The sequence below is a fragment of the Streptomyces deserti genome (assembly GCF_054782695.1).
Genome location: NZ_BAAGRZ010000014.1, coordinates 114,631 through 172,301 on the forward strand (window position 1 = coordinate 114,631; position 57,671 = coordinate 172,301).

At 70.0% G+C, this 57,671-nt stretch carries 42 protein-coding genes, 1 tRNA gene and 1 pseudogene (2 of these 44 only partly in view); 22 read left to right on the forward strand and 22 right to left on the reverse strand.

Going from position 1 to position 57,671, the window contains the following annotated elements; translation table 11 throughout:
- The 3 genes from mfd to ACYVMZ_RS23005 all read right to left on the reverse strand — a co-directional run.
- Positions 1 to 681, reverse strand: partial view of a transcription-repair coupling factor gene (gene mfd, locus ACYVMZ_RS22995; RefSeq protein ID WP_461082591.1) — the 5' end (the start) only. Its footprint begins 2,871 nt before the window's first position; only the first 681 of its 3,552 coding nucleotides appear in the window; it begins with the start codon at positions 679 to 681; the stop codon falls past the left edge of the window.
- 308 nt (positions 682 to 989) lie between these two features.
- Positions 990 to 3,569 carry an ABC transporter permease gene (locus ACYVMZ_RS23000; protein WP_461082593.1) on the reverse strand — a complete coding sequence of 860 codons (2,580 nt, stop codon included), beginning with the start codon at positions 3,567 to 3,569 and terminating at the stop codon, positions 990 to 992.
- Positions 3,566 to 4,345: an ABC transporter ATP-binding protein gene (locus ACYVMZ_RS23005; RefSeq protein WP_461082595.1), complete on the reverse strand. Its 780-nt coding sequence runs from the start codon at positions 4,343 to 4,345 to the stop codon at positions 3,566 to 3,568. Before ACYVMZ_RS23005 ends, ACYVMZ_RS23000 begins: the two co-directional genes overlap by 4 nt.
- Positions 4,346 to 4,800: 455 nt before the next feature.
- Here ACYVMZ_RS23005 and ACYVMZ_RS23010 point away from each other — a divergent pair, with 455 nt between their 5' ends.
- Together ACYVMZ_RS23010 and ACYVMZ_RS23015 are read left to right on the forward strand one after the other, a co-directional pair.
- Positions 4,801 to 6,303, forward strand: coding sequence for an MFS transporter (locus ACYVMZ_RS23010; RefSeq protein WP_461082597.1), 1,503 nt, complete (start codon positions 4,801 to 4,803; stop codon positions 6,301 to 6,303).
- A 19-nt stretch (positions 6,304 to 6,322) separates the two neighbouring features.
- The gene (locus tag ACYVMZ_RS23015; protein WP_461082599.1) at positions 6,323 to 6,829 is read left to right on the forward strand and encodes a GNAT family N-acetyltransferase; all 507 of its coding nucleotides are present in this window, start codon (positions 6,323 to 6,325) and stop codon (positions 6,827 to 6,829) included.
- Between the two features lie 237 nt (positions 6,830 to 7,066).
- Here ACYVMZ_RS23015 and ACYVMZ_RS23020 read toward each other — a convergent pair whose 3' ends face one another.
- The 4 genes from ACYVMZ_RS23020 to ACYVMZ_RS23035 all read right to left on the reverse strand — a co-directional run bounded on the left by ACYVMZ_RS23020 (position 7,067) and on the right by ACYVMZ_RS23035 (position 18,940).
- The gene (locus tag ACYVMZ_RS23020) at positions 7,067 to 7,456 is read right to left on the reverse strand and encodes a hypothetical protein (RefSeq protein ID WP_461082601.1); all 390 of its coding nucleotides are present in this window, start codon (positions 7,454 to 7,456) and stop codon (positions 7,067 to 7,069) included.
- Positions 7,457 to 7,824: 368 nt separating this feature from the next.
- Positions 7,825 to 8,331 (reverse strand): hypothetical protein, encoded by a 507-nt coding sequence (locus tag ACYVMZ_RS23025; protein WP_461082603.1) that lies wholly within the window; start codon positions 8,329 to 8,331, stop codon positions 7,825 to 7,827.
- Between the two features lie 12 nt (positions 8,332 to 8,343).
- A complete protein-coding gene (locus tag ACYVMZ_RS23030) occupies positions 8,344 to 15,246 on the reverse strand; it encodes a polymorphic toxin-type HINT domain-containing protein (protein ID WP_461082605.1) in 6,903 nt (2,300 codons plus the stop codon).
- A gap of 85 nt (positions 15,247 to 15,331) precedes the next feature.
- On the reverse strand, positions 15,332 to 18,940 hold the full coding sequence (locus tag ACYVMZ_RS23035) for a LamG-like jellyroll fold domain-containing protein (RefSeq protein ID WP_461082607.1): 3,609 nt from the start codon (positions 18,938 to 18,940) through the stop codon (positions 15,332 to 15,334).
- Positions 18,941 to 19,291: 351 nt separating this feature from the next.
- Here ACYVMZ_RS23035 and ACYVMZ_RS23040 point away from each other — a divergent pair, with 351 nt between their 5' ends.
- Positions 19,292 to 19,783 (forward strand): DUF485 domain-containing protein, encoded by a 492-nt coding sequence (locus tag ACYVMZ_RS23040; protein ID WP_461082609.1) that lies wholly within the window; start codon positions 19,292 to 19,294, stop codon positions 19,781 to 19,783.
- Entirely contained in the window at positions 19,780 to 21,393 is a 1,614-nt protein-coding gene (locus ACYVMZ_RS23045; RefSeq protein ID WP_461082611.1) for a sodium/solute symporter, read from the forward strand. Before ACYVMZ_RS23040 ends, ACYVMZ_RS23045 begins: the two co-directional genes overlap by 4 nt.
- A 209-nt stretch (positions 21,394 to 21,602) precedes the next feature.
- Here the strand turns inward: ACYVMZ_RS23045 and ACYVMZ_RS23050 are convergent, their stop codons facing one another.
- The 3 genes from ACYVMZ_RS23050 to ACYVMZ_RS23060 all read right to left on the reverse strand — a co-directional run bounded on the left by ACYVMZ_RS23050 (position 21,603) and on the right by ACYVMZ_RS23060 (position 26,738).
- Entirely contained in the window at positions 21,603 to 22,487 is an 885-nt protein-coding gene (locus ACYVMZ_RS23050) for a cellulose-binding protein (protein ID WP_461082613.1), read from the reverse strand.
- Positions 22,488 to 22,771: 284 nt separating this feature from the next.
- Complete coding sequence (locus ACYVMZ_RS23055; RefSeq protein WP_461082615.1) at positions 22,772 to 25,675, reverse strand: SUKH-4 family immunity protein; 2,904 nt, start codon at positions 25,673 to 25,675, stop codon at positions 22,772 to 22,774.
- A gap of 7 nt (positions 25,676 to 25,682) precedes the next feature.
- Positions 25,683 to 26,738, reverse strand: a complete 1,056-nt coding sequence (locus ACYVMZ_RS23060) for an SMI1/KNR4 family protein (protein WP_461082617.1) — start codon at positions 26,736 to 26,738, stop codon at positions 25,683 to 25,685.
- Between the two features lie 347 nt (positions 26,739 to 27,085).
- Here ACYVMZ_RS23060 and ACYVMZ_RS23065 point away from each other — a divergent pair, with 347 nt between their 5' ends.
- Both ACYVMZ_RS23065 and ACYVMZ_RS23070 read left to right on the forward strand, forming a co-directional pair.
- On the forward strand, positions 27,086 to 27,646 hold the full coding sequence (locus tag ACYVMZ_RS23065; protein WP_461082619.1) for a YwqJ-related putative deaminase: 561 nt from the start codon (positions 27,086 to 27,088) through the stop codon (positions 27,644 to 27,646).
- Positions 27,647 to 27,866: 220 nt separating this feature from the next.
- On the forward strand, positions 27,867 to 28,400 hold the full coding sequence (locus ACYVMZ_RS23070) for an SUKH-3 domain-containing protein (RefSeq protein ID WP_461082621.1): 534 nt from the start codon (positions 27,867 to 27,869) through the stop codon (positions 28,398 to 28,400).
- Positions 28,401 to 28,412: 12 nt separating this feature from the next.
- Here the strand turns inward: ACYVMZ_RS23070 and ACYVMZ_RS23075 are convergent, their stop codons facing one another.
- Complete coding sequence (locus ACYVMZ_RS23075; protein ID WP_461082623.1) at positions 28,413 to 29,717, reverse strand: sensor histidine kinase; 1,305 nt, start codon at positions 29,715 to 29,717, stop codon at positions 28,413 to 28,415.
- A 167-nt stretch (positions 29,718 to 29,884) separates the two neighbouring features.
- On the opposite strand from ACYVMZ_RS23075, the gene ACYVMZ_RS23080 reads away from it, so the two are divergent.
- The 8 genes from ACYVMZ_RS23080 to ACYVMZ_RS23115 all read left to right on the forward strand — a co-directional run bounded on the left by ACYVMZ_RS23080 (position 29,885) and on the right by ACYVMZ_RS23115 (position 36,369).
- Entirely contained in the window at positions 29,885 to 30,757 is an 873-nt protein-coding gene (locus tag ACYVMZ_RS23080) for a hypothetical protein (RefSeq protein ID WP_461082625.1), read from the forward strand.
- 6 nt (positions 30,758 to 30,763) lie between these two features.
- Positions 30,764 to 30,834, forward strand: a tRNA-Gln gene (locus ACYVMZ_RS23085).
- 124 nt (positions 30,835 to 30,958) lie between these two features.
- Entirely contained in the window at positions 30,959 to 32,407 is a 1,449-nt protein-coding gene (glmU, locus tag ACYVMZ_RS23090) for a bifunctional UDP-N-acetylglucosamine diphosphorylase/glucosamine-1-phosphate N-acetyltransferase GlmU (RefSeq protein ID WP_461082626.1), read from the forward strand.
- Between the two features lie 136 nt (positions 32,408 to 32,543).
- Complete coding sequence (locus ACYVMZ_RS23095; RefSeq protein WP_461082628.1) at positions 32,544 to 33,524, forward strand: ribose-phosphate diphosphokinase; 981 nt, start codon at positions 32,544 to 32,546, stop codon at positions 33,522 to 33,524.
- A 195-nt stretch (positions 33,525 to 33,719) separates the two neighbouring features.
- Entirely contained in the window at positions 33,720 to 34,316 is a 597-nt protein-coding gene (locus ACYVMZ_RS23100; protein ID WP_461082630.1) for a 50S ribosomal protein L25/general stress protein Ctc, read from the forward strand.
- A 69-nt stretch (positions 34,317 to 34,385) separates the two neighbouring features.
- On the forward strand, positions 34,386 to 34,988 hold the full coding sequence (pth, locus tag ACYVMZ_RS23105; protein WP_461082632.1) for an aminoacyl-tRNA hydrolase: 603 nt from the start codon (positions 34,386 to 34,388) through the stop codon (positions 34,986 to 34,988).
- Between the two features lie 42 nt (positions 34,989 to 35,030).
- The gene (locus tag ACYVMZ_RS23110) at positions 35,031 to 35,528 is read left to right on the forward strand and encodes a hypothetical protein (RefSeq protein WP_461082706.1); all 498 of its coding nucleotides are present in this window, start codon (positions 35,031 to 35,033) and stop codon (positions 35,526 to 35,528) included.
- Between the two features lie 139 nt (positions 35,529 to 35,667).
- Positions 35,668 to 36,369: an LPXTG cell wall anchor domain-containing protein gene (locus tag ACYVMZ_RS23115; RefSeq protein WP_461082634.1), complete on the forward strand. Its 702-nt coding sequence runs from the start codon at positions 35,668 to 35,670 to the stop codon at positions 36,367 to 36,369.
- A gap of 66 nt (positions 36,370 to 36,435) precedes the next feature.
- Here the strand turns inward: ACYVMZ_RS23115 and ppc are convergent, their stop codons facing one another.
- Complete coding sequence (ppc, locus tag ACYVMZ_RS23120; RefSeq protein ID WP_461082636.1) at positions 36,436 to 39,177, reverse strand: phosphoenolpyruvate carboxylase; 2,742 nt, start codon at positions 39,175 to 39,177, stop codon at positions 36,436 to 36,438.
- Positions 39,178 to 39,469: 292 nt separating this feature from the next.
- On the opposite strand from ppc, the gene ACYVMZ_RS23125 reads away from it, so the two are divergent.
- From ACYVMZ_RS23125 to ACYVMZ_RS23140, 4 genes are read left to right on the forward strand one after another with little or no spacing between them, the layout of a single operon-like run.
- On the forward strand, positions 39,470 to 40,489 hold the full coding sequence (locus ACYVMZ_RS23125; protein ID WP_461082638.1) for an acyl-CoA desaturase: 1,020 nt from the start codon (positions 39,470 to 39,472) through the stop codon (positions 40,487 to 40,489).
- Complete coding sequence (locus tag ACYVMZ_RS23130; protein WP_461082640.1) at positions 40,486 to 41,163, forward strand: TetR family transcriptional regulator; 678 nt, start codon at positions 40,486 to 40,488, stop codon at positions 41,161 to 41,163. The genes ACYVMZ_RS23125 and ACYVMZ_RS23130 overlap by 4 nt, the downstream gene beginning before the upstream one ends.
- Before the next feature lie 42 nt (positions 41,164 to 41,205).
- A complete protein-coding gene (locus ACYVMZ_RS23135) occupies positions 41,206 to 41,460 on the forward strand; it encodes a type II toxin-antitoxin system Phd/YefM family antitoxin (protein WP_461082642.1) in 255 nt (84 codons plus the stop codon).
- Positions 41,457 to 41,705, forward strand: a complete 249-nt coding sequence (locus ACYVMZ_RS23140; RefSeq protein ID WP_461082644.1) for a type II toxin-antitoxin system RelE family toxin — start codon at positions 41,457 to 41,459, stop codon at positions 41,703 to 41,705. The genes ACYVMZ_RS23135 and ACYVMZ_RS23140 overlap by 4 nt, the downstream gene beginning before the upstream one ends.
- Here ACYVMZ_RS23140 and ACYVMZ_RS23145 read toward each other — a convergent pair whose 3' ends face one another.
- On the reverse strand, positions 41,706 to 42,524 hold the full coding sequence (locus ACYVMZ_RS23145) for a trans-aconitate 2-methyltransferase (RefSeq protein WP_461082646.1): 819 nt from the start codon (positions 42,522 to 42,524) through the stop codon (positions 41,706 to 41,708). It lies immediately after the preceding gene.
- A gap of 134 nt (positions 42,525 to 42,658) precedes the next feature.
- On the opposite strand from ACYVMZ_RS23145, the gene tamR reads away from it, so the two are divergent.
- Complete coding sequence (tamR, locus tag ACYVMZ_RS23150; RefSeq protein ID WP_187824818.1) at positions 42,659 to 43,156, forward strand: MarR family transcriptional regulator TamR; 498 nt, start codon at positions 42,659 to 42,661, stop codon at positions 43,154 to 43,156.
- Here the strand turns inward: tamR and ACYVMZ_RS23155 are convergent.
- On the reverse strand, positions 43,115 to 43,882 hold the full coding sequence (locus ACYVMZ_RS23155) for a LuxR C-terminal-related transcriptional regulator (RefSeq protein ID WP_461082648.1): 768 nt from the start codon (positions 43,880 to 43,882) through the stop codon (positions 43,115 to 43,117). The two genes, tamR and ACYVMZ_RS23155, sit on opposite strands and share 42 nt — an antisense overlap.
- A 301-nt stretch (positions 43,883 to 44,183) precedes the next feature.
- Here ACYVMZ_RS23155 and ACYVMZ_RS23160 point away from each other — a divergent pair, with 301 nt between their 5' ends.
- Positions 44,184 to 44,639: a GNAT family N-acetyltransferase gene (locus tag ACYVMZ_RS23160; protein ID WP_461082650.1), complete on the forward strand. Its 456-nt coding sequence runs from the start codon at positions 44,184 to 44,186 to the stop codon at positions 44,637 to 44,639.
- An 8-nt stretch (positions 44,640 to 44,647) separates the two neighbouring features.
- On the opposite strand, the pseudogene ACYVMZ_RS23165 reads toward ACYVMZ_RS23160, so the two are convergent.
- The 4 genes and pseudogenes from ACYVMZ_RS23165 to galT form a co-directional block, all read right to left on the reverse strand.
- Positions 44,648 to 45,261: pseudogene (locus ACYVMZ_RS23165) on the reverse strand (Uma2 family endonuclease).
- A gap of 132 nt (positions 45,262 to 45,393) precedes the next feature.
- Complete coding sequence (galK, locus tag ACYVMZ_RS23170; protein WP_461082652.1) at positions 45,394 to 46,557, reverse strand: galactokinase; 1,164 nt, start codon at positions 46,555 to 46,557, stop codon at positions 45,394 to 45,396.
- A gap of 30 nt (positions 46,558 to 46,587) precedes the next feature.
- Positions 46,588 to 47,550: a UDP-glucose 4-epimerase GalE gene (galE, locus tag ACYVMZ_RS23175; protein WP_461082654.1), complete on the reverse strand. Its 963-nt coding sequence runs from the start codon at positions 47,548 to 47,550 to the stop codon at positions 46,588 to 46,590.
- The gene (gene galT / locus ACYVMZ_RS23180) at positions 47,547 to 48,632 is read right to left on the reverse strand and encodes a galactose-1-phosphate uridylyltransferase (protein WP_461082656.1); all 1,086 of its coding nucleotides are present in this window, start codon (positions 48,630 to 48,632) and stop codon (positions 47,547 to 47,549) included. The genes galE and galT overlap by 4 nt, the downstream gene beginning before the upstream one ends.
- 207 nt (positions 48,633 to 48,839) lie before the next feature.
- Here galT and ACYVMZ_RS23185 point away from each other — a divergent pair, with 207 nt between their 5' ends.
- Positions 48,840 to 50,528: a sodium:solute symporter family protein gene (locus tag ACYVMZ_RS23185; protein WP_461082658.1), complete on the forward strand. Its 1,689-nt coding sequence runs from the start codon at positions 48,840 to 48,842 to the stop codon at positions 50,526 to 50,528.
- 21 nt (positions 50,529 to 50,549) lie between these two features.
- Positions 50,550 to 50,879 carry a hypothetical protein gene (locus ACYVMZ_RS23190; RefSeq protein ID WP_461082660.1) on the forward strand — a complete coding sequence of 110 codons (330 nt, stop codon included), beginning with the start codon at positions 50,550 to 50,552 and terminating at the stop codon, positions 50,877 to 50,879.
- A gap of 266 nt (positions 50,880 to 51,145) precedes the next feature.
- On the opposite strand, the gene ACYVMZ_RS23195 is transcribed toward ACYVMZ_RS23190, so the two are convergent.
- The 4 genes from ACYVMZ_RS23195 to ACYVMZ_RS23210 all read right to left on the reverse strand — a co-directional run.
- Positions 51,146 to 51,847, reverse strand: coding sequence for a helix-turn-helix transcriptional regulator (locus ACYVMZ_RS23195; RefSeq protein ID WP_461082662.1), 702 nt, complete (start codon positions 51,845 to 51,847; stop codon positions 51,146 to 51,148).
- 357 nt (positions 51,848 to 52,204) lie between these two features.
- Positions 52,205 to 54,031 (reverse strand): outer membrane protein assembly factor BamB family protein, encoded by a 1,827-nt coding sequence (locus ACYVMZ_RS23200; protein WP_461082664.1) that lies wholly within the window; start codon positions 54,029 to 54,031, stop codon positions 52,205 to 52,207.
- Positions 54,032 to 54,121: 90 nt separating this feature from the next.
- A complete protein-coding gene (locus tag ACYVMZ_RS23205) occupies positions 54,122 to 55,915 on the reverse strand; it encodes an outer membrane protein assembly factor BamB family protein (RefSeq protein ID WP_461082666.1) in 1,794 nt (597 codons plus the stop codon).
- A 194-nt stretch (positions 55,916 to 56,109) separates the two neighbouring features.
- A protein-coding gene (locus ACYVMZ_RS23210; protein WP_461082668.1) for an ABC-F family ATP-binding cassette domain-containing protein crosses the window boundary here: on the reverse strand, positions 56,110 to 57,671 show its 3' portion. Its footprint extends 250 nt past the window's final position; the window shows 1,562 of its 1,812 coding nt (coding positions 251-1,812); its start codon lies off the right edge, out of view — the gene reads right to left on this strand; it ends in the stop codon at positions 56,110 to 56,112.

The following is a 57,671-nucleotide window of genomic DNA, read 5'->3' on the forward strand; positions in this document are numbered from 1 at the left end:
GGCGACCTCCAGGGAGCGCTGGTCGGCGACCTTGAAGTAGCGGATCTCCTCGACGTCGTCGCCCCAGAACTCGATGCGCAGGGGGTGTTCCTCGGTGGGCGGGAACACGTCGAGGATGCCGCCGCGTACGGCGAACTCGCCGCGCTTCTCGACGAGCTCCACGCGCGCGTACGCGGCGGCCGCGAGGGCGTCGACGACCTCGTTGAGATCGGCGCTCTGTCCGGTCTTCAGGGACACCGGCTCCAGATCGCCGAGGCCCTTGACCTGTGGCTGGAGGACGGACCGTACGGGCGCCACGACGACGGAGACCGGGCCGGTCTCGGGGTCGTCCGAGCTGGGGTGGGCCAGGCGCCGCAGCACGGCGAGACGGCGGCCGACGGTGTCACTGCGGGGGCTGAGCCGCTCGTGCGGAAGCGTCTCCCAGGACGGGTACTCCACGACCCCCTCCGGCGGGAGCAGGGAGCGCAGGGCCGCGGCCAGGTCCTCCGCCTCGCGTCCCGTCGCGGTGACCGCCAGGACGGGCCGGCTCGTCTCTCGGGCCAGAGCGGCGACCGCGAAGGGGCGGGCCGCAGGGGGGCCGACCAGGTCGACGTGCATGCGGTTGCCGTCTGCGGCCGCCTTGATCGCTTCCGCGAGGGCGGCGTCCTTGACTACGGCGTCGAGCAGACCGTGCAGGCTCATTCGGGGGCGCTTTCCGTCCGGGGGTGGGCAACACGACGGGCCCGACGCGCGCTGCGGGCCGGGGGTCTCCAGCGTACGACGCTGCGCCGGCTTGGCGGTGGGGCCTGTGGACAACGCCCCCGGGGTGAGGTGCTCGGCGTCGCCGTCCTGCCCACCAGAGGGCTCCGCCCCCTGGGCCCCGGGCCTGTGCCCACCCGCCCGAAGCGGTCGGCCAGGAGGCCGGACTCGGCGGTCGGCAATGCGCCCGGCGCCGAGAAGTCCTGGTGGCTTCCCGGCGCCGGGTCCCCCGCAACCCCCGTATGCGGTGGCTACTCGGTGGCGATCGCGTTCAGGACGTTCATCCGTCCGGCCCGGAAAGCCGGGATCAGGGCGGCGAACAGGCCCACGAACGCCGAGCCGATGAAGACGCCGATGATCGTCGGCCAGGGGATGTCGAGGACCATCAGGCCCTCCAGGGCGAGCAGCTTCTGGGCGGTCGCGCCCCAGCCCATGCCCAGGCCGAGGCCCAGCAGGGCGCCGAAGAGGGCGATGACGACGGACTCCAGGCGGATCATGCGGCGCAGCTGGCGGCGCGAGAGGCCGATGGCCCGCATGAGGCCTATCTCCCTGGTCCGCTCGACCACCGACAGGGCCAGGGTGTTCACCACACCCAGGATCGCGACGATGATCGCCAGGGCCAGCAGGCCGTAGATCATGTTCAGCAGCTGGCCGATCTGGTCCTTCAGGGCCTCCTTGTAGTCGGTCTGGTCGCGCACGGTGTACTGCGGGTAGTCGTGCAGCGCCGACTTCAGGGCCCTGTAGGCGGCGTCCTGCTGCCCCTCCTTCGCCGAGGCGAAGACCAACGAGTCCAGCGGCATCTTGTCGGCCGGGACGTACTTGGCCATCGTGGCGATGGACGTGTACATCGCGCCCGCGTCGATCACGACGTCGCTGCTGGTGATGGCCCGGACCGTCAGGCGGGCCGTGGAGCCGTCCTTGAACGCGACGCCGATCTTGGAGCCGAGGCTGATGCCGTGGTCCTTGGCGAACTTCTCGTGGACGGACATCGAGTCCGGCTTGTAGGCGTCCGTGAGCTTGCCGGCGACCGTCTCGGTGCGCAGGTCGGTCGCGTACGACGGGTCGGCCGCGGTGATCGCGGTGTCCTTGAGCGTCTTGCCGTCGGGGGTGGTGAAGTCGGCCTTCGTCCACTTGTACTCGGTGACCCGCTCGAGGCCCGGCGTGGACTTGACGGCCTTGACCGCCTGCGGGGTGATCAGCTGGCCGTTGTCGTCCTGGACGATGAAGTCGGTGCCGACGGTCTTGTCGAGCTGGTCGGTGGCGGAGGCGACCATGGAGGAGCCGACCACCGACAGGCACGCCACCAGGGCGAGGCCGATCATCAGCGCGGCGCCCGTCGCGCCGGTGCGGCGCGGGTTGCGCAGGGCGTTGCGTTCGGCCATGCGGCCGACGGGGCCGAAGACCCGCAGCAGGACCGCGCCGAGGACGCGGACCACGCCGCCCGCCAGCAGCGGGCCGATGACGACGAAGCCGATCAGGGACAGCACCACGCCGAGGCCCAGCCACAGGGAGCCGTCCTTGGCCTTGTCGGCGTCCGCCGCGAGGAACAGGGCGAAGGCGCCGGCGCCGGTGAGGACCGTGCCGATCACGCCCCGTATCCAGCCGGCCTTGGCGTCCGCGGGGGCACCGGCGTCGCGCAGCGCGGCCATCGGGGAGATCTTGCCGGCGCGCCGGGCGGGCAGGTAGGCGGCCAGGACGGTGACGACCACGCCGAGGACCAGTCCGACCACCGGGGTCGTCCAGGCCACCGTCAGGTCGTCCGTGGACAGCTGCATGTCCATCTGCCCCATGAGCTTCATCAGGCCGACGGCGAGGCCGACGCCCGCGCCCACGCCGAGCACCGATCCGACGAAGCCGAGCAGCAGCGCCTCGGCCAGCACCGACCGGTTGACCTGCTTCCTGCTGGACCCGATGGCCCGCATCAGGCCGATCTCCCGGGTCCGCTGGGCGACCAGCATGGAGAACGTGTTGATGATCAGGAAGATGCCGACGAGGAAGGCGATCCCGGCGAAGCCGAGCATCGCGTACTTCATGACGTTCATGAAGCCCTCGACGTCCTTCTGGTTGGCGTCCGCGGTCTCCTTCGCGGTCTGCACCTGGTAGGCGCCGCCGAGTTCGGCCACGACGTTCTTCTTCAGCTGTGCGTCGCTGATACCGGACGCCGCGGTGACGTTGACGTTCGTGTAGACGCCGGTCTCGCCGACCAGGGTCTCCTGCGCGGTCTTCGTGTCCAGGTAGAAGACCGCGGCACCGGGGTTGGTGACGGTGAAGTCGGCGATGCCGAAGATCTTCGCGGTGTGCGTGCCGATCGCGTTGATCACGCCGATCTCGTCGCCGAGCTTCAGGTCGTGCTTGTCTGCGGTGTCGGCGTCGACCATCACCTGGTCCGGGCCCTTGGGCGCCGCACCGGAGGTGATCTTCATGGTGCGGGCGTCGTTGCTGTTCCAGCTGCCGACGATGGTCGGGGCGCCGCTGGACGGGGACAGCTTGTCCTTGTCGGCGTCGACGACGGTGACCGAGGTGGAGAACACCGTGCCCTCGGCGGACTTCACGCCGTCCGCCTTGCGGACCTCGGCCAGCACGGAGGCCGGCATGACCGGCGGCCTGCCGTTGTCCGCGGTGGTCTCACCGCTGTCGGAGGCACCCTTGGCGCTCACCGTCACGTCCGACGACGTGGCCGCGAAGAGCTTGTCGAACGTCGTGTTCATCGTGTCGGTGAACACGAGAGTTCCGCACACGAACGCCACCGACAGCAGGACCGCCACCGCCGACAGCGCCATGCGTCCCTTGTGCGCGAAGAAGTTGCGCATCGAGGTCTTCATGACGGTCATGACGTGCGCCCCCGGGCGTCGAAGTCCTTCATGCGGTCCAGGACCTGCTCGGCGGTCGGCTGGTACATCTCGTCGACGATGCGGCCGTCGGCCAGGTACAGCACACGGTCCGCGTACGAGGCGGCCACCGGGTCGTGGGTGACCATCACGATGGTCTGGCCCAGTTCGTCGACCGAGCGGCGCAGGAAGCCGAGGACCTCGGCGCCCGCGCGCGAGTCGAGGTTTCCGGTCGGCTCGTCACCGAAGATGATCTCGGGCCGGGCGGCCAGCGCCCGTGCCACGGCGACACGCTGCTGCTGGCCGCCGGACAGCTGGGTGGGCCGGTGCTTGAGCCGGTCCGCGAGCCCGACGGTCTCCACGACCCGCGCGAGCCACTGCTTGTCCGGCTTGCGTCCCGCGATGTCCATGGGCAGCGTGATGTTCTCTATCGCGTTCAGCGTCGGCAGCAGGTTGAACGCCTGGAAGATGAACCCGATCCGGTCCCGGCGCAGCTGCGTGAGCTTCAGGCCGGTGATCTCGGTCTCGTCGAGGTAGATCTGTCCGGACGTCACGGTGTCGAGCCCGGCGAGGCAGTGCATGAGCGTGGACTTGCCGGACCCCGAGGGGCCCATGATCGCGGTGAACTGGCCGCGGGCGATGTCCACGTCGACATGGTCCAGGGCGACGACGCGGGTCTCTCCGGACCCGTACGCCTTCACGACCTGCCGCGCCCGCGCGGCAACGGCCGTACGCCCTCCAGTACCCCCGTGCCTGGGAATGGTCACAGCCGATGTCACGGTAAGTCTCCTATGTCGGTCAGCAGGTGAGAATGGCGGTCGACGGTCGACAGCCGCTTCGTGCGGATGGGGTTTCATGCGGGTGGGATGACGCGTGTGGTGCGCTGCGCATCAGTCTTGCGGCGGGAGAGGGTCCGGCGCGCTGGTGTTCAGCGCACTCTTTCCCTGAGGAAAACCCCACCCCCGCCCCTGCGGTTCACCGCCCCCCAGCGGCGTAAAGCCAGGTTAAGGACGGCGCCCTGCCCACCTCGTCCTCCGCCGGTACGAACCCTCCCCGAGCCGTAGTACGGAGGTACCCCTAGGGGCTGTCCACCGCTGGGTGGAGCCCCTCTCAGGGTTCGCTCCACCCCTCGGCCCACTCAGGCTCCACCCTCCCGCGACGTCAGGGTCAAGTGGGAAGCTGTCGGGCGGCAGATGGATGCAAGGGGCAGACAGGCGCGAGGAAAGGATTCCGGGTGGGCAGCACCGGCGGCACCAGACCCGCGGCGCGCGACACCGCACGCCCCGCCGCGACCGACCGGCGCGCCGCCGTCGTCGCCGCCCTCATGCTCGCGATGGCGCTGGCGGCCCTCGACTCCACCATCGTCTCCACGGCCGTCCCCCAAATCGTCGGCGACCTCGGCGGCTTCTCCGTCTTCTCCTGGCTCTTCTCCGGCTACCTGCTGGCCGTGACGGTCACCCTCCCCGTCTACGGCAAGCTGTCGGACACCTTCGGCCGCAAACCGGTCCTGGTCGCGGGCGCGGCGCTGTTCCTGCTGGGCTCGTTGCTCTGCGCGCTGGCCTGGAACATGGGCCCCCTCATCGCCTTCCGCATCGTGCAGGGCCTGGGCGGCGGCGCCCTCCAGGGCACGGTACAGACCCTCGCCGCCGACCTCTACCCCCTCAAGGACCGCCCCAAGATCCAGTCCAAACTGTCCACGGTGTGGGCGGTGTCCGCGGTCGCCGGCCCGGGCGTGGGCGGCGTACTGGCGGCCTACGCCGACTGGCGCTGGATCTTCCTGGTCAACCTGCCGATCGGCGCGGTGGCGCTGTGGCTGATCGTCCGCCATCTGCACGAGCCGCAACGGGAGTCGACGGCACGCGCGCGTGTCGACTGGCCGGGCGCGCTGGCGGTGTTCGCGTGCGGCGGCGCCCTGCTCACGGCAGTGGTGCAGGGCGGGGTGGCCTGGGAGTGGCTGTCGGCCCCCTCACTGGCCCTGTTCGGTACGGGACTTGCCCTGCTGGTGGTCACGGTCGTGGTGGAACGCCGGGCGGCGGATCCGATCATCCCCGGCTGGGTGTGGCGCCGCCGTACGATCGCCGCGGTCAATCTCGCGCTGGGCGCGCTGGGCCTGGTGATGGTGGCCCCGACGGTCTTCCTGCCCACGTACGCCCAGTCGGTCCTGGGCCTGGCGCCCGTGGCTGCCGGATTCGTGCTCTCCGTATGGACGTTGAGCTGGCCGGTGTCGGCGGCGCTCAGCCAGCACGTGTACCGAAGGATCGGCTTCCGCAACACCGCGATGCTGGGCATCGGAGCGGCGGCGCTGATCCTGTTCGCGTTCCCCTTCCTGCCCTATCCGGGCCAGGCCTGGCAGCCGACGCTGCTGATGCTGCTGCTGGGGGCGGCCCTGGGGCTGTTCCAACTCCCCCTGATCGTCGGCGTGCAGTCGACGGTGGGCTGGGAGGAACGCGGTACGACGACGGCGTCCGTGCTCTTCTGCCGCCAGACGGGCCAGACGGTCGGGGCGGCGGTTTTCGGGGCGGTGGCGAATGGGGTGCTCGCCGCGCGGCTCGGCGGTGCGGGGGACCTGGACTCGGTGACCCGGGCGTTGGACGCGGGCACGGCTCCCGAGGCGACCCGGCGGGCGATCGCGGATGCCGTGCACGCGGTCTACCTGGGCGCGGCGGGCGCGGCGGCACTGGCGTTCCTGGTGCTGCTGGTGCTGGCGCCGCGGAAATTCCCGGTGCTCAAGGACTGACCGTCCGTATCCTCGCGGCATGGCAACCCCCCTGTTGACCCTGGAACGGCTGCGCGCCGACCACGCGGACGCGCTGCTGGCCTTCGAGCGGGAGAACCGGGCGTACTTCGCGCGGTCGGTCCCGGACCGTGGGGACGAGTACTTCACGGAGTCCGGTTTCGCGGAACGCCATCAGGCCCTCCTCGCGGAGCAGCACGCGCGCGTGTGTCACTTCCATGTCGTCCTGGACGAGAAGGGGAGCCTCGTCGGCCGGGTGAACCTGGTCGACGTGGAGGACGGCTGCGCAGAGCTGGGGTACCGCGTGGGCGAACGCGCGGCCGGCCGAGGTGTGGCCACGGCGGCCGTCGCCCAGGTGTGCCGACTGGCTGCCACCGAGTACGGGCTGACGTCCCTCACCGCGGTCACGACTCTGGACAACCCGGCCTCCATGACCGTCCTGTCCCGCAGCGGCTTCACGCGCGTGCAGGACACGATCGTGGACGGCCGCCCCGGAGTCCGTTACGTACGCCGGCACCTCGGGCACTGACAGGGTGCGGGCCGGGCCACGGAGGCGTGCAGGGCGCTGTACAAGTACGCGGGCTCGCAACCTCGGCGCAGCCGACATCTTCGCCGTGGTGACGCACGGCAACGACAGCAGCATCGCCCGGCTCACACGCCTGGGCTTCGAAAGTCGCCGAGTCCGAGCACGGAGCCCGCCAGCGACTCGACGACGAACGAACCAGCACCGCCCCGCGGCCTCACGTCGATACGGTCCTCCGCCGCCTCACCTCTCACGCTCGAACCACGCCGTCGCCTCCGGCAGGAACAGCAGCACGACCACGGGCACTCCCAGCGCAAGGCGCAGTGCGGCATCCAGGAACTCGCCGGGCGTCCCCGCGCCGGCCGCCTGGTTGAGGGAGCCGAGGAGGACGAAGACCATCATCACGATGGTCGCGAGCCGGATCCCGCCCCGCGCACTGCCGTCGTACGTCATGGCAAGCAGCGCACACACCCAGACGAAGAGCCACGGAGCCATCAGGCTGCCAAGCCCGTAGGACGTCATCCGGTCCGACAACGCAAGCACGGCGACGAGCCCAGTGCATGCCAGCGTGTACATCAACAGTTGGGCCGCGTGGACTTGGCGTGGCATCACGGTCTCGTCACTCTTGCTCATTCGGTCAACCTTTCTCGTCATCGTCCTTCACAGCGCGTGCAGGGCCAGGCCGAGCGAAATCGGCCTGGCCCTGCGCTGCCACCGTTGCCCTGTTTCTGCTTCTTGGGTTCCGCTGGTGTCCGTGGTTGTGCGGGAAAATCCGGAGGTGTTGCCGTCGCTACTACCGTCATGGGTCGGGCGGTTGGTGCTGGTGCCTTTTCCGTTCCGCCGGTCACCGCCGGGTGTATCGGGCCACTGTGTATGCGGTTGGGCCGGTGCCCCCTGTCCCTGCCGTCGAGCATGTCCAGGACCTCGAAGCCGGCGTCTCACCAACTGAAAGAGTTTGCTGATGCTATCCAGCGCGAGGGTTGCGGGATCGGGCAGCGAGGCTACACCTCACCCTCCAGCCAACGCCCGAATGGTGCAACCTTCGAGAGTTCCGAATTGATCGCCTTCAACCCTCCGGCGAAGTCTTCGGCCAATTTCGAGAGCATCGCGACCAGCTCACTACGCGTAATGCTCTCGCGCTCTGGGTTTGGAACCCAATCAGTCCGCGACTCGCAGTGAATCATCACGAGATCCCCGATTGGATGGAAGGTCAAAGTCCTCTCGATGCCCTGCGAGTAAAGGTCCACCTCGACTTCGCGACGTTCGCGCACACCTGCCAGAAGCGACGGGAGCTGCTCCATGAAGACAGACAAGTCATACGCGACATCGAGCGGCCACTCTTCACTCCCGAAGCCGCCGATGTGGAATGTGCTGCCTCCGGCATCAGAGAGGGCGCTGCACGCCTCCATGACGAGGGTCTCGTAATCGTCACCCGGCTCGAGACTGGCTGAAGCAGGAGCCACAGCACTTGACGGCGCGGCCGGCTTGAACGACACGGAGAAGCTCATCTCTCCAGCCTCCTATTTCGGGCCAATGATCGGGAATCCGGTCTTGTACAGCCCATTTGCACTCGGGACAATGGTGGCTGCCCGCGCTTGGACGATACTCCCATCCGGCATAATCACCTGACCCAACCCGTCCGGAATGCGCACCGACCTGGGACCTGCTCCTTCGACATGGAGGCCCCTCAGGAACTCTGCGGCGGCATCATTATCCAGCCATTGGCCCTGCTGATTCCCGGTGCTACGAGCGCGATCGGTCAGAGCCTTCGTATTCTTCGCGCCGGCGCCATGGGTCTTGAATGTATGACCCCACGTTTTAACGCTGTTGGAGGCCCAGTTTATACATCCGTTACTGTTGTGAACGAGAACCGGAGTCTCGCCCGCCAGCACATAATACGTGTGCAGATCGGCAACAGTGAGGTTGTACGTACGGACGTGATCGCTGTACGCGCGATTGCCGGTGACGACAACAGTGTCGCCCTCATCCGTGCGCAGCGTCATGCCCGGCGCCAAGTCGCCGGCCTCGATCCAGTCCCGCTCGGACGGGGACCAGAACGGGTGCTCGTACGTCGCCGTCAGCTGCTCGATGCCGTCGTCCGTCGCGATGGACAGCTCGTTGAAGTGCTTGTCGTCCTCCGTGACGATGAGGTGCGTGACCTTGCGCGGGCCGGTCTCGCCGGTCTCCGGGTCGGTGGCGAGCACCTCGTCGCCGACCTCGACGTCCTCGATGTCCTTGGTCGAGCCGTCGGCCATTTCGACGTCCGTGCCCGCGAGGAAGCACTTGGTGCAGTTGGTTGCCAGTTCCTCGGCCTGGTCCTTGGCCTCCTTCTTCCCCTTGTCCTTCAGCAGCTTCTTCGCCAGCGTCTTGAAGAGCCCTCCCACACCGGAGAGCCACCCCGCCGCCTCGGCCGCATCGTCGCCGGCGTCGTACGCCTGGGAGTCCTTGTCGACGCCCTTGCCCTCGACGAAGTCGTCGTACATGTCGGTGGCACCGCTGCAGTCCTCGAACCAGCACCCCGGGGAGAACTCGGACAGGGCCTCGATGCCTGAGAGCAGGTTGTGGCCGGCGCCCGCCAGGAAGTCCTTGAACGATCCTTCGGCTCTGGGGTCGGCGGGCTCCTTGTTGTCGCACAGGCCGTAGTTCCGCTGGACCAGGGGACAGCCGCCGCCACCGCCACCGGAGGAGGCGTAGTTGGCGCTGCCCATGGTGGACAGACCATTGCTGCCGTACGAGCCGGACGACTTGGCGCTGATGTAACTGGACACGGCCACGACGACCTTGACGACGGCGATGATGAGCCCGATCAGGGACCCGAAGAACTTGCCGTCCGGGTCGGCGAAGGTGACCGGGTTGTTGTTGCTGTAGGCGTAGCCGTTGATCTGCTGTGGATCGGTGAGGTCGGCGAGCGGGTCGACGCTGACGAAGCGGCCCGTGGACGCGTCGTAGTCGCGCGCGCCCAGGTGGGTGAGGCCGGTGGGTTCCTTCGTCCCGCCCACGAAGCCGCGCTCGCCGACCCAGGGCTTGGCGTCGCCTCTGTCCTCGCCGAACGGTGTCATCAGGCGCCGGGTCACGGCCTGGGTGGCCGCGTCGACCTGGACGCTCGCCGTTCCGTTGTGGTCGCTCGCCATCCAGGTCAGGCCCGCGGCGGTCCGTACCGCGACGGCCTGACCGCCGTGGCTGTAGTAGCGGGTGGCCTGGACTTTGCCGCTCGCCTTGTCGAGGCGCAGCTCCGTCTCGCCCAGGTAGAGCGTGGTGCCCGTCCTGTCGCGGCGGATGAGGCGGTTGCCGTCGGCGTCGTCGAGGTACTCCGTGACCGACTTGTCGGCCTCGGTGACCTTTTCGAGCCTGCCCTCGCTGTTCCAGTCGAGGTCCTGAGCCTTGCCTCCGACGGTCCGGATGTCAGTGTTGCCCGAGGGGTCGTAGGTGTAGCTGGTACGCCCTGCCACCGCGCCGTCCGCCTGCTTGGTCTCGGTGGAGGCGAGAGCGTGAGGGCGGGGCTGGTCGGCGGTCTTGTACGTGTACGAGGTGGTGGCGCCGGTCAGGTGGTTCGTCGCCGTCTCGCGGTTGCCCGCCTTGTCGTAGGTGAACGACTGCCAGTAGCGCGCGGGGCCGCCCACGGCGCTCTTCGTGGGAGCCGTGGCGCAGTCGGCGGTCGTGGTCCAGGCCGTCTTCAGCCTGCGGTGGCCGTCGTAGGTGAAGCACTGCCTGTCGGTAGGGCTGACCGCCTTGTCCTCGATCTCGACCGGGTTTCCGGCGAGGTCGTAGCGGTAGTACACGTCCGAGTCGGTGCCGGAGTGGGTTTCGGACACCACGCTCTGCCGGGCCAGCCGCTTGGTGCCGGGCTCATAGTCCCGGTTGATCTCCGTCCATTTCGCGGAGGACGACACGCCCAGGGTCACGCGGATCTGCTCACCCGCGGGCAGGTAATCCGTGTTCTGGACGATACCGGTGAGACCCTTGAGGGTGTCCGGCATCCGCTGCTCGGTGTAGCCGTAGTCCAGGATCTCCTGGTCGAGGCCGCCCATCGCGGGGATGGTGCGCTTCTGCAGAGTGCCGTCGATGTTGTAGGCGTTGGTGATGGTCCAGATGCCGTTGGCCCCGGCCAGGGCTCCTTCCGTCTTGCTGATCGTGTACTGCTCGTTCAGGACCCGGTAGACCTTGTCGTACTTGGCGTTGGTGACCGCGTAGACGCTGCCCGCCCTGCCGCCGACGTAGCGGATGGCGGAGGTGAGCCGGCCCTTCGCGATCGTGTCGTACGTCCAGCGCGCCAGGTACTTGGCGTCCTCGGGTGCCGGCTTGCCGTCGACGACGGGCACCTTCCCGTCGAGCCTGCCGGTCGGGCGGCCGAGCAGGTCGTAGGTGAAGCCGAGGGTTTTCTTCCGGGCGTCCGTCGTGGCGATGACCTGGTCGAGTTCGTTGTACTCGGTGCTGCTCGCTCCCGCGTCGGGGTCGCTGGTGCTGTCCTTACGGCCGAGGAAGTCGTAGCCGTACGACCAGGTGTTGCCGTCGTCGTCCGCGGCCGTGGTGAGCCGGTCCGCGTGGTCGTAGCCGTAGGTGAGGCGGGTGAAGGCGCCGCTCGGCGTGTTCCCGTCGTACTCCAGCTTCTCGACCAGCCGTCCGCGCGCGTCCACCTTCTCCCGCACGGCCGGGGCACCGGTCGGCGGCTCGACGAGGGTGGTGTCACCGGCGTAGGTGTGCTTGGTGCGCGAGTATTCCTTGCCGTTGGTGAGGATCTTTTCCACGATCGGGCGGCCGGCGCCGTCGTACACCGTCTCCGTCCCGGCGGGCGCCGCCGTCAGCAGGTCGGCGAGCTTGCCGGAGGGAGCGGTCTTGTCGATGTAGTCGGAGGAGGCCTCGACCTGAAGCCCGCGTGTGTCGTACTTGGTTTCGGTGATGATCCGGCCGGTGCCGCTCGCCGCCGGTTCCTGGGTCTGGCGCAGGCGCAGGAGCGAGTCGTAGATGGCGTACCGGGTCTGGTACGAGGTGCCGTCCTGGTTCAGCGACTTGGTGGCGACCCAGGACGCGTCCGTGTTCTGAACCTTGTATTCGAACTTGTGCGTGGGCGCCTGATCGTCGGCGCGGTCGGCCATCCACACGTCGGTGAGGCGTCCGAGCCCGTCATACGCCAGCTTGGTGCGGTTGCCGTTGGGGTCGCTGGTGATGGTGCGGACACCCCACTCGGGGGCGAACTCGGTGGTGGTCGTGTGACCGAGCGCGTTGGTCTCGGACGACTCGGTCAGCGGGCCGCCCGCCGCCGGGGTGTACGTGAGGTGCTTGGTCCGGGTGCCCTTGGTGTCCCAGCTGTCGGTGAGGCGGCCCAGCGTGTCGTACTTGGCGGTGCTGACCGTCTGGAGGACGGCGGTGCCGTCGGCTTTGTAGCCGGTGACCCGCTCCCTGCGGGTCGCGTCCCCCTTCGTCGGCGCCTTCCCGTAGGCCTGCCCGTCGTAGGACGTCCGCACGTCCGAGATGACGTCCGTGGTCTTCGGGTCGCCGGTTCGCTTCGGGGTCGCGTCGCAGCCGGTGGAGACCTTCTCGATCCGTTGGGGCAGCGACAGGATCCACGCGTCCTTGTTGACGGCGTACTCGGTGATCGTGCAGTCCTTCTGGCCCGCCGCGTCCGTCTCCTCCTTCAGCGGCAGACCGCTGGTGGGGTCGTACGTCGTCGTCTTGGTCGCCGTCATCTCGCCGCCGCCCGGCAGGGCCGTGCGGGTCACCGATGTCTCGGTGCGGACCATGTAGGCGTGGACGGTGCCGTAGGAGTGCTTGGCGGTGGCGGTGGTGCGGGACCACGGAGTGTTGACGGTGGCGGACACCTCGCCGCCCTTCACCCCGTTGTAGGTGATCTGCTCGCGCAGCTGACCGGCGAACTGTTCGGAGTCCGTCTTCACGGCGCCCTTGGAGTCGGTGACCGTCTCCTTGCGGGTGGAGCCGTCGGACTGCTTGTCGCCGTCCATGCCGCGGTAGTAGAGGGAGGTTGACTTCGACTGGGTGCCCGAGGGCTCACCGGTCGTGGTGGTCACCTTCTGGTAGCCGCGCCAGATGCTCCAGGTGCGGTACTTGGCGGGCGTGATGGGCGACTCGTCGTCGTAGGCCCATGCGCCGCCCTCGCCCTTGCCCGAGCCCTCGCTGTAGGTGTAGTCGGTCTGCTTCAGCGGGGCGCCGCCCCAGGGGTCGGACTCGGTGACCTGGGTGACGACGTACTTGTGGAACCAGTCGGTTCGTGGCTGGGGGTTGGTGCCGGGTGTCGGATTGGACGGCGGGATCCACTTGACCGGGTAGCAGCGGCGGGTGTTGGCGTCCGGCTTGGACGGGATGTCCGTGCCCGCGACGCAGTCCTCCTTGGAGTAGTTCACCGTGAGCTTCGAGCCGGTCTCCGAGGTGACCGTGCGCACGCGCCACTTGATGAACGGGGCCACGTCGTCACCGGTCTTGTCGACGCGATTGTGCAGCTGGATGCCGCTGAACGTCACCGCGGGCAGGGAGACGTCCGTCCCGGCCTTGCCGGTGCGCTGGATCGATTTCAGCCACAGGCCCGGGTCCGAGCCGTCGCCCGGGTCGGGGAACGACTGCTCCAGGTGCCAGGTGTTGACGTCGCGGTAGTCGGTGTCCGCACCGGTGCCGGAGCCGTCGTACACCTGGGTCGTGACGTCCGTCAGGCGCTTGCGGGTGAAGAAGGACGGGCTGGGCTGGTCGGTGCAGGGCGTGTCCGCCTTGCAGATCTGGTCGAACGGGACGTCCGGCCAAGCGTTGCGATTGGCGGATGTCAGCGATGTGCACTTCTCGCCGCCGGACACCGGCAGGCAGCGCTCGGCGACGGTGAACTTCACGCGGGCCGCAGCCGGCTGGGTCGTGGAGAAGACGGTGTCCGTGCGCTGGCCGTAGTCGATGCGCTTGAGCCAGCCGCCGCGCGTGTAGCCGGTGCCGTTGCCGGTGGTGCCGTTCTTGGCGTAGTGGTTGGTCTCCTTGTCGTACCAGTACGTCATGACGTTGCCGTGCGGATCCACGACGTAGTCGAGGTTCCACCGCCAGGCCTGCGTCTTGGCGCGGCCGGAGAAGGACGTGCCGGAGGAGTGGCCGGGCTCACCGGAGTCGTCGCCGAAGACGGGGGCCGTCCACACCGAGTTGGTCTCGTCCTTGCCCGAACTCCAGCCGGGCAGGCGGTTCTTGCCGAAGACGTACTGGGTGCCGTCGGTTCCGGTGACCGTCCAGAACTCGCCTTTGTCGTCCGGGTCGCCGTTGGCGGCGCCGGTGCCCCGTACCACCCGCTCGCCGTCGTCGCTCTTGGGGTGCCAGGTGCCGTTCGCGGCCTTCACCAGGGCCGTGGACTTGCCGTTGAGGACGAGGGAGGCGTTGTCCTCCTTCCAGCACAGGTCGTACTTCTTGTCCTGGCCGTCGTCCTCGCAGCTGGCGTACGCCCGCTCGATGTAGGAGACGGGCAGGTCGAATCCCTCGCCGATCCAGGAGGGCTGTGCGCTGGTGGAGGAGGTACGGCCGTCCACGCTCTGCGCGGAGTAGCCGATGGACAGGTTGGGGGCGGGGCCCGCCGGGGTGGGCGGGGTCTCCAGGGGATAGTTCCAGGTGAAGTCGCCGTTGGAGCCGCCGGCCGCCCAGGTGGAGGAGGCCGCGAGCGGGGTGGCCTCGTAGGTGCCCTGGTCGGAGGAGGCGGCGGCGGAGAGCGCAAGGACCATCGGGGTGGCCTTCGCCGCCTTCGCCTTGGCCGGCTTCGGGGTGGTGACCTGGGCGGTCACCGACTCCCGCTCCGCGTCGTTGCGCGACGGCACCGGCGTGGTCCGGCGGCACTCCGCCTTCTGCGGGGTGGTCAGGGCGCATTCCGGGAGCCGTACGAGGCGCAGCCGGGACGACCAGTTACCGCTGTAGGCGTCGGCGAAGGAGCTGTAGTCGACGGTGGTGGCGAGGCCGGCGGCACCGGTGTCGCCGTCGGCGCGCTGGATGGTGAACACCAGGCCGTCGATGCCGAGCCGGCCGGTCGTGCCGCGGTCGACGACCGCGACCTCGGCCTCGTCGGGTGCCTCGGCGGACGCGGCGCGCGGCTGGGCGAGCGAGACGGGAAGACCGGCGGCCTTGGCCGACTTGCTCCGCTGCCGCGGGAGTTCCACGGTCACCGCCGCCGCGGAGGGCCACTCGACCTTCGCCCGGGCCTTGGTGAGGGTCCTGCGCGCGGCGGCCACCGTCGGGTCGTGGACCTCGCTGACCTTCGGGTCGAAGGGCTTGGCCTTGCCGTACCGGGCCTTCTGCAGGGCGGTGTGGTCGCGTCCCTCGTCCGCCTGCGCCGGTACCGCGCTGAGCAGGCCGGCGACGACCGCCGTGGACACGGGCAGGGCGACGGCCGCCAGCCGACGGCGGGTGGCTCTGCTCCAGGCCCATGTTCTGGGCAGCAGTGAGCTGTTCCTGGACAACACGTGGGGGGTTCTCCGGATTCTGAGGTGTGACGGCGTGCCGGGCTCGTGGCCCGGCACGCCACAGAGGGAAAGGAGGACGCAGGGGCTACTCGATCGGCACCGGCGGTTCGTCCACCGTCGCGAGCCGGGTGATCTCGGCGTCGGAGAGGACACCGGCGTAGACACGCAGGTCGTCCAGCTGGCCGGGCAGGGCGTTGCCCCACTCGCCGTTGTCGTGGCGCCGGGCTCCGCCCACCGTCAGCGGACCGGTGGGCTGGAAGGTCTCCTCGCTGAAGACGCCGTCCTCGTCACCCTGACGCTCGCCGGAGAGGTAGAGCTTCACCGACCGGTTGACCGAGTCGAAGACGGCTACGACGTGCACCCAGCCGCCGGGCGAGTTGACCTCGTCCGAGACGACGGTGGCCGCGGGGCCGCCGAGGGCGTCCGTGCCGTACCGGCCGAAGTTCCAGTCACCGACGGACTGGCCCTCCTCCTGCCGGTACCAGAGGCGGAAGGAGTTACGTTCGGCGCCCGGGTGGGAGAAGACGGTCGGTGAGTGGGCCGTGGTGGTGTCCTCCAGCTTCGACTGGGCGGCGAGGTTGACCCAGCCGGCCAGGGTGTAGCTGCCCGACTCGTCCAGCGCCACGGCCGAGGTCGCCCGCCCGAGGCGCTCCGCGTCGAGTTCCAGCACGTTGCCGTGGGCCGGGTCGTCGGTCACGGCGAAGGCGGCGCCCGTCTGCAGGCTCAGTGTGTTGCCCCGACCCGATGCGTCCGCCGCCGTGGTGCCGGAGGTCCCGTCGAACGCCCATTGGGCGAGCAGCGCGGCCTGGGTCTGGCCGGTGGCCGGGTTCTCGGCGTTGGCGATCGGTTCCAGCTCGTTGTCGAAGACGACACGGTTCCACACCTGGACCTCGTCGAGGTCACCCTTGAAGTAGTCCGTGTAGCCGCCGTGCGCCTTCATCCGGCCGACCTCGAAGGGGCCCTTGGCCGCCCAGGGTGTGGTGTACTCGGCGGTCGACTGGAGCCGCCCGTTGACGTAGAGGCGCAGCTGCTTGTTGTTCTGGTCGTACACGCCCATCAGATGCGTCCACGCGCCCACCACCGGCGGCTTCTTCGACAGGGTCCGGACGATCGCCGGGCTGTCCGAGTCGGCCGCGTACCGGTTGAAGATCCACCGGTCGGACGCCGGCGAGTAGTAGAGCTGGAAGCTGCCCGCGCGGGTGCCGCTCTGCGTGGCGACGGTGGAGATGTCGTCCTTGCCTGCCAGCCGCACCCAGGCAGAGACGGTGAAGCTGTTGCTGGTGTCCAGGACCGGGCCCGTCGTGGCGCCGGCCACGCTGGTGCCGTTGCCGCGCAGGCCGCCGTCGAGCCGGGCGCGGTCGGTCCAGGAGCCCGAGGTCAGCGTCAGCGGGCGGTTGCCGCCCGAGGCGTCAGCGGCCGTGGTGCCGGTGGCGTCGTCGAGCTTCCATGCGGCGACGGGGTCGGCGCCCTTGGCCGCCTTGAAGAGGTAGTCGTAGTGGGTGCCCGGGTTGCCCGCGCCGTCGTAGGTCTGCACGCGCAGGGTGTTGATCGCCCGTTTGTCGGGCGCCACCTCGATCGTGCACGAGGAGGTGTTGGCCGAGAAGGTCCTGCTGCCGAGCGGAGCGCCGTTGAGCCACCAGTCGTAGCGGCGTACGTCGTTGGCGCCGGCCTCGATCTTGAAGGCGGCGGTCATGCCGACGCTGCCGTGCTCCGGGTCGGCGGCGACACAGGTCGTGCCCGCGCACTCCTTGTACACGGTGGAGGACACCTTCGGTGCGGGCGGTCCCTTGCTGTCCACCTTGAAGTGGCAGTAGCCCGACCAGGGGCCGAAGAGCGAGTGCGTGTCGCCCTTCCACGTGTACCTGTACTCGGTGCGGGCGCGGAACTTGTAGGTGGCGCCGTCGGTCAGGGCGGAGGTGAGGGCCGTGCCGGCCGTGCCGCTGTCCGTCCAGGTGGATGGCTTCAGCGAGGTCGGTGTGGTGCTGCTGCCCTTGTACAGCTCGAAGGTCGGCCGCAGCGAGGCGTTCGAGGCGTCGCTGGAGGTCGGTGTCGCGGTCAAACGCGGCGTGGTGTCCCGGATCAAGGCCGGGGAGGAGGCGGCCGAGCAGGACACCTTCGGGTCGGACATCTTCACCGACGAGGGCTTGCTGTTCGGCGGGGTGACGTACGTGATCGACAGCCGTGGCTTGCGTGAGGAGGTCGCCTCCGGGTCGAGGGGCGACATGAACTGCTTCCAGGCGAGCGGGTTGTCCTCGTCCGCCCGCAGACCGAGCGTGGTGAGCGTGTCCTTCGCCTTGGCCGTGTGGGCGACGGCGGCAGTCGCGTCGAACTCGATGTCGCCGTCCGGGCATTCGGAGGAGTGCCCCTTGGCGGCGGAGACCGTGTCGACCTTCACATACCACTTGGCGGGGTGCTCACTCCACGTCGTCTTCGAGGAGATCTGGCTCGTGCGGTACAGGCCGATGTCGCGCTTGACGCAGTTCGCCGACCAGATCGCGTACGGCGTGAAGGTGGCGTTCAGGATCTTCTTCCCGACGGCCCTGCGTGTGTCGAACTGGAAGAGGGAGCGCGCCTTCTTGTTGTCGACGTAGGCGTCGTAGCCCACGCCGAGCGCGTGCTTGGTCTTCCAGAAACTGGTCTTCGGCGAGCTGGACCACACCGTCGTCCAGCCTGTCAGCGTCGCCTTCAGTGCGGGAGGGTCGAGGACGACGGGGTAGGCGGTGGAGGTGTCGTTGAGGAACTTCTGGTCCGGCACGATGGACAGGGCGTCGGCCGTGACGTCGGTGTGCATCACGGCGGTGCGGGAGCGGGGGTTCGGGCCGAGGGCGTCGGCCACGCCGGCAGCGGAGTGCGTTGATCGCGCGACGGTGCTCCGAGCGGCCCTCTTGGCCGTGCTCGTCGCCGGGGTGTCTCCCGCATCCCACATCAGCGCGGACCCGCTGGAGACGACCGCGTGACCCGAGCCGTCGACGAACGCGGCCGTTCCCGAGTCGTCCGCGTGCACGGACAACCCACGGGTGGTGACGGGAAAGCGCACCTTCTTCAGCGCATTCTGGGCCGCCGCCTGCCGCGAGTGGAGCACCAAGTGGTAGGTGAACCCGTCCGGATGCACCTGCACGGCGAGGTCGACGTCCGGCAGCACCGAACGGTAGACGGCTGTCGCCCCGTTGGCCTCAGGCTTCGGCAGGGACCACGGCGACGACACCGCGTACTCCTTGCCGCCGGTCACCAGCCGGGCCAGCGGCTCGTCAGCGCCGCCGCCCGACAGGCGGATGTTCTCTGCCGCACGCGGCGCGAGACCCCCGTCCGCCTGCTTCACCAGTGTGGTGTCGACACCGGCCCACTTGCCGTCCTTGAGGACGCGTTCCGGTGCCGCTGTCGTCTCTGCCGTGAACGTGCCGTCCGGGTTGGCGAGCACCCGGCTGGTGGCCGAGGTGAGCTCGGTGACCTCGACGCGCTGCCCCGTGGTGACCGCCTTCTGAGAGGCCTTCTCCTCGGCCGTCGCGGCAGGGAGTTCGTCGTCCTCCCAGAACTCCTTGCCACGTGCCCCCTCGTCGGCCGACTGGCCGGGCTCCCCGTTCTCTTCCGAGCCCACCGCCGCCTGGGCCTGTACACCGGCCGCCAGCACCAGCACGGCGGAGGCGATGGTCAGCGCCCCGCGCGCGGCTCGGGTGCGAGTGCGTGGTCGTCGCACCCTTCCCCCCTGCGTTTTTAATTTTTGATGAGTTTTCGGTCCGGAGGAGGCTAACCCGAGGCGTCGGACTGATCTAGAGATTTTTGTGAGGCCCTTTTCACACTATGCACACACGGAGGCGACCGGGCAGCGGCTCGGCTCCGCGCCAGCAGGCCTCCAGCAAGCCGCCGAGGCTCTGAGAACGCCGAGTTGCCGCGGGTAACGTCACAGGTCAGCGAAGTAAGCGCATACCGACCACTCAGTTTGGCCAAAGGGCAGCGCTCTTCCGATCCGCCGAGTAGCGTGCGTGGCTCGCCCCCCCACCTCCCTGCGGTCCGCCGCACCGGACCCGAGCCGCGCAAGGAGCACGGGATGTCCCACGACCCGTATGCCCACGACCGGTATGCCCACGACCCGTATGCCGACCCGTATGCCCACTACCCCTATCCCCACCCACCCCACGACGCCTCACCCCCGTACGCGACCTACCCCTGGCAGCCCCCGGCACCGCCACCGCCGCCCGAGCCTGCCGCGCAGCGGGCACCGCGCCGCCCCGCCCTCGGGAACCACAGCGACCTGCGGAACCTGCGCAGCGCCTACCGCTGGCAGCGGCGTACGGCCACGCTCACCGCGCTCGGCTACTTCGTCCTGTTCCTGATCCTGTCGGCGTCCGCGCCGTCGTTCATGACGAGCACCGTCACCGACGGACTGCCCACCGGTCTCCTGCTCGCCCTGGCCCAAGTGCCGGTCACCTGGCTGGCGATCGCCCTGTACGAGCACACGGCCCGCCGCTACGTCGACCCGATCGCGGACCGGATCCGCAGGCAGGCCGCGCTGGACGTCAAGCGGGAGGCGGCACGGTGACCACCGAGTTCAGCGGCAACGCCCAGGCGATGTCCCTGGTCGGCTTCTCCGCCGTCGCCACGATCACGCTGCTGCTGTGCGTGATGACCGGCCCGGACCGGGACGACCTCGACGAGTTCTACACCGGCTACAGCTCCCTGTCCCCCATGCGCAACGGCCTGGCCATCGCGGGCGACTACATCTCCGCCGCGACCGTCCTCGGCACCACCGGTGTCATCGCGTTGTGCGGATACGACGGGACCGTGCTCGCGCTGAGTACGGCCCTGTCGCTGATGCTGCTGATGTTCCTGCTGGCCGAACCCCTGCGCAACGCGGGCCGGTTCACCATGGGCGACGCGCTCACCCGGCGCATGCCGGGACGTGGGGTGCGGATCACCGCGTGCGCGGTGACGCTCGCCGCGCTGCTGCCGCTGATGCTGGTGCAGCTGGCGGGGACGGGGCAGCTGATGTCGTTCATCCTCGGCTTCTCCGGCGAGTCGATGCAGACGGGCTGCATCATCGGCGTGGGCGCGCTGATGATCAGCTACGCGGCGATCGGCGGAATGAAGGGCACCGCCCTCATCCAGATCATGAAGATCGTGATGCTGCTCGGTTCGGGTGCGATCGTCGCCGTACTCGTCCTGAACAAGTTCGACTGGAACCCTGGCGCCCTGTTCGCCGCGGCCGCCGACAACAGCGGCGTGGGCTCGGCCTTCCTCGCCTCGGGCCTGCAGTTCGCGGGCGGCCCCAGCCCCGGCCTGGACATGATCACCGCACAGCTCACGATCGTCCTCGGCGGCGCCTGCCTGCCGCACATCACCATGCGCATGTACACCGCCTCCAGCGCCCGGCAGGTACGGCGCTCGATGTCCTGGGCGGTGTCGAGCGTGGCCCTGTTCGTCCTCGTCATCACGGTCGTCGGCTTCGGCGCGACCGCGCTGATCGGGCGGGCGGTGATCGCGCAGGCCGATCCGCAGGGAAACACCGCCTTCCTGCTGGGCTCCCAGGCGGCGTTCGGCGCGGAGGTCTCGACAGCGGAGACGTTCCTGTTCACGACGGTGACGACGGCGATCTTCCTCACCCTGCTCGCCTCCGTCGCCGGCATGATCCTCGCCTGCGCCAACTCCCTCGCCCACGACGTCTTCGCCACCCGCGTACAGGAGATGTCACCGCGCCGCGAGATGACACTCGCCCGTCTCTCGGCCCTCGCGGTGGGCGTCCCCGCGATCCTCCTGGCCACCCTCGTCCAGCACCACAGCCTGCAGCCCCTGGTGACCGTGTCCTTCTGCCTGGGCGCCTCGGCCATCGCCCCCGCGCTCGTCTACAGCCTCTTCTGGCGCCGCTACACCCGCATGGGCCTGCTCGCCACACTCATCGGCGGCTCCCTCGCCGTCCTGCTGCTGATGCCGGGCACCAACCTGGTCTCCGGCTCCCCCGTCTCCGCCTTCCCCGACGCCGACTTCAACTGGTTCCCGTTCACCACGACGGGCCTGCTCTCCATCCCCTTCGGCTTCCTGTGCGGCTGGCTGGGCACGGTGGCCTCCGGCCGGGCCAAGGCGGAGGAACAGCGGCGGCAGTACGAGGCGGTGGAGGGGTGGATTCTGGCGGGGGCCGTACGGAAAGGGAGTTGAGAGTGGCGGGGTGGGCGGCGGCTCACGGAGGCCACTCCGCCAGCCGGCCGGTCACTCCGCCGCCTGGCCGGTCACTCCGCCGCCGGGCCACTCCACCGCCCAGCCGGGCACTCCGCCGCCGGCCGGTCACCCCACCGTCCAGCCGGGCCACTCCGCCACCTGGCCGGACACCCCACCGCCCCGCCAGGCCACTCCACCGCCCAGCCGGGTCACTCCGCCGCCTGCCCCGTCACCGCGCCCAGCCTCTCCCGCACATGGTCCATCTGCGCCCGCAACCGCTCCCCAGCCTCCGCGTGCTCGCGCAGCATCCGCTCCGTCTCGCGCGCGGTCCGCTCCTCCCGTACGCGCGCCTGAGCGACGACCTCCGCCGCCCGGGCCCGCGCCTCCTCCTCCGACCGCCGCGCCGACTCCTCCGCATCGGCGAAGTCCTGCTTCGCCTCGGACAACGCCCCCTCCGCCCGTGCCACCGCCTCCGCATGACGCGCGTCCAGCGCCGCGATCCGCTCGGCCTGCTCCCGCTCGGCCTCGGCCCGCCGCTCGGCCTGCTCCTTTGCCTGGTCCGTCAGCATCGCGGAGGTGCGCTGCCGCATCTCCCGCAACGCGGCCTGCGCCTCACCCCGCTGCTCCTTCCCCTCCCGCCGGGCCGTGATCCGGATCTCGTCGGCCTCGGCGCGGGCCGCGAGCAGCCGCTGCCGAACGCGTTCGTCGGCGTCGGCGCGCACGGCATCGGCGTACGCCTGTGCCGTCCCGCGCACCCCATCGGCGTACGCCCGCGCCTCGTCCACCAGGTGCTGCGCCTCGCGCCGCGCGCCCTCCCGTACCGCCGCGGCCTCCTCCCGCCCGAGTTCGAACAGGCGCCGCGCCCGCTCCCCGAGCGGCTCGTACGTCTGCGGCGCCAGCAGCGTCACCGTCTCCCGCAGCCGCGCCAGTTCCTCCCCCATCTCCCGGGCGAGGACGGTGAGCCGGGCGGCCCGCTCCCAGGCGGCGTCACGATCCCGGGAGAGGGCCGCGGTGTACGCGTCGACCTGCTCGGGACGGTAGCCGCGTCCCCGTACGGCCACGAAGCCGTGCGGCGACACCGATGCGCTGCTCATCCTGGGACCCCTCTCCATCAACCGGACACGGTGAGGCACTGCGGATTTCGCGCACATCTTGGTGGATCAGACGGAAGTGTCCACAATGCGACACTCCGCGACAATCCATCCGCACAAAGGCCATACGAAGGCCATACGAGGCCGTACGAAGGCCGGCCGTACGAAGGCCATGAGGTTCAGCCCCAGGCGGTGTGCCTGCGGACTCCTTGCCGCCAATGACAAGAAGCCGGGCCCGGTCCTGACGTCAGGACCGGGCCCGGCTCCCCGGACGGTTCAGCGGCGCTTCACAGCAGGCCGTCCCACATCTGCTCCAGCAGCACCGACCACCAGCTCTCCGGCGACCCGAGCGCCGCCGGGTCGAGCGCGGCCAACTGCGCCTGGAAGTCGACGGTCCAGCGGCCGGCCTGCTCCTGGTTCAGCCCGAACCGCAGCCGCCACATCCGCCCGAGCAGGGCGAGGCAGCGCTGGAACTCGGGCAGCCCCGTGTTCACGAACTGCGGCGGTACGGGCGCCCCGCCCGGCCCCGCCTCCACCGGCACGGCGACGATGTTCGCGGTGCCGTACTGCACGCAGATCGCCTTGCCGAAGTCACTGCCCATGACGAGGTACGAGCCCGCGTCCGCGGCCGGCCGCACCCCGCGCTCGGCCGCCAGCTCCGCCAGGGTCGGCACCGGCCGCCCCGGCTGGGCCTGCGCCCAGAAGAACGGGCCCATGTCCACCGGCAGACCCGCCACCACCAGCGTGTGCGCCACGATCGGCGGCACACCCTGCCGGGACACCGCGGCCTGCTCGAACCGGAAGATCCCCGGCCCGAACGCGGCCCCCAGCTCCTGCGCGATGCCCTCCGGCGGCACCGGCGGCACGGGCTGCACCGGCGGCAACGGCGCACGCACCGGCGCCGGACGCGCCGGCCCGTCGGCCACCTGGTGCAACTCGCCCTGGTGGGCCAGCAGTTGCTGCATGCCCTGCTGCCGACTCGCATGGTCCGTGCCGTACGGCGCGATGGACGTGATGCGCGCCTGCGGCCACTGCTCCCGGATCATCCGCGCGCAGTACGCACCGGGCAGCTCGCACGACTCCAGCTCCGTGTGCAGCTCCAGCACCCGGTCCGGGGGCACGTTCATGGCCCGCAGCTCGTGGAAGATCTGCCACTCCGGGTGCGGCGTACCCGGTGCCGAACGCCGGATCAGCTGCTGCTCGGAACCGTCCTGCGCGCGATAGCGCAGCACGGCCTGATAGCCGGGGCCGACGGTCGGCTGACCGCTGGGCTGCTGCGGATAGCCGTACGCCGGCGGCCGGCCCGGCATCGGCTGCCCCGGCACCGGCTGCCCGGGCGGCGGCATCGCACCGGGCGGCATCGGCTGGTGCGCGCCGGGCATGCCGGGGACACCCGGGGCGCCGGGTGCCCCAGGTGCCTGTGGCGGCGGAGGCGTGCCGGGGGCGTGCGGCGGCATGGGCGCGCCCGGGGCCTGGGGCGGCGGAGGCGTGCCCGGAGCGCCCACCGGGGGCGCGGCCAGCACGGTCTCCGCGTGGTGCACGGGACCCCGCGCGCCCCCCGACGTGCCTTGCGCGCCGGGCGCAGCAGGCGTGCCAGGGACACCCGGGGCGCCGGGCGGCTTCGGCGCACCGGGCGGGGTCGGGGCGCCAGGGGCACCCGGGGGACGCGGAGGCTGCGGAGGCTGCGGCGCCCCCGGCCCCGTCCGGCCAGGATCGGCAAACATCGTGGCGGCATGGTGCATACCACCCGGAGGCGTACCACCAGGCGCGTTCGGCCCACCCGGCGGCTGCGGAGGCTGCGGCGCACCGGGCGCCTGCGGAGGCTGCGCAGCCCCCTGCCCCGCTCCCGAGCCGCCCTCCGGCCCCTCAGGGCCGAGCGCCGACACCAGCTGCGTCGGTACGTAGCCGCCCGCCGGACCACCCACCGAACCACCCGGCGCACCGGGGCCCGACGGCGGAGGCGTACTCCCCGGCCGCGCGCCCGGCGCACCCGGAGCGCCCGGCGGAGGCGGCGTGGTGGGCCCCGCCCCTCGCCCACGCCGCGGCGGCGGAGCCGCCTTGCTGGTCGCGGCATCGGCGATGTCCCCGGCGTTCGGCGCGAGCGGCCGGTCCGCCGCACCCGGCCCGGCCGGCCCCTGCGGATGGCCGTACGACGCCCCGCCCTGCGGGGGCGGCGGCGTGCTCCCCTGCGGCACACCCGCAGGCGGCGTTCCCGGCATACCGGGAGGCGGCGTGCTCGGCACACCAGAGGGCGGCGTACCCGGCACACCAGGGGGCGGCGTACCCGGACCACCCGCACCCTGCGGATGGCCATAGGCGGGCGCACCCGGCGGCGGCGTCCCCGGAACACCCGGCGCCGGCGTACCCGACGCGTGCGGACCGTCGAGCGCCGGTCCGAGCGCCGTCGGCGGCAGCTGACTGCCGCCCGACATCAGCGCCGTCTTGGCGTCCGGCGTCACCGCGGGCGGCGGAGTGTCGCCGCCGGCCTCGCTCAGCGGCGGCGCGAACACGGTCTCGGGCAGCGGTACGGAACGGTCGTCACCGGCGTCCGCGTTGGTGTCCGTACCGGCCCACGGCGTCGCCGCGGCAGGCGCACCCGGCGCACCCGAGCCGGTACCGGCGTCACTCCCCCCGGCAGCCGGCCACGACGCCCCACTCCCGGGCGCACCAGCCGCACCCCCGGAAGCGGAAGCCGAAACAGCAGCAGACGCGGAAGCCGCCTCAGACGCAGCAGACGCCGGCTCAGCCCCCGCCCCGGCACCACCGGCACCGTCACCGCCGCCACCGTCACCACCGCCGCTGCCCCGCCGATCCGGAATCCCCATCCTGTCCGCCGCCTCCTGCAACCACTCCGGCGGCGTCAGAAGGAAGGACGTCTGGTTCAGATCCACCCGTGCCGCGGGCGTCGGCGCCGGCTCCGCGGGCTCGTCGGGACGGCCGTACTCCTCCTCGTACCGGCGAATCACCTCACCCACCGGCAGCGCCGGCCACAGCGTCGCCTCACCGCTGTCCCGCGCGATCACCAGCCGCTGCGCGCCCCCGTCCGAACGCGGCCCGTCCGCACGGTCCTCGGCCCACACCACGAACCCGAGCTCGAACTCCCGCACCCGCACCTCACGGTGCTGGTACGACGGCACGTCCCCGTTGATCCACTCCTCGGCGCGCTCCTGCGCCTGCGCGAACGTCACCATCGCCAGCTCACTCCCCCACCGAAGACGCCGAAGACGCCGAAACCGTAGACGCCGTAGACGCCGTAGACGCGGAAGACGCCGCAGCCGCACCCACCGGCACGGCCCGCGCGAACCCACCGTCCACCATCAGATTCGCCACCGTCTCCAACTCCGGCGGACTGCCCGCCAGTCGGGACAGGAACCGGTCGAAGTCGTCCCCGCAGGGCAACAGCAACCGCTCCACCCGGTCCGCCGGCGGCCACGAGGGATCCACGTCCCGCGCGTCGTCGTACGCGCAGAACCACACCGAACCGACCCGCTCGCCCTTCACCTTCACGGCGAGCAGACCGCCCTGGATGAAGGCGACGCCCAGATAGTCCTTGGTCAGATGGTCCCGCAGACACTTGTTGACATAGACGAGGTCGTTGACCGCCGCCTCGTCGCGCACCGTGAAGAACGGCTGGTCGATCAGCAGCCCCAACTCCGCGTCCAGCGCGGTCCCCACCGGAGCACACCCACCCGCCGCCTTCAGGAACGAGCGGTACGCGCCCGGCAGCCGGTACCCGAGGTCCTCCTCGACCTGTTGCACCTGCGACTCCGTCACCGCCACCCCCGACTTCGGCAGCCCGAAGTGCGCGGGACGGGTCTCCTGCAACGGCCGCGTGCCCCGCTTGTTCTGGTCGACCTGTGCCGTCGCCACACCACCGTGGTGCCGCAGCAACGCCTTCACCTCGACCGGGACCAGCTCCAGCCGCCGCGTACCCGCCACGTGGTGCCACGTCCAGCCGTGCGGCGTCGCCACCGCCGGCACCGTGTCCCACAGCTCGTGCCCGGACGCCGCCAGCGCCGCGTTCGCCGACACATAGTCCGTCAGCCGCAACTCGTCGACCCCGAACCCCTCCGGCGGCTCGGCGATCTCCGCGGCAGCACGCGCGTACGGCGAGAAGTCGGGGTAACCACGCTCGTCGACCCGCACCCCTCTCGGGTGACGGGCCGCCCGCACCGGGTCCGGGAAATGCACGACCTGCCCGGCGTAGGCCGCGTTCGGCGGCGCGGCTTGCTGCCCGAGCCGACCTGTCGTCATGGCGGTTGCCCCCTGCGGCACTCTGTACGACCCGTACTGACCACATCTGGCGCACTACGGCCCGTATCGACTGTCACGTCTGTCACGTCTTGTTCGACTGTCTCCACGCGCCGACCACACGGACCACCGAGTGATCACCGCACGGATCGCGGTGCCGACAGCCTATGCGGTACGCCGACCCCGGTCACCGGCAGCGGTCACCCGCCCTCCGCTTCCGTGACCAGCCGTCACCCCGCCGTGACAGCCTGACCAGACCCGGGCGTGTCGCCCCGCCCCAGCTTCCGCACCAGGCACGGCATTTGGCACTCTGTGACCTCCCGGGGGATGCACAGGAGGGGAAAACGATCATGAGTGCCACGCAGACGGGACCACACACGGGCCGCCCCGGCGCCCCCCGGCCCGGCGACCCTCGGTCCGGCGACCCCCGCTCCGGCGACCCCCGCATCGGCTGGAGCGCCACCGACACCCCTCACGCCCCCATCCTGCGCCACCGCCGCGACGGCATCCTGCCCACCGTCGCCGCCGCCCTCTCCGCCCGCGGCGCCACCCTCACCGGCACCGCCGCCCGCGGCGACACACCCCCCGCCCTCCACCCCCTCGTCCAGGACTTCCTCGACACCCTCACCAGCACCCAACGCGACCGCTTCACCGGCCGCTGCGCCGAAACCATCCTCATCTCCCGGCACATCGCCGCCGCCGACGCCGCCCGCAGCAAACGCGCCGCCCGCAAACCCATGACCAACGGCGAAGCCCGCAAAGCCCTCAAACAGGCCAAACTCACCGCCCGCCGCATCCGCGAGGACGGCGACCCCCTGCACGGCAGCTTCGCCGCCCCCTGCCGCGCCTGCACCGCACTCAGCGCCCACTTCGGCGTCCGCATAGTCGACCCGACCGGCACCAACGGCTGAACCCCCGACAGCCAGCCCCGACGGCCACCCCCAACAGCCGATCCCAGCGGCCCCAGCCGGCCCCCGACGGCCGATCCCCCACACCCGATCGCAAGGCCGCCCGCCAGCGCCCAACCCCAACCATCACCCCACCCCCCGCACCACCACACGACGGCGCCACACCCCGGCACCGGCACATGACCTCGACGAACGAAGACGAACGAAGGCGAACGAAGGGCAGATGCACACCGACCGCCACTCCTCCCCCAAGCTCCCGACTCCGCTCGAGCAAGGGGGACCCCCCTCCCGCTTCCCCGCCCCCGTCGACGCCGCCCTGCGCGCCGCCGGCTGGCAACCCGGACGCTGGGACATCAAACAGGCCGAAGTCTGGGCCGACGCCCTGCGCGACCACGCCTCCCCCGCAGGCCACCGCCACACCGTCTTCCCCGCCGCCGTAGAGGCCTGGGCCGAATTCGGCGGCCTCCACATCACCCCCACCGGCCCCGGCCGCCAGGTCGCCCCCGCGACCCTCCACCTCGACCCGCTGCACGGCCTCCACATGGCCCGCACCCTCGGCGACCTCGGCCGCGCCCTCGGCACCGAGGTCTGCCCCCTCGGCGCCGAAACCGACACCCAGGCCATCCTCGCCATCGACACAGCAGGCCGCGTCTACGCCCTCGACCACACCGGCGACTGGTACCTCGGCCCCGACATCGACCAAGCCCTCTCGGCCCTCATCTCCGGCATCGAACCCGTACGCCTCACAGTGGGCTGAACACCCAGCGGGCTACGACGCCGGAATCACCGCCGACACCCGAAAACCCCCCGCATCCGTCGGCCCCGACACGAACACACCACCCAGCGCCGAAACCCGCTCCTTCATACCGACCAGCCCGTTCCCCCCGGACGGCAACCGCGCCGACGACGCCGACTCCTCAGGCGGCGGCTCGTTCTCCACCTGCATCGCGATCTCCGACACCCGGTGCGCGAGCCGCACATGCGTCTTCGCCCCCGCCGCATGCTTGTGGACGTTCGTCAACGCCTCCTGCACCACCCGGTAGGCGGTCTGCTCGATCTCCGGCGCATACGACCGAGCCTCCCCCTCCACGGACAGATCGACCACCATCCCCGCGGCCGCCGACTGCCCGATCAACTCCTCCAGCTCCGACAGACAAGGCCCACTCTCGTCCTCGACCGCCCGCGACGCCGCCGCGGCAGCCGCCACCCCCACCGCGGCCAGCGGCACCACCGGCTCCCGCCGCGCGGCCGCCTCCCCGCCACTGCGCAGCACCCCGAGCATCTCCCGCAGCTCGGTCAGAGCCTGCCGCCCCATGTCCCCCACCAGCGCGGCATTCTTCACCGCCTTCTCGGGATCCTTCCGAGCCACCGCCTGCAACGCAGCCGCATGCACCACCATCAGACTCACCCGATGCGCGACGACGTCATGCATCTCCCGCGCGATGCGGGTCCGCTCCTCGTTCCTCGCCCACTCGGCCCGCTCCTCGGCCCGCTCGGCCAGCAACTGAAGCTCCCGCTCCAGGCTGTCCGCCCGCTCCCGCAGGCTCTCCATCAACCGCCGCCGGGCCCCTATGTACAGCCCGAGCAGAACGGGAGGCGCGGTCAGCCCGAGCGACGTCGTGATCGACGCGAAGGGAACGAACCAGTCCCCGATGTCCAGCTCCCCCCGCACCATGCCCTGCCGCACCCGCACGAACGTCACGATGAGTGTCCCCACCAGCGACATCCCCGCCAGCGAGGCGATGATCCGACGCGGCAGCTCCGACGCGGCCAGCGTGTACAGGCCGACGATGCCCATCAGGAAGCCCATCTGGGCCGGCGTCACCGCGATCGTGACCAGCACGACAGCGATCGGCCACTTCCGCCGCACCACCAGCACGGAACCGGCCAACAGCCCGAACAGCACCCCCGCGGCCGTCGGCACCCCCGCATCCCGCGCGAACGGAATCCCCTCGAACCCGCACTCCAGCGCGGACAGCACACCCAGCCCGACATCGAGCACGGCCCCACGCCGCCTCGCCCACCACCACGGCCCTCCCCGGGCCGTCACATGCTCATCCCCCGTCATGGTCATGCCTCCAGCCTACGGGCGGCCGGTGCCGGTTTTCCGGTGAGTTTCACGGACTGGCCTACACCACACTCGGTGACCGTTCGCATGCGAAACGGCCCGATATCCCTCGAACTGCTGAATCGCTCACCGTTCGACCCTGGAACCAGCCATTCCGCCCGGACGGTATGCGTATGGCACATGCACCTGGCACATACGCCGACTTGGAAGCGCTGCGGGAACGGGCGGTGGCGCTGCGGCGCGCGGGCTACAGCCTTCGGCAGATCCGCGACGAGCTGAAGATCTTCAACAACGACATCCTCAACCAGCTGGTGAAGGGGGAGCCGCCGCCGGAGTGGACGAAGCGCCCGAACGCGAAGGACGACCTCCGGGAGAGGGCGCGGGAGCTCCGGCTCCAGGGCTGGACGTACGACCAGATCCAGGTGGCGCTGGGGTGCTCGAAGAGTTCGATCTCGCTTTGGGTGCGGGATCTGCCGAAACCCGAGCGCCGCGATCCAGTGGAACAGGCGAAGTTGGCGGCCCGGAAGCGCTGGGAGCATGAGCTGGCGGTGCGAGACGAGCAGCGCCGGCAGACCAAGGCGGCCGCCACCCAGGAGATCGGCGAGCTGTCCGACCGCGACTTGTTCCTCACCGGGGTCGCCCTCTACTGGGCCGAGGGCACAAAGGACAAACCCCACGCCCGTCGGGAGCGCATCACCTTCGTCAACAGCGACCCCGGCGTGATCCGCGTCTTTCTGGCCTGGCTGGCCTTGCTCCGGGTGGAACCAGAGCGCATCACATACCGCGTGATGATCCATGAATCGGCCGACACCGAGGCAGCCGAACGCTACTGGGCGGACGTGGTCCAGGCGGACCGCAGCGCCTTCGGCAAGACGACCCTGAAACGACATAACCCGAAGACGGTGCGCAAGAACGTCGGCGACGACTACCACGGGTGCCTCGTGCTCACCGTGCGCCAGAGCGCCGACTTGTACCGTCGCGTCGAGGGGTGGTGGTGCGGCATAGTAGGGGCTGCCACCGCATCCGATCTGCGAAATCGGACATAGCGGTAATCCCGGGTCGTCTAAGGGCAAGACGTCAGATTTTGGTTCTGATCATGGGGGTTCGAGTCCTCCCCCGGGAGCACATACTCAGTTCGGGTCCTGACCGGCACCCCCCGGTCAGGACCCGAACCCATGCCCCCTGCAAAACCCCCCGGTATCCTGCGGATGTCCACCCCCACCCCCATCACAGCCGAAGGGCATCCCGTGAGCGCCAACCGCCCGGCAGCCGTCGTCGTTCTCGCAGCGGGTGAGGGCACCCGTATGAAGTCGGCCACACCCAAGGTCCTGCACGAGATCTGTGGCCGCAGCCTGGTGGGCCATGTGCTCGCCGCCGCCGGTGAGCTGCAGCCCGAGAACCTGGTCGTCGTGGTCGGGCACGCCCGTGAGAAGGTCACCGCCCACCTCGCCGAGGTCGCCCCCGGCGTCCGCACCGCGGTGCAGGCGCAGCAGAACGGCACGGGGCACGCCGTCCGTATGGCGCTGGAGGAGCTGGGCGGGTCCATCGGCGGGACGGTCGTGGTCGTGTGCGGGGACACTCCGCTTCTGACCGCCGAGACCCTCAAGCAGCTCGCCGCCACGCACACCGCCGACGGCAACGCCGTCACCGTGCTGACCGCCGAGGTCCCGGACGCCACCGGTTACGGCCGTATCGTCCGTGACGACGCGACGGGTGCCGTCACGGCGATCGTGGAGCACAAGGACGCCTCCGACGCCCAGCGGGCGATCCGTGAGATCAACTCGGGTGTCTTCGCCTTCGACGGGCCGCTGCTCGCGGACGCGCTGAAGAAGGTCCGTACGGACAACAGTCAGGGTGAGGAGTACCTGACCGACGTCCTCGGGATCCTCCGGGAGGCCGGTCATCGTGTGGGCGCGTCCGTGGCCGGTGACTACCGGGAGATCGCGGGGATCAACAACCGTGTGCAGTTGTCCGAGGCCCGCCGGATTCTCAACGACCGGTTGCTGACCGAGGCGATGCTCTCGGGCGTGACCGTCATCGACCCGGCGACCACTTGGGTGGACGTCACCGTGACCTTCGAGCAGGACGTGACGGTCCACCCGGGCACGCAGCTGCTGGGCTCCACGCACCTCGCCGAGGGTTGCGAGGTGGGGCCCAACTCCCGTCTCGCCGACACGCGCGTGGGCGCCGGCGCGCGTGTGGACAACACGGTCTCCGTCGGTGCCGAGATCGGTCCTGAGGCGTCCGTCGGTCCGTACGCCTATCTCCGCCCCGGCACGCGTCTCGGTCTCAGGGGCAAGATCGGTACGTACGTGGAGACGAAGAACGCGACGATCGGGGAGGGGACGAAGGTTCCGCATCTCTCCTATGTCGGTGACGCGACGATCGGTGAGTACACCAACATCGGTGCTGCGAGCGTCTTCGTGAACTATGACGGAAAGGACAAACACCACACGACCGTGGGTTCGCACTGCCGTACCGGTTCGGACAACATGTTTGTGGCGCCTGTCACGATCGGGGACGGTGCGTACACGGCTGCGGGGTCCGTGATCACGAAGGATGTGCCGCCCGGTTCGCTGGCCGTGGCCCGTGGTCAGCAGCGGAATATCGAGGGTTGGGTGGCTCGTAAGCGTCCGGGGAGCGCGGCCGCGAAGGCGGCGGAGGCGGCGTCCCGGCAGGCGGATGGCGAAGACTGACCGGAAAGCGGTGCGTTGAACAGGGCGTACCGTGATAAGTGCACACCCGCACCCCCACCAGCTGAGACGGCTTCCCGCACCCAGCCGGGAGGGCCTGCTCGACACCCAGCTGCGACACCTCTGAGGAGACAGTGCTGTGACCGGGATCAAGACGACCGGCGAGAAGAAGTTGATGTTCTTCTCCGGCCGCGCCCACCCCGAGCTTGCCGAGGAGGTCGCCCACCAGCTGGGTGTCGGGGTCGTTCCGACGAAGGCCTTCGACTTCGCCAATGGTGAGATCTATGTCCGTTATCAGGAGTCGGCGCGTGGTGCCGACTGCTTCCTGATCCAGAGCCACACGGCTCCGATCAACAAGTGGATCATGGAGCAGTTGATCATGATCGACGCGCTGAAGCGTGCGTCGGCGCGGTCCATCACGGTCATCGTGCCGTTCTACGGTTACGCACGGCAGGACAAGAAGCACCGTGGACGTGAACCGATTTCGGCGCGTCTGATCGCGGACATGATGAAGGCGGCGGGGGCCGACCGGCTGCTGACCGTGGATCTGCACACGGATCAGATCCAGGGCTTCTTCGACGGTCCGGTGGATCATCTGTTCGCGTTGCCGCTGCTGGCGGACTACGTGGGCGGCAAGGTGGACCGGGAGAAGCTGACGGTGGTGTCGCCGGACGCCGGGCGTGTGCGGGTGGCGGACCGTTGGTGCGACCGGCTCGGTGCGCCGCTGGCGATCGTGCACAAGCGGCGTGACAAGGATGTGGCGAACCAGGTGACCGTCCACGAGGTCGTGGGTGAGGTCAAGGGTCGTGTGTGTGTGCTCGTGGACGACATGATCGACACGGGTGGGACGATCTGTGCCGCTGCGGATGCGCTGTTCGCGCATGGTGCGGAGGATGTGATCGTGACGGCGACGCACGGTGTGCTGTCGGGTCCGGCGGCGGACCGGTTGAAGAACTCGCGGGTGAGTGAGTTCGTGTTCACGAACACGCTGCCGACGCCGACGGAGCTGGGCCGTGATCTGGACAAGATCAAGGTGCTGTCGATCGCGCCGACGATCGCGAGTGCGGTGCGTGAGGTGTTCGAGGACGGTTCGGTGACGAGCCTGTTCGACGAGCAGTAAGGGTTCGCCTGCCAGGGCCCCTGTGATCGTTTTGGGTGCGGCCTCCCTGTCCGAGTAGACTGCTGCAGTTGCTCGGCGAGGGAGGCCGTACTGCTTCGGAAGAGGCTCGTACGGCGGTCCGTAATCGACGCGCTCTTCGTAGCAGGCCGTTCGTGGCCGGGTGACCACGTCCGTTTCTGACTTCGAGGAGTGATCATGTCCGAGGTTAAGCTCACCGCCGAGACGCGTACCGAGTTCGGCAAGGGTGCCGCGCGTCGTATCCGTCGTGACAACAAGGTTCCGGGTGTGCTGTACGGGCACGGTTCGGACCCGCTGCACCTGACGCTTCCGGGGCACGACCTGCTGCTGGCGCTGCGTACGCCGAACGTGCTGATCGCGCTGGACATCGACGGCAAGCAGAACGAGCTGGCGATTCCGAAGTCCGTGCAGCGTGACCCGCTGAAGGGTTTCCTGGAGCACGTCGACCTTCAGCTGGTCCAGCGGGGCGAGCAGGTCAACGTCGAGATCTACGTCCACACCGAGGGTGAGCTGGCCCCGGGCGGCAACCTGCTGGAGCACGTGCTGAACGCGCTGCCGGTCGAGGCCGAGGCCACGCACATCCCGGAGTCCGTGACCGTCTCCATCGAGGGTCTGTCGGCCGGTGACTCCGTCCTCGCCAAGGACATCCCGCTGCCGAACGGTGTGACGCTGGCTGTGGACGAGGACGCGGTGGTTCTGCAGGTCCTGGCCGCGCAGGCCGAGGAGGCGCCGGAGGGTGCCGAGGCCGAGGGTGAAGAGGGCGCCGAGGCCTGATCCTCATCGTCGTCGTTTCGTCGGCCGCTGTTCCCGTGCGGGGCAGCGGCCGACGCGTATGAAGGAGACATGGACGTGACGACCGAGGCCAATGCCCCCTGGCTGATCGTGGGTCTGGGCAATCCGGGGCCCGAGTACGCGATGAACCGGCACAACGTGGGCTTCATGGTGGCCGATCTGCTGGCGGAGCGGATCGGGGGGAGGTTCAAGCGGGCCGGGAAGGCGCAGGCGCAGGTGGTCGAGGGGCGGATCGGGCCGCCGGGGCCGGGCAGCCGGCGGGTGGTCCTGGTGAAGCCGATGTCGTACATGAACCTGTCGGGTGGTCCGGTGAACGCGCTGCGCGACTTCTACAAGGTGCCGGTGGGGCATGTGGTGGCGGTTCATGACGAGTTGGACATCGACTACGGGTCGCTGCGGCTGAAGCTGGGTGGCGGGGACAACGGTCACAACGGGCTGAAGTCGATCACGAAGGCGTTGGGGTCGGGGTATCACCGGGTGCGGTTCGGGATCGGCCGGCCGCCGGGGCGGATGCCGGTGGCGGATTACGTGCTGAGGGATTTCCCGTCGGCGGAGCGCAAGGAGCTGGACTACTTCGTGGACCGGGCGGCGGACGCGGTGGAGTGTCTGGTGATCGAGGGGTTGGAGCGGGCGCAGAGTACGTACAACTCCTGACTTGTCTCCCGCGGGAGTTGACCGGCCGTGTGGGTATGGCCAATGATCCCGGCCATGCCTGCCACTGCCGCCCACCAGAGTGCCCGTGTTGTCCTGCGGTTCGGGCGGTTCGCGGCGATGGGTACGGTCGCGGCTCTGATCCTGATCGCGGGTGTGTGGGGGTCGTGGGGGACGGCGCACCACGTGATGCTGACCAAGGGGCGGGAGCGCGGCACGGTCGAGGTGACGCGGTGCGGGGCGCAGGCCTGTACGGGGCCGTACAAGCCGTTGTCGGAGGGTTCGCAGCCGCGCGAGAGGGTCGTGCTGGAGCAGTCGATCGCGGTGCGGGAGGGGCGGACGTACACGGTGGTGGTGAAGCCCGGCAGCGACGACGTGGTCCGTTCCGGTCCGGCGGGGATTCTCCACGCCTGGATTCCGCTCGGCGGTGCGCTGCTGCTGGCGTCGGTCGTGGTGGCGGGCGGGCTGTTGCGGACGCGGGCCGCGTGGGTGCTGGCCGGGGCGGGGTTCGCGCTGCTCACGGCCGCTTTCGTGGCGATCTGACGTCGTTTCGGCGGGTGCCTCGTTAACAGGGCGATGGAGTGTTGCCGGTTCGTGATTGACGTCCGGTCAGCTGTGGCAGGATGCTGAGCCGCCCCCTCCACATCTTCCCGTTCACTTCTCGAAGATGGACTACTGCTTCATGCGAACCCTCACACGCGTCGGCGCGGTCTCCGCCGTCGTTTCGGCGGCCTTTCTGCTGGCTCCGGCCGCCCATGCCACGCCTCCCGGCGACAACGGCACAGTCAAGATCCACGATGCCTCGACCGACGAGGAGCTGCGGCGCAACGAGCCGCACGTGTGCACGTTCTACCTGGACGCCTTCGGGTTCGACGGCCTTCAGGAGGTCGACTGGCACATCGACGCCATCCCGCCGAGCGAGAACAAGGGCGAGACGGTGAAGTCCGGCTCGCTCACGCTGGACGACAAGGGTCACGGCCGCAGCGAGGACATGTCGCTGCCGGACGGGCACTACAAGCTGTACTGGAACTTCGAGGGCGAGAAGGGCTCCGCCAAGCACAAGGTGTTCTGGACGGACTGCGAGGACGAGGGCGAGGAGCCGGGCGGTTCGGCGCCGTCGGGTTCGGCTTCGCCGTCGTCCTCGGCGTCCTCGGCTCCGTCGCAGGAGCCGGAGGCGGAGGCGGAGGCGTCCGCTTCGCCGAGCTCGCCGGCCGGCGAGGGTGTGGTCGCGTCCTCGTCGCCGTCCGCGCAGGGCGCTGCCGGCGGTGACCTCGCCGAGACCGGCAACGGCGCCCCGGTGGGCCTGCTGTCGGGTGTCGCGGCCGTGCTGGTCGCGGCCGGCGGGTACCTGGTGTTCCGGCGCCGGAAGTCCCAGCAGGGCTGACGTACGACATGAGGGTGCCCCCGGGCTCGCTATGAGCCCGGGGGCACCCTCGTCGTATGCGGCGGCTCAGCCGGTGTTGCGCAGGCCCGCCGCCACGCCGTTGACGGTCAGCAGCAGGGCGCGGGAGAGCAGCGGGTCGGGCTGTTCGCCTGCGGCGGCCGCGTCGCGCTGGCGCTTGAGCAGGGCGACCTGGAGGTAGGAGATGGGGTCGAGGTAGGCGTCGCGGATGGCGAAGGTCTGCTTCAGGACGGGGTGGGCGTCCAGCAGTTCCTTCTCGCCGGTGACGCGCAGGACCTCGGCCACGGTCAGGTCGTGTTCGGCCTTGATGGTGTCGAAGACGTGCTTGAGCTCGTCGGGGACGAGGGTGTCGACGTAGTGCTGGGCGATCCGCAGGTCGGTCTTGGCCAGGGTCATCTCGACGTTGGAGATGAAGTTGCGGAAGAAGTGCCACTGCTCGTGCATCTCGTCGAGCACGGTGTCCAGGCCGGCCTCGCGCAGTGCCTTCAGGCCGGAGCCGACGCCGAACCAGCCGGGCACGATCTGCCGGGACTGGGTCCAGCCGAACACCCAGGGGATGGCGCGCAGGCCGTCCAGTCCGGCGCCGCTGTCGGGCCTGCGGGAGGGACGGGAGCCCAGGTGCAGGTCGGCGAGCTGGTCGACGGGGGTGGAGGCGAAGAAGTACGCCGGGAGGTCCGGGTCCTCCACGAGGCGGCGGTAGGCCGCGTGGGCGGCGTCCGAGACGACGTCCATCGCCGCGTCCCAGCGGGCCAGCGCCTCCACCGACTGGCGGGGTGCGGTGTGCAGGGCGGAGGCCTGGAGGGTGGCCGCGACGGTCAGCTCCAGGTTCTCGCGGGCCAGCGAGGGGATCAGGTACTTGTCGGAGATGACCTCACCCTGCTCGGTGACCTTGATCTCGCCCTCGAGGGTGCCCCAGGGCTGGGCGAGGATGGCGTCGTGGGTGGGGCCGCCGCCGCGGCCGACGGTGCCGCCGCGGCCGTGGAAGAGGCGCAGGCGGACGCCGTAGCGGTGGGCGACGTCGCGCAGGCGGCGCTGGGCGCGGTGGATCTCCCACTGGCTGGTGGTGATGCCGCCGAACTTGGAGGAGTCGGAGTAGCCGAGCATGACCTCCTGGACGTCGCCGCGCAGCGCGACGAGGCGCCGGTAGGACGGGTCGGAGAGCATGTCTTCGAGGATCGTGTCGGCGGCCTTCAGCTCGTCCGTCGTCTCCAGCAGCGGCACGATGCCGATCTTCGCCCAGCCGGCGTGCAGGTCGATGAGCCCGGCCTCGCGGGCCAGCACGGCCGCCGCGAAGACGTCGTCGGCGCCCTGGCACATGGAGATGATGTACGACTCGATGACCTCGGGTCCGAAGACCTCCAGGGCCCGCTTGACGGTCTGGAAGACGCCGAGGGTCTTCTCGCCGGCCGCGTCGACGGGCGCGGGGGTGGGCGCGAGGGGCCTTCTGGAGCGCAGTTCCTTGGCGAGGAGCTTGGCGCGGTAGTCGCGGGGCATGTCGGCGTACCGCCAGGACTCCTCGCCGAGGCGGTCGAAGAGCTGGCCGAGGGCGTGGTGGTGGGCGTCCGCGTGTTCGCGTACGTCCATGGTGGCGAGCTGGAGGCCGAAGGCGGCCAGGGTGCGGATGGTGCGGGCCAGGCGGCCGTCGGCGAAGAGGCCGCCGCGGTGCTCGCGCAGCGAGGTCTGGATGATCCGCAGGTCCTGGAGCAGCTGGCTGGTGCCGAGGTAGTCCCGCCCCGGCTCGTGCGGCGTCCCCTTGGCCAGGCGCTGCTTGGTGTTCTCCAGCTTCTGGCGGATGCAGGTGGCCTTGAGGCGGTAGGGCTCCTCGGCGTTGAGGCGCTTGTAGCGGGGGCTGATCTCGGGGAGGTTCTCCAGGTCGGCCTGGAGGGAGGTCAGCAGTTCCTCGGTGGCTCCTGCGTAGCGGATGGAGTTGGACAGGAAGCCGCGCAGCTCGTCGATCGTCTCCAGGGCGTCGTTGATGCCGTGTTCGTGCTGGAGGATGAGGACGTCCCAGGTGACCTGGGGGGTGACGTTGGGGTTGCCGTCGCGGTCGCCGCCGATCCAGGTGCCGAAGGTGAGGGGGCGGGTGTCGTCGGGGAGCTTGACGCCGACGCGCTCGAGCTCGGCGGTCAGGTCCTCCAGGACGTCGCCGACGGCGCCGGCGTGCAGCTCGTCGAGGTAGTAGATGGCGTTGCGGGCCTCGTCGGCGGGCTCGGGGCGTACGACGCGCAGCTCGTCGGTCTGCCAGACCAGGTCGATGTTCTCGGCGAGCCGGATGTCGAGGCGGCGGCGGTCGGACTCGATGACGGGGGTGTCGAGGAGTGCGGCGATGCGCCGGAGCTTGTTCAGGACCGACCGGCGTGCGGCCTCGGTGGGGTGGGCCGTGAACACGGGACGCACATTGAGGTGCTGGACCGTGGTGCGCAGGTGCTCGGGGTCGGCGTCCTTGAGCCGGTCGGCCGTACGGGACAGCAGGCCGCCCTCGGCGGCGCGCCGGGCGCGCAGTTCGCGGCCGCGGTGGACCTGCTCGGTGACGTTGGCCAGGTGGAAGTAGGTGGAGAAGGCGCGGACCAGCTTGGCCGCCGTCTCCAGTTCCGTGCCGCGCAGCAGCTCGGCGGCGGCCTCGCCGTCCTCACGGGTGAGGCGGCGCACCTTCTCGACCAGTTCGAGCAGCTCCGGGCCCTCCTGCCGGACGAGGGTCTCACCGAGGAGGTCGCCCAGTCGGCGGATGTCGGCGCGCAGCTCGCTGCTGGTCGTCGTGGACCGCGTAGTCAGATCGTCGGCACTGCTCACAGGTGCGGCTCCTTGCAGTGTTGAAGCTCGTCTGGGAGGGGGTACCCGGACGGCGTCTCGCGCGGCGGTGCCGCATACGAGGCCGGACATCCGGAAGAACTCAAGAGCGGACCGCGCTGTCCGACCGATTCCAAGGATAGGTGTCGAGTGGGACGCGCAGGCTCGCGGGCTCTTGCCGCCGGGCGAGGCGCTGCCATACTTACGAAGCCGTAGGTTACGGAACCGTAGGAAGTGCTGCGCGGTTCCGGCACCCGGCGACAGCCTCCATCCACAAACCCCCCAGGGGACGCGTATGACCAGTAGTTCCGATGTGATCGACGAAGCGCCGAAGACGCCCGGTCAGGACACCGACGCCGCGGTGCCCTCCGCCACGTTGGGCGGCGAGCAGAAGCGCTCCATCGAGCAGATCACCCTTCTTCTCTTCATCACCGTTCCGTTCCTGGCGTTGCTGGCGGCGGTGCCGCTCGCGTGGGGCTGGGGAGTGAGCTGGCTGGACCTCGGCCTGCTGGTGTTCTTCTACTTCCTCGGCTGCCACGGCATCACGATCGGTTTCCACCGTCACTTCACCCACGGTTCGTTCAAGGCCAAACGGCCGCTGAAGATCGCGCTGGCCATCGCCGGCTCGATGGCGGTCGAGGGTCCCCTGGTCCGGTGGGTCGCCGACCACCGCAAGCACCACAAGTTCTCCGACGCCGAGGGCGACCCGCACTCGCCGTGGCGGTACGGGGAGACGGTCCCGGCCCTGATGAAGGGCCTGTGGTGGGCGCACATCGGCTGGATGTTCGACGAGGAGCAGACCCCGCAGGACAAGTACGCACCGGACCTGATCAAGGACAGGACGCTGCGCACCATCTCGCGCCAGTTCGTGCTGTGGACGATTCTGTCGCTGGGGCTGCCGGCGCTGATCGGCGGCCTGGTCACGATGTCGTGGTGGGGCGCGTTCACCGCGTTCTTCTGGGGTTCGCTCGTGCGGGTTGCGCTGTTGCACCACGTGACGTGGTCGATCAACTCGATCTGCCACGCGGTCGGCAAGCGCCCGTTCAAGTCGCGTGACCGTTCGGGCAACGTGTGGTGGCTGGCGATCCTGTCCTGCGGCGAGTCCTGGCACAACCTGCACCACGCCGACCCGACGTCCGCGCGGCACGGTGTGGAGCGCGGCCAGCTGGACTCCTCGGCCCGGCTGATCCGCTGGTTCGAGATGCTGGGCTGGGCGTACGACGTGCGCTGGCCGTCACGCTCGCGTATCGATTCGCGCCGTAACACCGGGGAAGGCGGCTCCCGGCGGGGGAAGGAGACCGTCAAGGCGGCATGATGGTCGCTGTGGCGACCGACTCGAGCAGCACCCCCAGCAATGACAAGCCGCGGCGAGCGCGCCGCACCCGGATGACCGGTGCCGAGCGCCGCCAGCAGCTGCTGGAGATCGGTCGCACCCTCTTCGCGGCGAAAGGTTTCGAGGGCACGTCGGTGGAGGAGATCGCGGCGAAGGCCGGGGTCTCCAAGCCGGTGGTCTACGAGCACTTCGGCGGCAAGGAGGGGCTGTACGCGGTGGTGGTGGACCGCGAGATGCGTCGGCTGCTGGACATGGTGACCAGCTCGCTGACGGCGGGCCACCCCCGTGAACTGTGCGAGCAGGCGGCGTTCGCCCTGCTGGACTACATCGAGGAGTACACGGACGGTTTCCGCATCCTGGTCCGTGACTCCCCGATCCCCCAGTCGACGGGTTCCTTCGCCTCGCTGATCTCGGACATCGCCACCCAGGTGGAGGACATCCTGGGCCGCGAGTTCAAGTCCCGCGGCTTCGACCCGAAGCTGGCGCCGCTGTACGCGCAGGCCCTGGTCGGGATGGTCGCCCTGACCGGCCAGTGGTGGCTGGACGTCCGCAAGCCGAAGAAGGCCGAGGTGGCCGCGCATCTGGTGAATCTGGCGTGGCACGGGCTGGACGGGCTGGAGCAGAAGCCTCGGCTGATAGGTCACCGGAAGAGCTGAAAGCAATGACACACAAGGTGCACCTTGTGGCACCATGTGCGCATGACTGAGATCACGATCAGCGCAGCTCGCTCCCAGCTCGGCGACCTGGTCCGCCGCGCCGCCCACAGCCGCGAGACCATCGCCATCACCGACCACGGCCACGTGGCCGCGCTGCTCGTGTCTCCGCAGGTGATAGAGGATCTCGAAGACGCCCTCGCTGTCGCGGACTATCAGCGGCGCAAGGCGGAGGGCACGCTCGGGCCGGGCATCCCCATGGCGGAGGTACGGAGGCGGCTGGGGCTCGAACGCCCGTGACCTACGAGATCATCTTCGAACCGCACGCCCTCGATGCCGCGGCCCGGTTCCTGAAGGAGGACCCGAGCGGTCTGGCCGCGGCTCTGAACGCCATCGACGAACTGGCGCACAACCCTCGCCCCGTCAACTCCGTCGCCTACGGCGTCGACATTCGGCGCCTCCGCGTGGGCGGCTACCGCATCCTGTACGTCATCGACGACGAAGTGATCCGCATCCTCGTCACCCACCTGGGCCGCCGGGCCTGATCACCCCTCACCCTCCTTGCGAGCGACGGCGAAGACACGGCGGAACGGGAACGGTGTGCCCTGCGCGGTGGCGGGATAGGCCTCGCGCAGGGCGGCCCGGTACTCGGTCAGGAACCCCTCCTGCGCCTCGGGATCGTCGGCGAGCGCGGTCAGGACGGGCCGCAGTCCCGTTCCCTTCACCCAGTCCAGCACCGGGTCGTCCCCCTGCAGCAGATGCACGTACGTCGTCTCCCAGACGTCGGCGGTGCAGCCGAGGGCGGTGAGGCGCTCCAGGTAGGCCTGCGGACTGAGGACGGCGTCGGTGTGGCGGAGGGTGTCGGCGAGGCGGGCGCGCCAGCGCGTGGAGTGGGCGAGGTCGCGCATCAGCCGGTGGCTGGGGGCGTGGAAGTTGCCGGGCACCTGGAAGGCGAGGGTGCCGAAGGGCTTCAGTGCGGCCACCCAGTCGGCGAAACGGCCGGTGTGCCCCGGGACCCACTGGAGCGTGGCGTTGCTGATGATCAGGTCGTGCGGCTCGGTGGGCGTCCAGGTGCGGACGTCGGCGTGGGTGAAGTCGAGGTGGCCACCGCCGGGGGTGGGGCCCTCGTGGTCGACGTGGGCCTTGTCGAGCATCTCGGACGAGTTGTCGTAGCCGGTGACGCGTGCGGTGGGCCAGCGTTCGGCGAGCAGGGCGGTGACGTTGCCGGGGCCGCAGCCGAGGTCGGCGATCCGCGGCGGGTCGCCCGGAAGCTCGGGAACGCGGGCGAGGAGGTCGGCGAAGGGGCGGGCGCGGTGGCCGACGTGACGCAGGTACTGGGCGGGGTCCCAGGTGGGGGCGGACATGGGTCCTCCTGAAGGTGACCGTCTCCAACGGATTACCTTGTCACCGAAGCACTTGTCTCGATGTCAAGAGAATCGACGTCAAGAGAATCTACGTCAAGAGACTTCACATCGACACAACCACTACACTGATCGCCATGGAGGACGAGGTCGATCGGCTGGTCGCAGCGTGGCGCCGGGAGCGCCCGGACCTCGACGTGGAACCGCTCGAGGTGCTCAGCCGGGTGAGCAGACTGGCCCGGCACCTGGACCGGGCACGCCGGCTGGCCTTCTCCGAGCACGGCCTGGAGCCGTGGGAGTTCGACGTGCTGACGGCACTCAGGCGGGCGGGCACGCCGTACCAGCTCTCCCCGGGACAGCTGCTCACCCAGACCCTGGTCACCTCGGGCACGATGACGAACCGCATCGACCGCCTGGCCAAGAAGGGCCTGGTGGAGCGCCTGCCCGATCCCAGCGACCGCCGGGGCGTCCTGGTCCGCCTGACGGACGAGGGCCGCGACCGTGCCGACCAGGCCCTGGCGGGCCTGCTGGACCAGGAGCGCGCGATCCTCGCGGAGCTCTCCCGCGCCCAGCGCAGTGAACTGGCCGGGCTGCTACGCCAGCTGACCGCCCCGTTCGACAACATCCCCGGTTAGGTCGACGGGTCCGACACCGGCCCGCCGGGCGAGCGCGACGGCGGCGAGGGTGGAGTGGACGCCCAGCTTGCCCAGCACGTTCTGCATGTGCGTGCGGACGGTGTGCGGGGAGAGATAGAGCCGCTCGGCGACGGCCTTCCTGCCCAGCCCGGCGACCATGCACCGCAGCACCTCCCGCTCCCTCGGCGTCAGCGACTCGACGAGCCGCTCACTCTCCGTGCGGTGCTTGCGGGCGGCGGTGAGCTCCCGGAGCACGCCCGTGAGCAGGGCGGGCGGCAGATGGGTCTCGTCGCGCAGCACGCCCCGGATGACGGTGAGCAGCCGGGACAGCGAACAGTCCTTGGCCACCCACCCGGACGCCCCGGCCTGCAGGGCGAGCGCCGCCCGGCGCGCGTCGTCCTTCTCGGCGAGCACGACGATCCGTACGTTCGGCTGCGCGGACCGCACCCCGGCGACGAGGGAGATCCCGTCGACGAGCCCGTCCTCGTTGCCGTCCTGCACGGGCACGGCGGGCCTGACGCCCGGCACGTTGCCTCCCAGATCGGCGTCGACGAGCAGCACGTCGAACCGCCGCCCCTCGGCGACCGCCCGCTCCAGGCTGCGCAGCGCGGCCGGGCCGCTGCCGGCCGCGGAGACGTCCACGTCGGGCTCGGCGGCCAGGGCCGCCGCGAGCGACTCGGCGAAGATGCGATGGTCGTCGACGACCAGGACTCGGATGCGAACCACGAAACCCCCTTCCCCAAGCTCCTGAAGAGCAGGGGATACCCCATCGTCGGAAGACGACACCGGCGCGGGTACGGTGCCCGAAGTGCCCAGGTGCGGTGTCCGTCCGTCCTTGCCGCCACCTGGCCGGGTCGCCGCAGCCGCACAGCCGCCGCCGTGCAGAAACCGCTACCCCCACTCCGGGCGCCGTACCCGGCTGTCTCGCCCCCTGATCGGCACCGGCCCCCACCGGTGCTGTTCATCAGGGTACGGCCGGGGGGCAGGAGCGGAAGGTTATTTGCAGAACTGGCGGTCCAGCGCGTTTATGGTGAGCCGCATGTTTCGTCTTGAGACAGAAGTCGACAAAGCGCGACGCGATCTGCTCCGCACCCGCCTGCGCGACACGAACACGGCGGCCTCCGCCGTCCTGCGCGCCCTGCGGGGAACCCCCGGCGAACGCGACCACCCCCTCCACCTGTGGGCCATGGACACGGCCGACGACCTGGCCGGCGGCCTGGTCGGCCACACCTGGGCGACCTGGCTGCATGTGACGTACCTGTGGGTGGACGAACGCCATCGGGGCGCGGGCCTGGGCTCCCGGCTGCTGTCGGAGGCGGAACGCATCGCGTCCACGGAGCGGGGGTGCCGGGCGGCACGGCTGGAGACGTGGGACTTCCAGGCGCCGGGGTTCTACGAGAAGCAGGGGTACGAGGTGGTGTGCGTGATCCCCGACTACCCGCCGGGGATCACGGAGTACACGTTGACGAAGCGGCTGGGCTGAGCCACCGGTCAGAGCTCGTCCAGAGCGTCCGAGGTGATGTCGATGTCGATGTCGTACGGCACGCCGACCTTGAGCAGGTCGCGATGGGTGCCGGTCAGCGCGTACGTCTTGGAGACGGGGTCGAGTTCGTAGGTCCGGACGACGGGGTGCTGGTTCGTGCCGCTCGTCTCGACCAGCCAGAAGTGCGGAATGCCGCGGCGGCGTACTTGTGGGGCTTGGTGTCGCGGTCGCGGGCCTCGGAGTCCGGCGCGACGACCTCCACGGCGAGCAGGACGTCGGCGGCCTTGAAGCGGGTCTGCTCCCTGCTGATGACGGCCTCGGCACGTACGACGGAAATGTCCGGCTCGGGGCCGTTGCGACGGTCCAGGACGACAGTCATCTCGCGGCGGACCTTCATGTCCTTGGGGGCCGTGCCGCGCAGACCGGTCACCAGAAGATCGATCATGATGCTGTGGAAATACCGCTGCGGACTGACGAAAACCAGGCTCCCGTCGATCAGCTCGGTGTGCGGCGGGAGGTCGGGCAACGTGAAGAGGTCGTCCACGGTGTATCCGTCCCGGGGCGGCACCGGCCAGCGGCAGCCGGGCTCGGACGTCGGCTCGGCGGGGGGCTCGGCGGTCATGGTTCCTCCCATGGGCGGGATTCTCGGCCTGTCCCTGCACGGTGGCCGCCGTATTGGACTCGGGTCACCACAAAGAGTGACCGGTGGCGCCGGACCCGTCCCGCGCCACCGCACCGCCCCGGCAACGGAGCCTCAGCGCACCCGCCGCGCCCCCGCCGAAGGCACCGCCTCGAAGACGCGAGGCGCGGTGAAGCCCGCTGTCGCGAAGGCCTCTTCCACGGCCTTGGTGATGGCCGCCACGTCCGCCTCCTCCGCGAGGACGATCGCCGAGCCGCCGAAGCCGCCGCCGGTCATGCGGGCGCCCAGGGCGCCGGAGGACATCGCCGTGTCCACCACCAGGTCCAGTTCCGGGCAGGAGATGCGGAAGTCGTCGCGCAGGGACGCGTGGCCCTCGACCAGGACCGGGCCGATCGCGCGTGTGTCGCCCGAGGACAGCAGTGACACGACCCGCTCCACCCGCTCGTTCTCCGTGACGATGTGGCGGACCAGGCGGCGGACCTCCTCCTCGTCGCCGAGGCGGGCCAGGGCCGCGTCCAGGCCGTCGTACGGGACGTCGCGCAGGGCGTCGACGCCGAGGAGGGCCGCGCCCTTCTCGCAGCCGGCGCGGCGCTTGCCGTACTCGCCCTCGCTGTGGGAGTGCTTGACCTGGGTGTCGACGACGAGCAGGCGCATGCCCTCGGCCGCCAGGTCGAAGGGGATCTGGCGCTGGGAGAGGTCGCGGGTGTCGAGGAACAGGGCGTGGCCGGCCTCGCAGCAGGCCGAGGCCGTCTGGTCCATGATGCCGACCGGGGCGCCGACGTAGACGTTCTCGGCGCGCTGGCACAGGCGGGCCAACTGCCAGCCGCGCAGGCCCAGTTCGTACAGGTCGTTCAGGGCCAGGGCCACGACGACCTCCAGGGCCGCCGAGGACGACAGGCCCGCGCCCGCCGGGACCGTGGAGGCCAGGTGGATGTCGGCGCCGGTCACCGGGTGGCCCGCCTCGCGCAGCGCCCACACCACGCCCGCCGGGTACGCCGTCCAGTTCTTGTCGGACTCGGGGGACAGCTCGTCCAGGCGGAGTTCGGCGACTCCGCCCTCGACGTCCGCCGAGTGCAGGCGCAGGACGCCGTCCTCGCGGCGCGACACCGCCGCCACCGCGGTGTGCGGCAGGGCGAACGGCATGACGAAGCCGTCGTTGTAGTCGGTGTGTTCGCCGATGAGGTTGACCCGGCCCGGTGCCGCCCACACGCCCTGCGGCCCGGCTCCGTACAGTTCCTCGAACCGCTCGGCGACCGTCTCGGCAACAGCCTCGCTCATGCCCTGACCCCTGACCCTTTCCGTATGTGCCTACTTGCCGTGTCGCTGCGCGAAGTCCCACGCGTCCGCGACGATTCCCGCGAGGTCCGCGCGGGACGGGTTCCAGCCCAGCTTCTCGCGGGCCGTGGCGGCCGACGCCACCAGGACCGCGGGGTCGCCGCCCCGGCGCGGGGCCACGACCTCGGGGATCGGGTGGCCCGTGACCTGCCGGACCGTCTCGATGACCTCGCGGACGGAGAAGCCGTTGCCGTTGCCGAGGTTGCAGATCAGGTGCTCGCCGGGCGCCGCGGCCTCCAGGGCCAGCAGGTGGGCCTCGGCCAGGTCCGCGACGTGGATGTAGTCGCGGACGCAGGTGCCGTCCGGGGTCGGGTAGTCGTCGCCGAAGACCGAGATCGCCTCGCGCCTGCCCTGGGCGACCTGGAGCACCAGCGGGATGAGGTGCGACTCGGGGTCGTGGCGTTCGCCGTACGCGCCGTACGCGCCCGCCACGTTGAAGTAGCGCAGCGAGACCGCACCGAGGCCGTGGGCCGCCGCCTCGCCCGTGATCATGTGGTCGACGGCGAGCTTGGAGGCGCCGTACGGGTTCGTGGGCTTCGTCGGGGCGGACTCGACGATCGGGACCTGGTCCGGCTCGCCGTACGTGGCCGCCGTGGAGGAGAAGACGAGCTTGCGGACGCCCGCCTCGCGCATGGCCTCCAGCAGGGCCATCGTGCCGCCGACGTTGTTGTCCCAGTACTTCTCCGGCTTCACGACCGACTCGCCGACCTGCGAGAACGCGGCGAAGTGCAGGACACCGTCGTACGAGCCGTCCAGCCACTTGGCGGCGTCGCGGATGTCGCCCTCGAGGAACGCCGCCCCCGCCGGGACGCCCTCGCTAAAGCCCGTGGAGAGGTTGTCGAGGACGACGACCTCGTGACCGGCCTCCAGCAGGTGCTGGGCGACGACGCTGCCGACGTAGCCCGCGCCACCGGTGACCAGGTACTTCCCGCTCATGAACTCGCTACCTCTCGCAGTCGCTCGGCCGCGCGCTCCGGCGGCACGTCGTTGATGAACACGTTCATGCCGGACTCGGAACCCGCGAGAAACTTCAGCTTGCCGGAAGTGCGGCGGATGGTGAAAAGCTCGAGGTGAAGCGCGAAGTCCTCGCGGACGACCCCGTCGAACTCCTCCAGCGCGCCGAACGGTGCCTGGTGCCAGGCCGCGATGTACGGGGTCGGAGGCTCACCCGCGGAGTTCTCCCCTCCGTCCCCACCGTCGAAGATCCGGTCGAAGCGCCTCAGGAGTTCCAGATAGACCTGGGGGAACTCTGTGCGCGCCGCCTCGTCGAGACCGAGCAGGTCGGGCACGCGGCGCTTGGGGTAGAGGTGGACCTCGTACGGCCAGTGCGCCGCGTACGGCACGAAGGCGACCCAGTGTTCACCCTCCAGGACGACCCGCTCGTCGGCGAGTTCACGCTCCACGACCGCGTCGAAGAGGTTCTCCCCGCCGGTCGCCTCCTTGTGCGCGGCGAGCTGGCGCAGCATCAGGGCGGTGCGCGGGGTGGTGAAGGGGTAGGCGTAGATCTGCCCGTGCGGGTGCTGGAGGGTCACGCCGATCTCCGCACCCCGGTTCTCGAAACAGAACACCTGCTCCACGGAGGGCAGATGCGACAGCTCCGACGTCCGGTCGGTCCACGCCTCCAGCACCAGGCGCGCCTGCTCCTCGCTCAGGTCGGCGAAGGAGGCGTTGTGGTCGGAGGTGAAGCACACGACCTCGCAGCGGCCGGAGTCGCCGGCCAGCGAGGGGAAACGGTTCTCGAAGACGACGACGTCGTACGAGGAGTCCGGGATCTCGCTCAGCCGGTCGCCCTCGGAGGGGCACAGGGGGCACTCGTCGGCCGGCGGATGGTAGGTGCGGCCCTGGCGGTGCGAGGCGATGGCCACGGAGTCGCCGAGCAGCGGGTCGCGGCGGATCTCGGACGTGGTGACGGTACGGTCCAGCGGGCGGCGGTCCGCCGCGTTCCGCACGGTGTCGTCACGCAGGTCGTAGTAGATGAGCTCGCGACCGTCGGCCAGCCGGGTCGAGGTCTTCTTCACACCGGACTCCTCATTCGAGCCACTCACTGTCGAGCCCCTCACATCAGGGCCGCACACTCTTCAAACAGAACTCAACACACCAAAACATGACTCTCCCCATTCGTCAACATCACAATCAAACAAAGAGCGCCAACAGAGACGTTCAGTTTCTGAACACGGAGGCATAGGTTCCGCTACGGATCAGTTCGCGCAACGAAGCGAGTTCTTATGCAGGCCCCCACAAACGCTCCATACCTCGCAGCGGAGCTACGGCTCCCCACCAACTGGCTCGACTACACGATCCTCGGCATCTACTTCCTCGTCGTCCTGGGCATCGGCTTCGCCGCCCGCCGCTCGGTCAAGACCAGCCTCGACTTCTTCCTCTCCGGCCGCTCCCTGCCGGCCTGGGTCACCGGTCTCGCCTTCATCGCGGCCAACCTGGGCGCCACCGAGATCCTCGGCATGGCCGCCAACAGCGCGCAGTACGGCGTCTACACCACCCACTGGTACTGGATCGGCGCCATCCCCGCCATGGTCTTCCTCGGCCTGGTGATGATGCCGTTCTACTACGGCTCCAAGGTCCGCTCGGTCCCCGAGTTCCTGCTCCTGCGCTTCGACAAGGGGGCCCACCTGCTCAGCGCCGGCCTGTTCGCCTGCGCCGCGATCCTCATCGCCGGCGTCAACCTCTACGCCCTCGCCATCGTCGTCGAGGCCCTGCTCGGCTGGCCGCAGTGGGTGGCAATCGTCGTCGCCGGCTTCTTCGTGCTCGCCTACATCACCCTCGGCGGCCTGTCCTCGGCGATCTACAACGAGGTCCTGCAGTTCTTCGTGATCCTGGCGGCCCTCATCCCGATCGCGGTCCTCGGCCTGAAGAAGGTCGGCGGCTGGGACGGCCTGTCCGACTCCCTCACCGCCTCCCGCGGCGCCGACTTCATGACCTCCTGGGGCGGCACGGGCATCGGCAGCCCCAACCCGCTGGGCGCCAACTGGCTGACGATCGTCCTCGGCCTCGGCTTCGTGCTCTCCTTCGGCTACTGGACGACGAACTTCGCCGAGGTGCAGCGGGCCCTGTCCGCGAAGAACCTCTCCGCGGCCCAGCGCACCCCCCTCATCGCCGCGTTCCCGAAGATCTTCATCGTCTTCCTGGTGATGATCCCGGGCCTGGTCGCGGCCGTGCTGGTCCCGCAGATCGGGACGGCCGACTCGGACCTGCAGTACAACGACGCGATCCCGTACCTGATGGAACAGCTGCTCCCCAACGGAGTGCTCGGCATCGCGGTGACCGGCCTGCTGGCCGCCTTCATGGCGGGCATGGCGGCGAACGTCTCCTCCTTCAACACGGTGTTCACCTCCGACATCTGGGCGAAGTACGTCGTGAAGCACCGCGAGGACGACTACTACGTGCGGTTCGGCCGGGTGATCACCGCGATCGGCGTCCTGGCATCGATCGGCACGGCGTTCCTGGCGTCGTCCTTCTCGAACATCATGAGCTACCTCCAGACGCTGTTCTCCTTCTTCAACGTGCCGATGTTCGTGGTCTTCATCATCGGCATGTTCTGGAAGCGGGCGTCGATGAAATCGGGCTTCTGGGGCCTGATCGCGGGCACCACCGCAGCGATGGTCAACTACTTCGTCATCTACCAGGAGGGCATGATCGACATCCCCTCCGACCAGGGCGCCAACTTCGTCTCCGCGATCGCCGGGTTCGTCGCCGGCGCGGTCGTCATGGTCGCGGTGTCGCTCTTCACCAAGCCGAAGCCGGTCGAGGAACTCCAGGGCCTGGTCTACGGCACGCGCTCCCCGGGCGCGGCCGAGCCGCCCGCCGCCGGGGACGACGCGTGGTACCGCAAACCGGCCCTGCTGGGCTGGGGCGCGGTCGTCCTGGCCGCCGCCTGCTACATCCCGTTCTCGTTCTGACCGCGGGAGGATGGAGAAACCATGTCCGAATACTCCGGGTACTCCGGATACTCCGAGAAGGACGTCCAGCGGGAAGTCACCGAGCTGGAGGGCAAGTCTGCCACGGCCGCGCGGTTGTTCGACATCCGGCGGATCATCGGCGGGCTGTTCGTCGTGTACGGCGTGATCGTCACGATCGCGGGCCTCGTCGCGTCCGACGCGGACATCGACAAGGCGGAGGGCGTCAACATCAACCTCTGGACCGGCTTGGGGATGCTCGCCCTGGGCCTGTTCTTCCTCGCCTGGCTGAAGCTGCGGCCTACGGCTCCGCCGCTGCCTGATGTCGTGCCGGAGGAGAAGCGCGGGGACTGAGAGGGCCGTGTGCCGGGGCCGGCGTCTTGCTGGTGCCGGGCGCTGCGGCCGAGGCAGGCTGAGGCAGGGTGGGCCGCGCGCCCCGGCGCCACCGGGGTGCCGCCGCGCCCACCCTCCCTCAAGCTCTCGACTTCGCTCGAGCAGGGGGAACCCCATCGCCCCAGGCGGCACGACTGCCCGCGGGTTACGGACTCGCCCGCGCCCGGCAGCCAACCGGGTGCGGCGCCGCGCGAGGCCCCCGGCAGGCAGCCCGCCGCCACCAGCCGCTACGACTCCGGCGGGTCCGTAGGGACCGAGCGCGGGATCGGGCCTGCCCGGTCCAGCAATCCCGTGCGGGCCGCCAGCGCCGCTGCCTCCAGGCGGGAGCCGACGCCCAGTTTCATCAGGACGCGCTGTACGTGGGTGCGCGCCGTGGACGGCGCGATGCCCATCCCCGCGGCGATCAGCCGGGTGTCCTCGCCGTCGGCGACCCGGACCAGGACCTCGACCTCGCGAGGGGTCAGCATCTGCAGCAGCCGCTGGCCCTCGTCGTCCGGCTGCGCCGCCGGGTTCAGCAGTTCGCTGAACGCCCCCTGCAGCAGCTGCGGCGCCACCGCCGCCTCTCCCGCCCGCGCCTTCATGATCGCCCGCTCGACGCCCTCTATGCGCTCGTCATGGCGTACATAGCCCGAGGCCCCGGCCGCGAACGCCGCGGCGATGCCGCGCGGGTTGGGCACCGGGCCCAGCACCAGCACCGCCACCTGCGGCCGCTCCCGCTTGATCTTCACCACGGGATCGAAGGCCCCCGGCTCCGCCGGCGCCGCCGTCCCCAGCAGGCACACCTCCGGCGCCCGGCTGATCACCAGCTCCGCCGCCCCCGCGGCCGGTGCCGCCGCGGCCAGCACCCGGTGCCCCCGCAGTTTCAACGCCGAGGCCAACGCCTCGGCGAGCAGTCGGTGGTCGTCGACCACCATGAGCCGCACTCCCATCGAGCAACTACCCCCCAGTCCCCCCAATGGATCCTCATGGACGCCCCCCTATGGATGCCCACAGCCGTCCACAGACCGCCCACAGATGCCCACTGGTCCGTGCGGAGGAAGCCCCCTCCCGGCTCCCCCGCCCTTCATGCCCCCGGAAGCTACACGCTTGTTCGACATCGCGCTCCCCCAACCGGCGAGAATCGCCCCGGATCGCCGAAATTCCTCGCATTCGAGAGTCATTCGAAGCTGATGAGCGGTACGTGCACGGCCCCGCCCCTGAGCAGGGACGGGGCCGCAACCCTACAACGCCGGATCTCCTCGATCGGCCGCCTCGATCAGCCGCCGATCAACTTGCTCATCCGCCGATCAACCCGTACCGAACGCGATCGCCAGGTACTCCTTCTCGTCCGTGCTGGACCGCTCGGAGGCGAACACCTGCGACATGTACAGGTGCCCCTGCGCGAAGTGGATCTCGGAGTACTCCGGCAGCATGCTGGTCTCCACGTCCCGCACCGTCTCCGTGGCCGGGTTCTCCAGCAGCTTGGTCATCTTGAAGCTGCCGCCGTCGATGCTCACGATCTGGCCGCCCTTGTCGTACGGCGGACGCTTGTACGCCAGCAGGTTCCCGCCGTCCATGCGCAGCGGCGAGATCGTGTAGCCGTCGCCCGCGTCCGCCCGCTGACCCGTCTGCTTGCCCGTCGCCAGGTCGAAGGCGACGATCTCGTTGGTCCGGCTGTACTCGCCGGTGCCCTCGTGCTCCTCGGTCGACACGTACAGCCGGTCGTTGCCGACGACCAGCTGGGTGCAGTGCTCGGTCCGGGAGATGCTGTCGCAGCGGCCCGCGAACTGGTCGCCCGGCGCCGAGATACGGGTGCGCAGCTTGCCGGTCTTGTTGTCGATGGAGAAGAAGTCGGAGATGCCGCTGCCGTCCCCCGCGCTGTCGCCGACGTCGGCGGCCACGACGAGCGGATTGGTCGACACCACGCCGGCGTACTCGATGCCCTGCGCCATCTTGTACTCCGAGATCACCTTCCCGGACTTCGGGTCGATGGTCTGGATGTGCAGCTGACGCTGGTCGTACGAACCGCACTTGCGCACGGCGACCAGCTTCTCGCCACCGCCGTAGCCGGAGTCGTAACAGGAGTCGCTCGGCTTAGGGCTCCACAGCACCTTGCCCGAGACGTCGAAGGCGGCGCCGCCGCTGGTGCCGCCGACGGCGATGGTGTTCCCGCTGATCGTGACGTTGCTGAAGTTGGCCGGCTGGTCGCCGTCCTTGACCGTCTTCGTCCACAGCTTCTTGCCCGCGTCGAGGTCGAGCGCCGCGACCTGGCTGCAGCCGTGCGAGGGGTCGGCCTTGGTCGGCATCGCGGGCTGGAACACGACGGCCGTCTTGTTGTCCGCGGTGACATGGCGGCTGGCCGTGCAGACGGGGCCGGGCAGCGGGATCGTCCAGAGCTTGGTGCCCTTGTCGGGGTCGTAGCCGACGATCTCGGCGATGCCGCTCTTGACGTACGCCTTGTCGGTGAGCCACGAACCGGAGACGACGACGGACCTGTCGTCCTTGTTCACCTCGGGCATCGGGACCTGGAAGAGGACCTTGGCGTCGGGGTCGGCGGGCGCCTTCTCCTTGCCGCCGGAGGTGGTGCCGCCGGTGCCGCCGTTCTTGTCGTCCCCTCCGCCGGTGCCGCCGCTGGAGCTCGCCGTGTCGTCCTTCTTGCCGTCGTCCTTGCCGGACGCGTACCAGACACCGCCGCCGACGATCAGCGCGATCGCCACGACCGCGGCGACGATGATCGCCAGCTGCGCGTTGACCTTCCGCCCACCGGCCGGCTGCCCCGGCTGCGGCTGCAGCGGCATGGTCGCATGCGGATACCCGTACCCGGGCTGGCCGCCGTACGGCCCCGGCGGCTGGCCGGGGTAGCCGTAACCGGGCGGGGCCTGCGGCGGCTGGGGCGCCTGGGGTCCGGCCTGCGGATAGCCGTAGCCGGGCTGCGGCTGCTGGGCGGGCGGCGGGGGCGGGGTCTGGGGAGCCGGAGGCGTCTGCGGGGCCTGCGGGTAGCCGTACCCCGGCCCCGGCGTCTGCGGAGGCTGCGGCGCACCGAACCCGCCCTGCTGCTGCGGCTGGTCCTGGGGCGGGCCGAAACCTCCGCCCTGCGGAGGCTGGTGGGGTGGCGGGGGCGGCGGCTGGGCCATGGCGTGAGCACCTCGAAGACGGGGACGACGGGCGACAGGAGGGAGAAGGGGGGAAGGAGGAGAAGGGGGAGAAGGGGGAGAAGGGGGAGATCACTTGCCGTAGGCCAGCATCAACTTCTCCTTCGTGTCGTCGTTGCCGGTCAGCCGGGTCGTCGAGATGTAGAAGCGTCCGCCGACCCAGTCGATGTCCTTGGAGAAGAAGCCGTTCTCGATGTCCGCGGCGCCCTGCGGGTTCTGCAGCAGCTTGACCGGCTGGTGGCTGCTGCCGGTGGTCGGGATGGACACGATCTGGCCGCCCGCGTCGTACGACGGCTCCACGTAGGCGATGAGCTTGCCGCCCTCGGCCTTCATCGGCAGCATCGACTCGTCCGCGGGGGACTTCACGCGCCACTTCTCCTTGCCGTTGGCGAGGTTGACCGCGACGATCTCGTTCGCCCCGGTGGTCGCCTCGGTCGGCAGGTAGAGGGTGTCCTCGTCGACGGCGACGCCCTGGCAGCCCTGGAGGTCGCGTTCGAGGATGGCCCAGCCGCACTGGGGGGCGAAGTCCTCGTCGAAGGACACCTGGGAGCGGAACTTGCCGCCGGCGGTGAAGGTGGAGATGTTCCAGGCCTTCTTGTCCTCGTTGGTGCTGTAGACGACCAGCGGGTTGACGGAGTAGGTGCGCGCGACCCGCCAGCCCTTGTCGAACTTCTGGGTCCACTTGACCTTGCCGGTCTTCGGGTCGAGCTCCTGGATCTCGTCGTGCTCGTTGGTGCCGCCGGCGCCGCAGGAGGCGACCTGGAACAGCTTCTCGCCGCCCGCGAACGCGGCCGGGAAGCAGGCGTCGCCGTACCGCTTCTTGTCGAACAGCTTCTTGCCGCTGGTCACGTCGTAGGCCGTGCCGGACTGCGAGCGGCCCACCATCAGCGTGTTGCCGGTGATGGACAGCTCCACGGAGAGCGTGGAGTCGAACAGCGCGCCGTCCGCGACCTCGCCCTTCCAGCCCTTCTCGCCGGTGTTGAGGTCGATCTCCTGGAGCTGGTTGCACTCGGCGCGGCTGCTGCCGCCGCTCATGTAGGCGACGACGATCTTGTCGTCGGCCGTCTTCTGGGATGTGGTCGCGCAGATCTTCTGCGGGAAGGTGATCGGGTCCCAGGCCGGTGTGCCGTCGCCGACGTCGAAGGCGAGGAGTTGCTTGTACGCGGCCTTCACCGCCGTCTTGTCGGTGATCCACATGCCGGGGGCCTCGGCGCCGGAACCGGGCGCGTCGGGCGCCGACTTGTACCAGAGCACCTTGGCCTCGCCGGGCTGGCGGCCCTCGTTGAGGTTCTCCGGGTCCTCGCCGCCGGCGCCACTGCCGTCGCCGGGGTTGACCGGGGAGCCGAAGGAGTCGGGCTTGGCGTCGTCGGTCTGCTGGGCGACCGGCTTCTTCTTGCCCTTGCCGCCGTCGTCGCCGCCGATGACCGCCCACGCGGTGCCGCCGATGACGAGCAGCGCCGCGACCGCCGCGCCGATGACGACGGCCGGCTTGCCCTTGAAGGGGTTGCGGGAGCCGGAGCCGGGCGGGGTGCCGGGCGCGCCCGGGTACTGCGGCTGCGGCGGGTAGCCGTAGCCGGGCTGACCGCCGTACGGGCCTGGCTGCTGCGGCTGGCCGTACGGACCGGGCTGCTGCGGCTGGCCGTAGGGACCCGGCTGGGCATACGGACCCGGCTGGGCGTACGGACCCGGCTGCTGCTGGGGATAGCCGTACCCCGGCTGCGGCGGGCCCTGCGGAGGCGGTGGAGTCTGCGGAGGCGGTGGGGTCTGTGGAGCCCCGAAGCCACCTCCCTGCGGTGCTCCCTGCGGCGGCTGGTCCTGCGGCGCGCCGAAGCCCCCCTGCGGAGGCTGGTTGGGCGGCTGAGTCATCAGCGGCTTCCCCCGTTCAATCACTGATTTTTAGCCACGCCCTGAGGTACGTGATGGACCCAGAGTCGTACTCAGAAAGTTCTCAGACGGCTCTTTGTATCACCCGGGACCGACAACGGAGCGGGCCGGTTCCGCCCCTGTTCCCAAGGGAGGACCGGCCCGTGACGCCCCCGTTATGCGCCTTCACGCACCCTTCACGCGTCGTCGGCGAGTTCCAGCCAGCGCATCTCCAGCTCCTCGCGCTGGCCGGCCAACTCCCGCAGCTCGGCATCGAGTTCGGCCACCTTCGCGAAGTCGGTGGCGTTGTCGGCGATGTGGGCGTGCAGCTTGGTCTCCTTCTCGGAGATCCGGTCCAGCTGCCGCTCGATCTTCTGGAGCTCCTTCTTGGCGGCGCGCTGGTCAGCGGCGCTCTTCTCGGTCCTGTCCGGGGCGGGCTTGGCCGCGACGGGCGCGGTGGCCGCCACCGCCTCCTCCATCCGCCTGCGGCGCTCCAGGTACTCGTCGATGCCGCGCGGCAGCATGCGCAGCGTGCCGTCGCCGAGCAGGGCGAACACCCGGTCGGTGGTGCGTTCGATGAAGAACCGGTCGTGGGAGATGACGATCATCGAGCCGGGCCAGCCGTCGAGCAGGTCCTCGAGCTGGGTGAGGGTCTCGATGTCGAGGTCGTTGGTGGGCTCGTCGAGGAAGAGTACGTTGGGCTCGTCCATCAGCAGCCGCAGCAGCTGGAGCCGGCGGCGCTCACCACCCGACAGGTCGCCGACCGGCGTCCACTGCTTCTCCTTGCCGAAGCCGAACGTCTCGCACAGCTGCCCGGCGGTCATCTCCCGCCCCTTGCCGAGGTCGACGCGCTCGCGCACCCGCTGCACGGCCTCCAGCACCCGCCAGGTGGGGTCGAGTTCGGCGACCTCCTGGGACAGGTAGGCGAGCTTGACGGTCCTGCCGACGCGGATCCGCCCGGCCGCGGGCTGACGCTCGCCCTCGCTGTAGGCGGCGTCGGCGAGCGCCCGCAGCAGCGAGGTCTTGCCCGCGCCGTTGACGCCGACGAGACCGATGCGGTCACCGGGGCCGAGCTGCCAGGTGACGTGCTTGAGCAGCACCTTGGGCCCGGCCTGGATCGTGATGTCCTCAAGGTCGAAGACGGTCTTGCCCAGCCGCGAGGACGCGAACTTCATCAGCTCGCTGCTGTCCCGGGGCGGCGGTACGTCCGCGATGAGCTCGTTGGCGGCCTCGACGCGGAAGCGCGGCTTGGAGGTACGGGCGGGCGCTCCGCGCCGCAGCCAGGCCAGCTCCTTGCGGACGAGGTTCTGCCGCTTGACCTCCTCGGTGGCGGCGATGCGCTCGCGTTCGGCGCGGGCGAAGACGTAGTCGGAGTAGCCGCCCTCGTACTCGTGGACCGTGCCGCGCTGGACGTCCCACATGCGCGTGCAGACCTGGTCGAGGAACCACCGGTCGTGGGTGACGCACACCAGCGCCGAGCGGCGGTTCTGCAGGTGCTGGGCCAGCCAGGCGATGCCCTCGACGTCGAGGTGGTTGGTCGGCTCGTCGAGGACGATCAGGTCCTGCTCCTCGATGAGCAGCTTGGCGAGCGCGATCCGGCGCCGCTCACCGCCGGAGAGGGGGCCGATGACGGTGTCGAGGCCCTTCGGGAAGCCGGGCAGGTCGAGCCCGCCGAACAGCCCGGTCAGCACGTCCCTGATCTTGGCGTTGCCCGCCCACTCGTGGTCGGCCATGTCGCCGATGACCTCGTGCCGGACGG

Coding starts and splice junctions, on each gene's coding strand:
- ACYVMZ_RS23185 (WP_461082658.1), top strand. CDS start 48,840: ATGCAGGCCCCCACAAACGCTCCATACCTCGCAGCGGAGCTACGGCTC.
- ACYVMZ_RS23055 (WP_461082615.1), bottom strand. CDS start 25,675: ATGGTGACGTTCGCGCAGGCGCAGGAGCGCGCCGAGGAGTGGATCAAC.
- ACYVMZ_RS23195 (WP_461082662.1), bottom strand. CDS start 51,847: ATGGGAGTGCGGCTCATGGTGGTCGACGACCACCGACTGCTCGCCGAG.
- pth (WP_461082632.1), top strand. CDS start 34,386: ATGGACGTGACGACCGAGGCCAATGCCCCCTGGCTGATCGTGGGTCTG.
- ACYVMZ_RS23050 (WP_461082613.1), bottom strand. CDS start 22,487: ATGAGCAGCGCATCGGTGTCGCCGCACGGCTTCGTGGCCGTACGGGGA.
- ACYVMZ_RS23060 (WP_461082617.1), bottom strand. CDS start 26,738: ATGACGACAGGTCGGCTCGGGCAGCAAGCCGCGCCGCCGAACGCGGCC.
- ACYVMZ_RS23125 (WP_461082638.1), top strand. CDS start 39,470: ATGACCAGTAGTTCCGATGTGATCGACGAAGCGCCGAAGACGCCCGGT.
- ACYVMZ_RS23145 (WP_461082646.1), bottom strand. CDS start 42,524: ATGTCCGCCCCCACCTGGGACCCCGCCCAGTACCTGCGTCACGTCGGC.
- ACYVMZ_RS23065 (WP_461082619.1), top strand. CDS start 27,086: ATGAGTGCCACGCAGACGGGACCACACACGGGCCGCCCCGGCGCCCCC.
- ACYVMZ_RS23040 (WP_461082609.1), top strand. CDS start 19,292: ATGTCCCACGACCCGTATGCCCACGACCGGTATGCCCACGACCCGTAT.
- ACYVMZ_RS23020 (WP_461082601.1), bottom strand. CDS start 7,456: ATGAGCAAGAGTGACGAGACCGTGATGCCACGCCAAGTCCACGCGGCC.
- ACYVMZ_RS23115 (WP_461082634.1), top strand. CDS start 35,668: ATGCGAACCCTCACACGCGTCGGCGCGGTCTCCGCCGTCGTTTCGGCG.
- ACYVMZ_RS23080 (WP_461082625.1), top strand. CDS start 29,885: ATGGCACATGCACCTGGCACATACGCCGACTTGGAAGCGCTGCGGGAA.
- ACYVMZ_RS23130 (WP_461082640.1), top strand. CDS start 40,486: ATGATGGTCGCTGTGGCGACCGACTCGAGCAGCACCCCCAGCAATGAC.
- ACYVMZ_RS23025 (WP_461082603.1), bottom strand. CDS start 8,331: ATGAGCTTCTCCGTGTCGTTCAAGCCGGCCGCGCCGTCAAGTGCTGTG.
- ACYVMZ_RS23110 (WP_461082706.1), top strand. CDS start 35,031: ATGATCCCGGCCATGCCTGCCACTGCCGCCCACCAGAGTGCCCGTGTT.
- ACYVMZ_RS23070 (WP_461082621.1), top strand. CDS start 27,867: ATGCACACCGACCGCCACTCCTCCCCCAAGCTCCCGACTCCGCTCGAG.
- tamR (WP_187824818.1), top strand. CDS start 42,659: ATGGAGGACGAGGTCGATCGGCTGGTCGCAGCGTGGCGCCGGGAGCGC.
- ACYVMZ_RS23075 (WP_461082623.1), bottom strand. CDS start 29,717: ATGACCATGACGGGGGATGAGCATGTGACGGCCCGGGGAGGGCCGTGG.
- ACYVMZ_RS23160 (WP_461082650.1), top strand. CDS start 44,184: ATGGTGAGCCGCATGTTTCGTCTTGAGACAGAAGTCGACAAAGCGCGA.
- galE (WP_461082654.1), bottom strand. CDS start 47,550: ATGAGCGGGAAGTACCTGGTCACCGGTGGCGCGGGCTACGTCGGCAGC.
- ACYVMZ_RS23190 (WP_461082660.1), top strand. CDS start 50,550: ATGTCCGAATACTCCGGGTACTCCGGATACTCCGAGAAGGACGTCCAG.
- ACYVMZ_RS23135 (WP_461082642.1), top strand. CDS start 41,206: ATGACTGAGATCACGATCAGCGCAGCTCGCTCCCAGCTCGGCGACCTG.
- ACYVMZ_RS23100 (WP_461082630.1), top strand. CDS start 33,720: ATGTCCGAGGTTAAGCTCACCGCCGAGACGCGTACCGAGTTCGGCAAG.
- galK (WP_461082652.1), bottom strand. CDS start 46,557: ATGAGCGAGGCTGTTGCCGAGACGGTCGCCGAGCGGTTCGAGGAACTG.
- ACYVMZ_RS23200 (WP_461082664.1), bottom strand. CDS start 54,031: ATGGCCCAGCCGCCGCCCCCGCCACCCCACCAGCCTCCGCAGGGCGGA.
- ACYVMZ_RS23015 (WP_461082599.1), top strand. CDS start 6,323: ATGGCAACCCCCCTGTTGACCCTGGAACGGCTGCGCGCCGACCACGCG.
- ACYVMZ_RS23000 (WP_461082593.1), bottom strand. CDS start 3,569: ATGACCGTCATGAAGACCTCGATGCGCAACTTCTTCGCGCACAAGGGA.
- ACYVMZ_RS23205 (WP_461082666.1), bottom strand. CDS start 55,915: ATGACTCAGCCGCCCAACCAGCCTCCGCAGGGGGGCTTCGGCGCGCCG.